General features: G+C 45.0%; 51 protein-coding genes and 1 pseudogene (1 of these 52 running past the window's edge). 25 read left to right on the top strand and 27 right to left on the bottom strand.

The annotated features are described in order from the left end of the window. Positions 1-808, bottom strand: partial view of a clostripain-related cysteine peptidase gene (locus CIK98_RS03220; RefSeq protein ID WP_094382843.1) — the 5' portion only. Its footprint begins 365 nt before the window's first position; the window shows 808 of its 1,173 coding nt (coding positions 1-808); the start codon lies at positions 806-808; its stop codon lies beyond the left edge, outside the window. Between the two features lie 78 nt (positions 809-886). Between CIK98_RS03220 and CIK98_RS03215 the strand changes: the two genes are divergently transcribed. From CIK98_RS03215 to CIK98_RS03180, 8 genes are all read left to right on the top strand, one after another. Further along, the gene (locus CIK98_RS03215) at positions 887-1,576 is read left to right on the top strand and encodes a glycoside hydrolase family 25 protein (protein WP_094382842.1); all 690 of its coding nucleotides are present in this window, start codon (positions 887-889) and stop codon (positions 1,574-1,576) included. A 53-nt stretch (positions 1,577-1,629) separates the two neighbouring features. Then, complete coding sequence (locus tag CIK98_RS03210; protein ID WP_094382841.1) at positions 1,630-2,781, top strand: zinc ribbon domain-containing protein; 1,152 nt, start codon at positions 1,630-1,632, stop codon at positions 2,779-2,781. A gap of 53 nt (positions 2,782-2,834) precedes the next feature. Next, the gene (gene mltG, locus CIK98_RS03205) at positions 2,835-3,863 is read left to right on the top strand and encodes an endolytic transglycosylase MltG (protein WP_094382840.1); all 1,029 of its coding nucleotides are present in this window, start codon (positions 2,835-2,837) and stop codon (positions 3,861-3,863) included. A gap of 141 nt (positions 3,864-4,004) precedes the next feature. Then, positions 4,005-4,877, top strand: coding sequence for a hypothetical protein (locus tag CIK98_RS03200; protein ID WP_094382839.1), 873 nt, complete (start codon positions 4,005-4,007; stop codon positions 4,875-4,877). Between the two features lie 42 nt (positions 4,878-4,919). After that, entirely contained in the window at positions 4,920-6,368 is a 1,449-nt protein-coding gene (locus CIK98_RS03195) for a TolC family protein (protein ID WP_094382838.1), read from the top strand. Between the two features lie 4 nt (positions 6,369-6,372). After that, positions 6,373-7,362: an HlyD family secretion protein gene (locus CIK98_RS03190; RefSeq protein ID WP_094382837.1), complete on the top strand. Its 990-nt coding sequence runs from the start codon at positions 6,373-6,375 to the stop codon at positions 7,360-7,362. Further along, complete coding sequence (locus CIK98_RS03185) at positions 7,359-8,546, top strand: ABC transporter permease (protein WP_253249627.1); 1,188 nt, start codon at positions 7,359-7,361, stop codon at positions 8,544-8,546. The genes CIK98_RS03190 and CIK98_RS03185 overlap by 4 nt, the downstream gene beginning before the upstream one ends. Further along, positions 8,530-9,717: an ABC transporter permease gene (locus CIK98_RS03180; RefSeq protein WP_094382836.1), complete on the top strand. Its 1,188-nt coding sequence runs from the start codon at positions 8,530-8,532 to the stop codon at positions 9,715-9,717. Before CIK98_RS03185 ends, CIK98_RS03180 begins: the two co-directional genes overlap by 17 nt. Positions 9,718-9,725: 8 nt before the next feature. On the opposite strand, the gene CIK98_RS03175 is transcribed toward CIK98_RS03180, so the two are convergent. The 6 genes from CIK98_RS03175 to CIK98_RS03150 form a co-directional block, all read right to left on the bottom strand. Further along, positions 9,726-10,160 carry a hypothetical protein gene (locus tag CIK98_RS03175; RefSeq protein WP_141210383.1) on the bottom strand — a complete coding sequence of 145 codons (435 nt, stop codon included), beginning with the start codon at positions 10,158-10,160 and terminating at the stop codon, positions 9,726-9,728. 19 nt (positions 10,161-10,179) lie between these two features. Next, positions 10,180-10,539 (bottom strand): hypothetical protein, encoded by a 360-nt coding sequence (locus tag CIK98_RS03170; RefSeq protein ID WP_094382834.1) that lies wholly within the window; start codon positions 10,537-10,539, stop codon positions 10,180-10,182. A gap of 40 nt (positions 10,540-10,579) precedes the next feature. Continuing rightward, positions 10,580-11,128, bottom strand: a complete 549-nt coding sequence (locus CIK98_RS03165) for an RNA polymerase sigma factor (protein ID WP_094382833.1) — start codon at positions 11,126-11,128, stop codon at positions 10,580-10,582. A 29-nt stretch (positions 11,129-11,157) separates the two neighbouring features. Then, positions 11,158-12,765, bottom strand: coding sequence for a L,D-transpeptidase family protein (locus CIK98_RS03160; RefSeq protein ID WP_253249626.1), 1,608 nt, complete (start codon positions 12,763-12,765; stop codon positions 11,158-11,160). After that, complete coding sequence (locus tag CIK98_RS03155) at positions 12,765-13,079, bottom strand: T9SS type A sorting domain-containing protein (protein WP_172409797.1); 315 nt, start codon at positions 13,077-13,079, stop codon at positions 12,765-12,767. Before CIK98_RS03155 ends, CIK98_RS03160 begins: the two co-directional genes overlap by 1 nt. A gap of 345 nt (positions 13,080-13,424) precedes the next feature. Then, on the bottom strand, positions 13,425-14,174 hold the full coding sequence (locus CIK98_RS03150; protein WP_094382831.1) for a polyprenol monophosphomannose synthase: 750 nt from the start codon (positions 14,172-14,174) through the stop codon (positions 13,425-13,427). 131 nt (positions 14,175-14,305) lie between these two features. Here CIK98_RS03150 and mfd point away from each other — a divergent pair, with 131 nt between their 5' ends. Beyond that, positions 14,306-17,710: a transcription-repair coupling factor gene (gene mfd, locus CIK98_RS03145; RefSeq protein WP_094382830.1), complete on the top strand. Its 3,405-nt coding sequence runs from the start codon at positions 14,306-14,308 to the stop codon at positions 17,708-17,710. Positions 17,711-17,716: 6 nt separating this feature from the next. Beyond that, the gene (locus CIK98_RS03140; protein WP_094382829.1) at positions 17,717-19,138 is read left to right on the top strand and encodes a sodium:solute symporter; all 1,422 of its coding nucleotides are present in this window, start codon (positions 17,717-17,719) and stop codon (positions 19,136-19,138) included. Here CIK98_RS03140 and CIK98_RS03135 read toward each other — a convergent pair. After that, entirely contained in the window at positions 19,103-20,746 is a 1,644-nt protein-coding gene (locus CIK98_RS03135; RefSeq protein WP_172409796.1) for a response regulator, read from the bottom strand. The genes CIK98_RS03140 and CIK98_RS03135 overlap by 36 nt on opposite strands. Before the next feature lie 468 nt (positions 20,747-21,214). Between CIK98_RS03135 and CIK98_RS03130 the strand changes: the two genes are divergently transcribed. Beyond that, positions 21,215-21,847, top strand: a complete 633-nt coding sequence (locus CIK98_RS03130; RefSeq protein WP_094382827.1) for an HAD family hydrolase — start codon at positions 21,215-21,217, stop codon at positions 21,845-21,847. A 116-nt stretch (positions 21,848-21,963) separates the two neighbouring features. On the opposite strand, the gene trxB is transcribed toward CIK98_RS03130, so the two are convergent. From trxB to CIK98_RS03115, 3 genes are all read right to left on the bottom strand, one after another. Further along, entirely contained in the window at positions 21,964-22,911 is a 948-nt protein-coding gene (gene trxB / locus CIK98_RS03125; protein WP_094382826.1) for a thioredoxin-disulfide reductase, read from the bottom strand. Positions 22,912-22,982: 71 nt separating this feature from the next. Next, positions 22,983-23,543, bottom strand: a complete 561-nt coding sequence (locus CIK98_RS03120; RefSeq protein ID WP_094382825.1) for a glutathione peroxidase — start codon at positions 23,541-23,543, stop codon at positions 22,983-22,985. Between the two features lie 179 nt (positions 23,544-23,722). Further along, positions 23,723-23,977, bottom strand: a complete 255-nt coding sequence (locus CIK98_RS03115) for a type B 50S ribosomal protein L31 (protein WP_094382106.1) — start codon at positions 23,975-23,977, stop codon at positions 23,723-23,725. A gap of 222 nt (positions 23,978-24,199) precedes the next feature. Between CIK98_RS03115 and udk the strand changes: the two genes are divergently transcribed. Together udk and CIK98_RS03105 are read left to right on the top strand one after the other, a co-directional pair. Beyond that, entirely contained in the window at positions 24,200-24,808 is a 609-nt protein-coding gene (udk, locus tag CIK98_RS03110; RefSeq protein ID WP_094382824.1) for a uridine kinase, read from the top strand. Beyond that, entirely contained in the window at positions 24,805-25,311 is a 507-nt protein-coding gene (locus CIK98_RS03105) for a histidine phosphatase family protein (RefSeq protein ID WP_094382823.1), read from the top strand. The genes udk and CIK98_RS03105 overlap by 4 nt, the downstream gene beginning before the upstream one ends. Before the next feature lie 7 nt (positions 25,312-25,318). Here the strand turns inward: CIK98_RS03105 and CIK98_RS03100 are convergent, their stop codons facing one another. Beyond that, on the bottom strand, positions 25,319-26,320 hold the full coding sequence (locus CIK98_RS03100; protein WP_172409795.1) for a hypothetical protein: 1,002 nt from the start codon (positions 26,318-26,320) through the stop codon (positions 25,319-25,321). 166 nt (positions 26,321-26,486) lie between these two features. Between CIK98_RS03100 and CIK98_RS03095 the strand changes: the two genes are divergently transcribed. Continuing rightward, on the top strand, positions 26,487-28,055 hold the full coding sequence (locus CIK98_RS03095; RefSeq protein ID WP_172409794.1) for a capsule assembly Wzi family protein: 1,569 nt from the start codon (positions 26,487-26,489) through the stop codon (positions 28,053-28,055). Further along, complete coding sequence (locus CIK98_RS03090) at positions 28,052-28,492, top strand: lipocalin-like domain-containing protein (protein WP_094382821.1); 441 nt, start codon at positions 28,052-28,054, stop codon at positions 28,490-28,492. The genes CIK98_RS03095 and CIK98_RS03090 overlap by 4 nt, the downstream gene beginning before the upstream one ends. A gap of 52 nt (positions 28,493-28,544) precedes the next feature. Here the strand turns inward: CIK98_RS03090 and CIK98_RS03085 are convergent, their stop codons facing one another. The 5 genes from CIK98_RS03085 to CIK98_RS03065 all read right to left on the bottom strand — a co-directional run bounded on the left by CIK98_RS03085 (position 28,545) and on the right by CIK98_RS03065 (position 32,715). After that, on the bottom strand, positions 28,545-29,489 hold the full coding sequence (locus CIK98_RS03085) for an SPFH domain-containing protein (RefSeq protein WP_094382820.1): 945 nt from the start codon (positions 29,487-29,489) through the stop codon (positions 28,545-28,547). A gap of 30 nt (positions 29,490-29,519) precedes the next feature. Then, complete coding sequence (locus tag CIK98_RS03080; RefSeq protein WP_094382819.1) at positions 29,520-29,960, bottom strand: NfeD family protein; 441 nt, start codon at positions 29,958-29,960, stop codon at positions 29,520-29,522. Positions 29,961-29,979: 19 nt separating this feature from the next. Next, positions 29,980-30,900 (bottom strand): DMT family transporter, encoded by a 921-nt coding sequence (locus CIK98_RS03075; RefSeq protein WP_094382818.1) that lies wholly within the window; start codon positions 30,898-30,900, stop codon positions 29,980-29,982. An 18-nt stretch (positions 30,901-30,918) separates the two neighbouring features. Continuing rightward, positions 30,919-31,650 (bottom strand): tRNA pseudouridine(38-40) synthase TruA, encoded by a 732-nt coding sequence (gene truA / locus CIK98_RS03070; protein WP_094382817.1) that lies wholly within the window; start codon positions 31,648-31,650, stop codon positions 30,919-30,921. 84 nt (positions 31,651-31,734) lie between these two features. Beyond that, complete coding sequence (locus CIK98_RS03065; RefSeq protein WP_094382816.1) at positions 31,735-32,715, bottom strand: ROK family protein; 981 nt, start codon at positions 32,713-32,715, stop codon at positions 31,735-31,737. A 127-nt stretch (positions 32,716-32,842) separates the two neighbouring features. On the opposite strand from CIK98_RS03065, the gene CIK98_RS03060 reads away from it, so the two are divergent. The 8 genes from CIK98_RS03060 (at position 32,843) to rpe (ending at position 40,825) form a co-directional block, all read left to right on the top strand. Next, on the top strand, positions 32,843-33,511 hold the full coding sequence (locus CIK98_RS03060) for a LysE family translocator (protein ID WP_094382815.1): 669 nt from the start codon (positions 32,843-32,845) through the stop codon (positions 33,509-33,511). A 20-nt stretch (positions 33,512-33,531) separates the two neighbouring features. Continuing rightward, complete coding sequence (locus CIK98_RS03055; protein WP_094382814.1) at positions 33,532-34,074, top strand: DUF4924 family protein; 543 nt, start codon at positions 33,532-33,534, stop codon at positions 34,072-34,074. A gap of 39 nt (positions 34,075-34,113) precedes the next feature. After that, positions 34,114-34,965, top strand: coding sequence for a dTDP-4-dehydrorhamnose reductase (rfbD, locus tag CIK98_RS03050; RefSeq protein ID WP_094382813.1), 852 nt, complete (start codon positions 34,114-34,116; stop codon positions 34,963-34,965). Between the two features lie 4 nt (positions 34,966-34,969). Further along, positions 34,970-36,538, top strand: a complete 1,569-nt coding sequence (locus CIK98_RS03045; RefSeq protein WP_094382812.1) for a peptide chain release factor 3 — start codon at positions 34,970-34,972, stop codon at positions 36,536-36,538. A 34-nt stretch (positions 36,539-36,572) separates the two neighbouring features. Continuing rightward, positions 36,573-37,142 (top strand): L-threonylcarbamoyladenylate synthase, encoded by a 570-nt coding sequence (locus CIK98_RS03040; protein WP_094382811.1) that lies wholly within the window; start codon positions 36,573-36,575, stop codon positions 37,140-37,142. Positions 37,143-37,144: 2 nt separating this feature from the next. After that, on the top strand, positions 37,145-38,944 hold the full coding sequence (locus CIK98_RS03035) for a chloride channel protein (protein ID WP_094382810.1): 1,800 nt from the start codon (positions 37,145-37,147) through the stop codon (positions 38,942-38,944). A gap of 24 nt (positions 38,945-38,968) precedes the next feature. Further along, complete coding sequence (gene fmt / locus CIK98_RS03030; RefSeq protein WP_094382809.1) at positions 38,969-39,949, top strand: methionyl-tRNA formyltransferase; 981 nt, start codon at positions 38,969-38,971, stop codon at positions 39,947-39,949. A 228-nt stretch (positions 39,950-40,177) separates the two neighbouring features. After that, complete coding sequence (rpe, locus tag CIK98_RS03025; RefSeq protein WP_094382808.1) at positions 40,178-40,825, top strand: ribulose-phosphate 3-epimerase; 648 nt, start codon at positions 40,178-40,180, stop codon at positions 40,823-40,825. A 34-nt stretch (positions 40,826-40,859) separates the two neighbouring features. Here the strand turns inward: rpe and CIK98_RS03020 are convergent, their stop codons facing one another. Then, on the bottom strand, positions 40,860-41,441 hold the full coding sequence (locus CIK98_RS03020; RefSeq protein ID WP_094382807.1) for an RNA polymerase sigma factor: 582 nt from the start codon (positions 41,439-41,441) through the stop codon (positions 40,860-40,862). Positions 41,442-41,635: 194 nt separating this feature from the next. Here CIK98_RS03020 and CIK98_RS03015 point away from each other — a divergent pair, with 194 nt between their 5' ends. Next, a complete protein-coding gene (locus CIK98_RS03015) occupies positions 41,636-43,564 on the top strand; it encodes a sugar phosphate nucleotidyltransferase (protein WP_094382806.1) in 1,929 nt (642 codons plus the stop codon). Positions 43,565-43,582: 18 nt separating this feature from the next. On the opposite strand, the gene CIK98_RS03010 is transcribed toward CIK98_RS03015, so the two are convergent. The 4 genes from CIK98_RS03010 to CIK98_RS02995 all read right to left on the bottom strand — a co-directional run bounded on the left by CIK98_RS03010 (position 43,583) and on the right by CIK98_RS02995 (position 50,070). Beyond that, positions 43,583-45,493 carry an ATP-dependent DNA helicase RecQ gene (locus CIK98_RS03010; protein ID WP_094382805.1) on the bottom strand — a complete coding sequence of 637 codons (1,911 nt, stop codon included), beginning with the start codon at positions 45,491-45,493 and terminating at the stop codon, positions 43,583-43,585. Between the two features lie 7 nt (positions 45,494-45,500). Next, on the bottom strand, positions 45,501-47,225 hold the full coding sequence (recJ, locus tag CIK98_RS03005; protein WP_094382804.1) for a single-stranded-DNA-specific exonuclease RecJ: 1,725 nt from the start codon (positions 47,223-47,225) through the stop codon (positions 45,501-45,503). A 198-nt stretch (positions 47,226-47,423) separates the two neighbouring features. After that, complete coding sequence (locus CIK98_RS03000) at positions 47,424-48,626, bottom strand: aminopeptidase C (RefSeq protein ID WP_094382873.1); 1,203 nt, start codon at positions 48,624-48,626, stop codon at positions 47,424-47,426. Positions 48,627-48,666: 40 nt separating this feature from the next. Further along, positions 48,667-50,070 carry an aminopeptidase P family protein gene (locus CIK98_RS02995; RefSeq protein WP_094382803.1) on the bottom strand — a complete coding sequence of 468 codons (1,404 nt, stop codon included), beginning with the start codon at positions 50,068-50,070 and terminating at the stop codon, positions 48,667-48,669. Positions 50,071-50,180: 110 nt separating this feature from the next. Between CIK98_RS02995 and CIK98_RS02990 the strand changes: the two genes are divergently transcribed. Next, positions 50,181-51,032 (top strand): patatin family protein, encoded by an 852-nt coding sequence (locus tag CIK98_RS02990; RefSeq protein ID WP_094382802.1) that lies wholly within the window; start codon positions 50,181-50,183, stop codon positions 51,030-51,032. Between the two features lie 38 nt (positions 51,033-51,070). Here the strand turns inward: CIK98_RS02990 and trmD are convergent, their stop codons facing one another. The 5 genes and pseudogenes from trmD to CIK98_RS17910 all read right to left on the bottom strand — a co-directional run. Beyond that, entirely contained in the window at positions 51,071-51,748 is a 678-nt protein-coding gene (gene trmD, locus CIK98_RS02985) for a tRNA (guanosine(37)-N1)-methyltransferase TrmD (protein WP_094382801.1), read from the bottom strand. A gap of 8 nt (positions 51,749-51,756) precedes the next feature. Next, complete coding sequence (locus CIK98_RS02980) at positions 51,757-54,018, bottom strand: cation:proton antiporter (protein WP_094382800.1); 2,262 nt, start codon at positions 54,016-54,018, stop codon at positions 51,757-51,759. A 22-nt stretch (positions 54,019-54,040) separates the two neighbouring features. Further along, entirely contained in the window at positions 54,041-56,926 is a 2,886-nt protein-coding gene (locus CIK98_RS02975; protein ID WP_094382799.1) for a putative LPS assembly protein LptD, read from the bottom strand. Positions 56,927-57,119: 193 nt separating this feature from the next. Next, on the bottom strand, positions 57,120-57,242 hold the full coding sequence (locus CIK98_RS17915; RefSeq protein ID WP_172409793.1) for a smalltalk protein: 123 nt from the start codon (positions 57,240-57,242) through the stop codon (positions 57,120-57,122). Positions 57,243-57,488: 246 nt separating this feature from the next. Continuing rightward, positions 57,489-57,671: pseudogene (locus tag CIK98_RS17910) on the bottom strand (DNA-binding protein); the annotation flags it as partial.

The following is a 57,671-nucleotide window of genomic DNA, read 5'->3' as shown; positions in this document are numbered from 1 at the left end:
TGGCTTGGCGAAGGTCTTCAAGTGCTGATGTCTTGACTACTGATGTTGGTACTTGGTAGCTGCCTTTTGTATTGTTGTAAATGGCATTTGCAAGAACCTTGTAGTCCTCTTCGCTTGAGCCAAACATGTATTTTATTACAGAGTCGTATGGCAGTCCGTAGCCTGGCACTTCAGAAGGAGCTCCTACGATATAATTTGTGTAGTTGCGCAACTCATAGGCTATCTCCACGCATTGCAGGAGGCAGACATCGCCAATGATGACGTCGAACTTTGCCGGAAGCTGGGAGAAGACGTTGGCCATCGCTGTATAGTTAATCCATTTGTTTATGCCGGAACCGGTCTCGCCAATATTGTCCGGACCGTAGCCTCTTGTATTCGCGTATGCAATCGTGTCGCGCTCCATCATCCATCCGGTAGAATGTCCCCAAAGCAACAGGGCATAGCTGTTTGACTTGTACTCGTTCATGATATAGGTAAGAATTTGCCTCATCTTTTCTGGGTCGGTCATGTAAAAATCAGTTTCGTATGGTTCTGATTTAGTGTATTCACCGTTTCTTACATGTATGAGTGTTGGATTAGTCTTCTGGTTATCGACCACCACAACAATCATATTATCTTTTCCTATTTCCTTTGAGCCTTGAAGAATAAGGCTTGTTATGTTCTCCTTGGCATCAGATGAGAGATTGTTGTCACCACAGACGTAGCATATCAGAGTGCGCTGGCAAATGGAAGAATTATCATCCTTCTTGTCGTCTTTACATGAAGTAAAGAGCAATAATCCTGCTATTAGGGTTAATAAATATTTCATTTCTCAAACTTTTTTCTGCAAAGATACACTTTTTTTGTTATTAGTTTGTATCTTTGCACCTAAATTTTGCAATTAACTATGAAAAAACTGATATTAACAGCCTTTTTGGGGCTGGCATTGGGCGCAAATGCCCAAAATATGTATGAACAATGTGAAGACACCTGCAATCATGTACATGGCATCGATCTTAGCCACTATCAAGGTGAGGTGTTTTGGGAAACAGTGGGTGAAAACACAAAGATGGCCTACGTGTATCTCAAGGCCACCGAGGGAGGAGACCGCATTGACGAAAGGTATGAAAACAATATCATACTGGCCCATAAGCATGGGCTGAAGGTCGGAAGCTATCATTTCTACAGGCCAAAGACCGAACAAGTGAAGCAACTTGAGAACTTCATGACACAATGTAGGCCAGGAGAACAAGACCTCATACCTATGATAGATATCGAGACTAAAGGAGGACTGTCGACAGAAGCTTTCTGTGACTCGCTCATGAAGTTTCTCGACCTCGTGGAAAAGGCATACAAGCAGAAACCTCTTCTCTACACTTATACCAACTTCTACAACAAGTGGCTTGTGGGGAAAATACCGCAATATCCACTGATGATAGCCCAATATAAAGACGAGGAACCTGTGCTTGCTGACGACAAGGAGTACATAATATGGCAGTACACTTGCAAGGGGAGAATAGTAGGAGTGAAAGGATATGTGGATAAAAGCAGGTTTATGGGAAAGCATGGACTGAAGGAAATACGTTACAGGCACTGATACAGAACCTGGAACAAAAAACAAAAATATGAAGATAAACAGTTTATAGAATTATGGCAATAATAAAATGTCCTGAATGCGGCCATCAGGTTAGTGACAAGGCCGCTACATGCCCAAGTTGTGGTGTGGGCATACAAGGTAAGATTACAAAGTGTCCGGAATGTGGAGAAATCGTGTTAAACGACCAGATCCTATGTCCTAACTGCCACTGCCCGTTGATTTCAACAAACAACAATGATACTGAAAAATCAGAGCCTTCGCAATCCCACAAAGTTGCAACTGTAGAACCAAACAGCGACACTAATGGCGAAGGGAATAAAAACGAAAAAAAGAAAAAATCTTATACTCCATGGGTCGTATCGTTTGTCATCGCACTTGCAGTGGTGTTTGTGGGCTTGTATTTCTATAAGACAACACAGATGAGAAATGAGCTTGAGGCTTATGAGAATGCAATGATGAGTAACGAACCGGCTGTGTTGCAAAACTATCTAGACATTTATGCAGATGCGCCAAGCGAGCATCGTGACTCTATACAAAGCCATCTGGAAATGCTAAAAAAAGTGGACTCCGACTGGACTAATGCCGTGGTGAGCAATTCTAAGGCTGCCATCTTGAGATATATGCAACTTTATCCAAACAGCCTGCACAACGTGGAGGCAAAACTGAAAATAGATTCAATAGACTGGATGGAAGCTACACAGAAAAACACCATCGAGGCATATCAGAAATATATAGACGAACATGCTGACGGGATGTATATAGACCAAGCACATGACGCTTATACGCTTCTTGACTCGAAAAAGGTAAACGCAGAAGACAAGGCTAACATAAGTGAGATATTCACTTCGTTCTTCAACGCTTTGGCAAATAATGATGAGGCTACACTTGTATCGTGTGTCGACATTATTCTCACAAGTTTTTTGCATAAGGAAAACGCTAACAAGAATGATGTCATAGAGTATATGCACAAGATTCATAATGAAGCACATGTGGAAAATGTGGAATTCAGACTAAACAACGACTGGACAATCGAAAAAATTGACCGGGGAAATGGTTTGTTCGCATTTAAAGTGAATTTCTCAATAGACAAAATTACACAACTCTCCGGCGACTCTAATAGTTCATTGGACACCTTCAAGGTGAAAGCATCTGTTTCGCCCGACAATAAAATTTCAGAACTTAATATGCAACGAATTGTACAGTAACTTTGTACTTTACGCGCGCACGTACATTAATATATATATAAACAATCCTGAAAATGAAAACATTCAGACCAAAGATTTATGTATATGCAGTGTTGGCTGTTGTGGTAGCAATAGCCATTCTGCTCTATTGTTTCTTCTTCACAGAATTCTCGAAACAGTCTAATACAGAATATATCTACATTGATGCCGACGATACAACAGACTCGGTGGTCGTAAAGTTGGAAAAGGTAGGGAATAGCCATGCAGTGAATGCCTTCTCAAATATGGCAAGACACTTTGGTTATGATGGCGACAAAATACGTACAGGCCGATATGCTGTAGAACCGGGAGAAAGCACATTCTCATTGTTCAGAAAAATGAAAAACGGTATGCAAAGCCCAGTGAAACTTACAATGCCAGAATCGCGTACCACAGACCGGTTGGCTGCCGTGTTGGCTCATAAACTGATGCTCGACAGTGCGGAAGTGGCTGAGCAACTGGCCGATCAGGAATTCTGCAACAAATACGGTTGTGACACATCCACAGTGATGGCTTTGTTCATTCCAGACACATACGAGGTGTACTGGAACATCTCGCTCGACAAACTTATGAAGAAGATGGAAAAGGCAAACAACAACTTCTGGAATGAAGAAAGAACGACCAAGGCAAACGCCATGGGACTTACAAAAGATGAAGTGGCAACACTGGCAAGCATCGTGGACGAGGAAACGGCAAACAATTCAGAGAAACCCATGATAGCTGGAATGTATTTCAACAGATTGAAAAAAGGTATGCCATTGCAAGCTGACCCGACAATAAAGTTTGCACTGAAAGACTTTGCCCTAAGAAGAATATATCATAAACTTCTAACAGTAGACAGTCCTTACAATACATACAAAAACCAAGGACTGCCGCCAGGACCAATAAAAATAGCTTCTGTGGCAGGCATAGATGCCGTACTTAACTATGTACATCACGACTATCTATACATGTGTGCAAAGGAGGACTTCTCAGGAACACACAACTTTGCCGTAACATATGCCGAACATCTACAAAATGCCGCAAAATACACAAAGGCACTAAACAATAGGGGGATAAAATGAGGGAAATATGTTCTAAATTTCCTAATTTCTCATAATTTTAATAATGTTTAGGGGATAATCGATGATAACTACATTGAATATTCGACTTTTTTCCCTAATTTTGCAATCGTATAACATAAATAATATAATATAAACCCGAATATGAACAAAAAAATAATTCTTCCTCTTGTAGCTGTCATCATATTGCTTGCAGCCGGAGTGGCTTATCTGGGATTGGATCTCTCAAAACAGAAAAAAGCAAATCAGGAGATGCAAGAACTCGCAATACTTGACAAAAAGGAAATGGAGAATGAATATGAGCAGTTTGCAAGACAGTATAGCGAAATGAAAACTCAAATCAACAACGACTCCATCGTGGCACAACTCACTCAGGAACAGTTGAGAACACAGGAACTGCTGGAGGAATTGAAAAGAGTAAAGGCTTCTGACGCAAGAGAAATTGCAAGACTGAAGAAAGAACTCGCTACCGTCAGGGCCGTCTTGAGAACTTACGTGCTTGAAATAGACTCGCTCAACAGACTGAACCAAAACCTTACCGCTGAGAACAACAGGGTGAAGGGACAATATGCAGAAGCCACAAGACAGATAGAAGGTCTTAGCAACGAAAAGGAATCGCTTTCGCAAAAAGTCGCTATAGCTGCACAACTCGACGCAACTGGAATAACAATGACCGCAAAGAAAAAAAACGGGAAGCCCGCAAAGAAAATAAAAGACTGCAAGAGCTTTCAGGTCGACTTCACTGTGGCACGAAACGTGACAGCGTCAAACGGATTGCGCACGTTCTATGTAAGAATAACAACCCCAAACGGCACTACACTCGGAGGTGGTGGCTCTTTCCAGTATGAAAACCGTACATTGGAGTGTACAATGAAGAAAGCCGTAGAATATTCTGGTGAGGCAATCACGCTATCTACTTACCGACAGGTGACAGAATACCTCGAGGCAGGAACTTATACAGTGAGCATATTTGCCGACGGAAACATGATAGGCTCACGTACCTTTGCTTTCAATTAAACAAATAAAAGCGATATTGGATTTGAACATATTATATTCAGAATGATTCGTAGAAAGTGTCTTTTTTCAACTCTTGTCGTAGCGTGTCTGACTGCTACTACTGCCATGGCACAGAGAATATTCAGCCTTGACAGTTGTAGACAAATGGCTTTGCGCAACAACAAGCAGATGGGGGTCGCAAGAGCGAAGCTGGAGCTGGCAAAAAATGTCAGAAAATCGGCTCGCACAAAATACTTGCCGCATGTAAACGCTTTCGGAGGCTACATGTATGTAAGTAAGGAGTTCTCTTTGCTTAACGACGACCAAAAAGTGGAACTCCAAAATTTAGGCTCTTCGTCAATGGGAGCTATCGGACAGATTATGCCCGACATAACACAGACACTCTCACAAGAACAGATAGGGGCTCTTACAAACATGTTGAATGCTACAGGACTAAGTCTTGTTGACGCTTTGCATACAGACACTCGTAACCTCTTTGCTGCCACCCTACAAGTCACACAGCCCTTGTTTATGGGAGGAAGTATCATAGCCATGAACAAAATGGCTGATATTGCAGAGGATATCGCTTGCAATACGGCAGATGCACAAAAGCAAATGACCCTATACAATATCGATAAGGCCTACTGGAACGTCGTTTCACTGAAACACAAAAAAGAATTGGCGGAGAGCTTCCTTAAACTGGTCAAAAAACTGGATAGCGATATAAGCAAAATGATAAGTGAGGGAGTTGCCACAAAGGCAGACGGACTCAAGGTGGGAGTAAAAGTGAACGAGGCTGAAATGTCGCTTCTGCAAGTGAACAACGGGCTCGCCTTGTCAAAAATGCTTCTTTGCCAACTCTGTGGAATGCCAGTAGACGAGTCTTTTGATGTAGAGGATGTTGAGGTGGAAACTGCTGAAGACAGATTGACCTGTAACATTCTTTCTGAGAATGACTATTCGTTGAGACCAGAACTAAGAGTGATGGAAAATACTGTTGACATGAGTAAACAGACCACCAATATGCTTAAGGCGGGTAACCTGCCGAAAATAGCATTAGCTGGTGGATATACAGTTACAAATCCAAGCGTCACCAACGGATTTGAAAACAAATTTGTGGGACTTTGGAACGTGGGCGTAGTGGTGAGTGTGCCTGTATGGAATTGGGGAGATGTGGCCTACAAGGTTAGAGCATCAAAAAATGCTACAACCATTGCCACACTTGAACTGAATGATGCAAGGGAAAAGGTGGACCTTCAGGTAAGCCAAAGCCGATACAAGATGGACGAAGCTTATAAAAGGCTTACTATGGCTAACTCTAACATACGCAAGGCGGAGGAAAACCTTCGGTGTGCTAATGTGGGTTTCAAAGAGGGTGTGATGGAATCTACAGCCGTGATAGAAGCTCAGACTGCATGGCTACAGGCTCAGTCTCAGCGGATTGATGCAGAAATTGATGTTAAACTCAGCCAGGTGGCCTTAAGGAAGGCTCTTGGAACTTTACACGAATAATATTATGTCAAAGAAAACGCAACATAACAACATATTGCTTGCTGCATTGGGCTTTACTGCCGTTGTAGTAGTAGTGGCATTGATTGGCTTCTTCACTCTTGGTGAAAAGGACAGATCGATACAGGGACAGGTAGAAGTGACTGAATATCGTGTGTCGAGCAAAGTGCCAGGCAGGATTGTAGAACTGCGTGTTAAGGAGGGTGACTATGTTAAGGTTGGCGACACGCTTGCCATAATTGACGCCCCTGAGGTGAGGGCTAAGATGACACAAGCTAAAGGGGCTGAAGATGCTGCGGCTGCTATGAATGCAATGGCTGTGAATGGGGCAAGGCAAGAACAGGTGAGGGGCGCGTTTGAGGTGCTCCAACAGGCTAAGGCTGGACTTGAGATTGCTGAGAAATCGTATGGCAGAGTGCAAAGGCTTTTTGACGAAGGGGTCATGAGCGAACAAAAAAGAGATGAGGCTTTTGCTACATTTAAGGCCATGGAGGCTCAGGTGAAAGCTGCTCAAAGTCAGTATGACTTGGCAAGAAATGGTGCCCGACGCGAGGAAAAAATGGCTACTGCGGCTCAGGTTGAACGGGCTAAGGGGGCTGTCGATGAGGTTGACTCATACATAAAGGAAACTGTACAAGTAGCCCAAGTGGAAGGAGAAGTAAGTGAGGTGTACCCTCGTGTGGGCGAACTGGTGGGTACTGGAGCGCCTATTATGAGCATCTCTGTTATGAACGATGTATGGGGTTCGTTCAATGTGCGTGAAGACTTGCTTGAAGGTCTTGCCGTAGGTAAAACATTTGTCGCTTTTGTGCCTGCTTTCAATAAAGATATTACATTGAAAGTGTTTTATATGAAAGACCAGGGCAGTTATGCTGTTTGGAAAGCAACCAAGGATAATGGGGATTTCGACTTGAAAACCTTTGAGGTAAAGGCGCGTCCTGTCACTCCTCTTGAGGGCTTGCGTCCGGGAATGTCACTTGTGATAAAGAAACCATGACCAATAAGCCTGTTGTATCTTTTGTCAAGGCTCTTTGGTATACCATGCTTAGGGAGTGTGGTATTATCCAGCGCGACGCCATGTATGCTGTTTGCCTTTTTCTCTTTCCTTTGCTGGTGACTGTGTTTTTCACTACTCTAATGGATGAGGGGCAACCGGCTGACATACCTGTGGGTGTTGTTGATCTTGACAATTCTGCTACTTCACGCAATATCATCCGTCGTCTCGACGCTTTTCAAAATAGCCATGTGGTTGGTAAGTATAGCAGTGTCAATCAGGCAAGGAAGGCAATGCAGAGAGGTGAGATTTATGGTTTCCTCCTATTGCCCGAGGCTATGTCGGCTGACCTAGTGGCCGGTCGTCAGCCTAAAGTGTCGTTTTATTACACTATGACGTCTCTTACAGCTGGTTCTCTCGTGTATAAGGATCTTAGAACTATTGCCACTCTCGGTTCGGCTGCTGTGGGTCAGACCACCCTTAGGGCCAAGGGAGCAACCGACAAGCAGGTTATGACATTTCTCCAACCAATAGTCGTTTCACTTCATCAGATTTCTAATCCCTATACCAATTATAATGTATATCTCTCCACTATGCTTGTTCCGGGGGTGATAATGTTGTTTATTTTCCTTGTCACGGCATATTCCCTTGGCACAGAAATCAAGTATGGACGTTCTAAGCAGTGGCTTGAGAAGGCGGGCGACAATATTGTGGTGGCTGTGACAGGAAAAATGATACCACAGGCTCTCGTAAGCCTCGTGGTGGTCTATGGCTATATGGTTTATGTTTATGCTATCCTGCATTTTCCATGTCCGGGAGGGTGGGGCATACTGCTCTTGAGTGGTCTGCTCATAGTGCTGGCTGCTGAAGGGTTCGGCCTATTTGTCTTTGCCCTTATGCCATCCATGCGTATGTCGATGAGCGTGTGTTCGTTATGGGCAGTTCTCAGTTTCTCAATGGTTGGCACTGCTTATCCTGTCACTTCCATGGATCCAGCCCTTCAGTCGTTGTCGTGGCTGTTTCCTTTGCGTCACTACTTCGTCATTTACCAGACCTCAATATTTAATGACTACCCGCTTTCCGACGTGTTTTGGCATGTGATAGCCTTGGTTGCATTCGCCATGCTTCCGATTATTATGCTTCCTAAACTTCATAATGCAATGAAGAACTATGAATATATTCCGTAATATAATCAGTGGTATCAGCGATATCTGCCTCGTTTGGAAAAACGAGATGAAGAATGTGGTGAAAGATGAAGGAGTATTGATTTTTTTCCTACTCGTTCCTCTTGTATATCCTTTGCTTTATTCATGGATATACAATAATGAGACTGTACATGAGGTTCCAGTGGTTGTGGTCGACCTTGCTTGTTGTGAGGAGAGCAGGACTTTTGTGCGTATGGCCGATGCCTCTTCTGATGTAGATGTGGCTTATATGGCAGGAAGCATTGACGAGGCGAAGAGAATCGTTGCCAGGGGAGATGCCAGCGGCATATATGTCATTGCTTCTGACTTTGGCAGACGTCTTAACCTTATGGAGCAAGCCACCATTTCTGTCTATTGTGATATGAGCCTTATGCTTCATTATAAGGCAGTGTTTCAGACTGCCATGAATGTATGTTCGCAAATGAATTCTGACATTCAGGTAAAACTGTCTGGTAACACGACCAATCGCCAGGACGAAATATCTACCAGACCGCTTGAGTTAGAAGAAGTGGCATTGTTTAATCCTACTTCTGGATATGGGTCGTTTATCATTCCCGGTGTTCTGATGCTTATCATCCAGCAGACGTTGGTTCTTGGCATTGGCCTTGCAGCGGGTACTGCCCGTGAGAAAAATCGTTTCTTTGTGCCGGTTTCTTCAGCAAGCATGCTTCCTGGATCAATAATTGTAGTGTTGGGAAAGACCATGTGTTATTTCATGATATATGTCGTGCATGCGGCCTATCTTACCCTTGTGGTGCCTCAACTCTTTGGTTTCACGTCGTTGACATCCGCCGCCACTCTTGTTGCCTTGATGCTGCCTTATATTCTTGTATGCATATTCTTCGGCATTACCGTGTCCTGCATGGTACGCCATCGTGAGAATGTTATTCTTCTGGTGGTGTTTATGTCTGTGCCGTTGCTATTTGTTTCTGGCGTGTCGTGGCCGGGCAGTAATATACCACGTTTTTGGGAATGTATTTCGTGGCTTTTCCCTTCCACCTTTGGCATCAGAAGTTTTGTGCGTGTGAATACCATGGGCGCCACCTTGGCGGATATTGCTTTGGAATATCGCGCCTTGCTGGTTCAGATGGCAGTGTATTTCCTGCTCGCCTGTGCAGTTTACCGTCATCATGTCAATGAGTTGCGTAGTTGACTTGAATCCTATTTCTTTGGTTTATTGCTCCATTTTCTCAGCATTTGCCTGTGGAACTTGTCTTCGGCAATAATAGCTTTAAACACTTTTGAGGCAGGCATGACTTTCAGCAATTTGTTGTGGTATTGCTGTTGAAGGTTTTTCAACTCTATGTCCATTTTGTCTTTCTGTCTAATGGCTTCAGCACATTCTTTCTCGCCCCGTCCTGGTTTATGCCAAATGTCTTTCATTGCTTCGAATGTTTTCCGCTGCTTATTCTGCATCTCCTTGAATATTACTCTGAAATCAGCAGCTTCTTTTGCAGTAAACTGGGCTTCTTGAATAATGAACTGTGCGAGTTGTGCCTGATAATGTTCTTTAGACAGTCTCTTGTCACGAGATTGTGAAGAGGCCGTAAGAAGTAAGAAGGCTATCGAAATTAATGTAAGAAATAATCGTTTCATATTTTTCTCCTTTTTTTTGTTATTCTTCGTTGAGGCATGCAATTATGTCTGCGTTGTCCATCATGGCATAGTCGGCTACGGTGTCGATATATTTGTCATGTTCAGACAGTTGCTCTGTGTGATTCTCTGCTGTAGCCTCAACTGCCTGTTGGTCGTTGTTTGTGAAATAAATGGCAACCGACATTATCACTCCTACTGCACAGGCAGCACAAGCAGCCAAAGGCTTCCAGAGTCTAACAGTCCTGCGTTGTACAGTTATGTTGTCTTCTGGCAGTTTATCCATTATTTTTGTCTTCAGATTGTCGAAATATCCTTCCGGCACTCTGAAATGGTTTTCCTGACCGAATTTGTTTCTTATGATATTCTCTTGCTCGTTCATGATGTTTTTTTTCTTTTTGACGTTGATAATTAATAAAGGTTTAATTGCGAAGCTTGAAAAATTCGCATATCTTGTTTACTGCTATATGATATGAGGCTTTCAGGGCTCCTGTTGTCGTACCCAAGATATTGCTCATATCGCTGTATTTCATTTCTTCGAAATATTTCATTGTAAATACTATGCGTTGCTTATCTGGTAGTGAGGCAATGGCTTCTTGCAGTGTGGCTTGTATTTCGTCGCCGTCAAAATACTCGTCAGCCATAAGTTTTTGTGCCAATGATTCTTCTACGGCTGGCAGTGAGGTCTCGTTTTTTTTCTTGCGAATGAAGTCTACACTTTCGTTCAAGGCTATACGGTAGAGCCAGGTGGAGAGTTTTGAGTCGTTACGGAATGTATCGATGTTCTTCCATGCCTTTAGGAATACGTTTTGGAGAATGTCGTCGGCATCTTCATGCACAAAGACGAGACGCCTTATCTGCCAGTAAAGCTGTTCGCTATAGATGTCTACCATTTGTTCGAAGGCCGCCCGCCTTGTTTTGGGGTCAAGCAGTCTCGTGGCTATCTGGGAGTCGTTGGTTGTTATCGTCATGTGTATTGGTGGTGTTCAAATGATTAATGCTATTTGTCGTCCAGGAATGGAGCGAGTTGTCTGCTTGTCACAGCATCGAATCCATAGATGTCGGGATATGTTTCCCAGTTACCTCTGGATGTCTTTGACATTGTTTGATATATTATATATAGAGGTATGTTGGGTTGTAGGCTTTTGGAATTAATGAGTTTCCTGCTTCTTGTCGTGTCGCTCACATATCTTATTCCCTTGTCGGTCTGTGGAGTCATGTCCATCGATATCCTTATTTTGTCGAGTGTCCATTCGTCGACATTGTCGTTTAGCAGGAATTGTGCCAGTTCAAATGGTTTTTCCACTCTTATGCAACCATGTGATACGCTTCTTACAGCCTGACTGAAAAATTTTCTGTTTGAAGTGTCGTGAAGATAAACTGAGAAATTGTTGTTGAATCTGAATATTATTCTTCCCAACGAGTTTCCTTTGCCTCCTTCTTGGGTAACTCTGTATTTGCCGCTTTTGAGCATTTCTGTAGTGACAGACGACGGGTCGATGCGTTTGCCTGTCTCTCTTTCTACTATAAAGTATCTGTGACTGTCGAAGTAATGGCTGTTGCCTGCATGTTTTGCCACGTCTTTTTTTATTATACTCATAGGAATGTTCCATTGCGGATTAATGTCCATTCGGCTTATCTGACTCGTGAGCAGTGGCGTTTTAGTCTTTGTCGAACCGCACCCAATTTTCATTGTCATCACCGAGTCTGGTGAGTATGCATATAGAGTGAATGCAGGGATATTCACTACTACTTTTCGCCCTAAGTCGCTTGTTGCCAGTGGTGTCCTTCTCCATCTGTGTCTCTCCATGTTGCAGAGAATTCTCCGCTTCTTTTTGCTGTCTGCAACGGTGTTGAGCATTTGTCTTAACTCTTCCAGCGTGGTGTTGTCCGGTTGTACCGAATGTAAGAACTCGGCTGTTTTGCATTCCACAACATTTCTGAGTGCGTCAGAATAGAATGCCTTGTCGGGACGTTCTATTGGTATGTCAAACAGATGTCTGTATTCTTTTATGCGTACGGTGGAGTCGTCGGCTATGGGGTCAAGGTGGTTTAGGCTACTATATGGATTGGTGAATCCGAACCGTTGGCCAGTGCAGTATCTGAGGAAGGCTTTGGTCAGATGATATTCCAGCCGTGCCGCAATGGTGTTTATGTCTTGGTCTCCAAAGTCGAGTAACCTGAGACGCTTAAGGTCTTTTTCTAACTTGCGTGTGAAAAAAGCTTTCTCGGAAAATCCAATTTGGTTGACGGTCTTCAGATAAGCCAACAGAGTATCGGCACATGAGTCTACGCCATATCTGTTCACCCACACTGGTGTGAACTCGCTTTTATACAATTTTCGTGTAATGTGGTCAGTTTGAGTAGAGTCGTTGTCATTTATGGCAAGATGACGGCATTGTTGTCGCATTTTGCTTATATCGAGTGACAGCGTTTGGTCTTTGAGTTCGTCAAATTGTGATAATTGTATGTTTTTGTTTGGATTATTTTGTTGTTCTTTGCAATTTGATATAAGTGTGGAGAGCAAAAGTATTGTAATGAAGTAGACAATACTCTTGTTTTTTCTTCCTGTAGTTTTCAGATGTCTGTATATTCCACTATTGTTCATTAGGAAATAGATACTTTCCTTACGATATTGTCAATTTTTAGAATGTAGCATCCCTTAGGCACGTTGAGCTCCACCTGTTGTGAATTGCTTTCGATTTTTGTTTTCATAACAAGGCGTCCTGTGAGTGATACGACCTCAAGGGTTTTTCCGGCAAGCCCCTCAATGGTCACTGTCGACTGGTTTACAACAATTCTTGCCTTACATTCATCAGCTGACATCGTCATTTCAGCAATGCTTGTAGAGGCAATGCTTTGTGTAGGGGCTGCCACTGCGAGTGTGGCCGCTATAATTATTGCGTGTAAAAATGTTCTCATCGTTTTCATATTTTCTGCAAAGATAGTACGTTTTATTTATACAGCCAAGTTTTTTAAAGAAAAAAATATAGAAGGAGGTTATATTATTGTCGTATTTATGTTATTTTAACGTTTTGTGGGCAATAAATCTCAAATATTTACCACATTATATAAGATGTTTAGCATGTGTAGCAAGTGTGACTTTGAAGAAAGAGACGTTGCGTTCAAATAAACGTAACGTCTCTTTGCCGTCGTTGTGACGTCTGGTTTGTCCACTTTACACGTTACATTCATTAATTGCCCTAAATTGGTGTCTTAATCTTAAATGATGTATAGTGTGGAATTCTAAGGAAGCAATGGTTCATACTACTTTATCTTTGGATAGCGACGAGTCCATCCGTCCCATCTCAGACGCATTACGCCGAAAAAGGCCTCGCCGAATATTCCACCGCTCATCTTGCTGGTGCCTTCGCGTCGGTTGACAAAGATGACGGGTACTTCCTTTATGCGAAATCCTATTTTGTAGGCCGTGAATTTCATTTCTATCTGGAATGCATAACCCTTGAAGCGAATTTTGTCAAGCTCCATGGTCTCGAGCACTTTCCGACGATAGCATTTGAATCCGGCTGTGGTGTCGTGAACTTTAAATCCAGTGACAAACCGTACGTATTTTGACGCGAAATAGCTCATAAGGACACGCCCCATAGGCCAGTTTACAACGTTCACTCCTGAAACGTAGCGCGAGCCAATGGCCAAGTCATAGCCATCGTCATGACAGGCGGAATAGAGGCGTGGAAGGTCTGATGGATCGTGGCTAAAGTCTGCGTCCATTTCAAACACATACTCATATTGGTGTTCCAATGCCCATTTGAAGCCGCGAATATAGGCTGTACCCAAGCCGAGTTTGCCGCTGCGTTCGATTAAGAACAGACGGTCGGAAAACTCGTTAGTCATGAGTCTCTTGACGATGGTTGCCGTACCATCAGGTGAACCATCGTCGATGATGAGTATGTGAAAACACTTGTCGAGATTGAATACTGCACGTATTATTTTCTCGACATTCTCCTTTTCATTGTATGTAGGAATTATGATAATGCTATCACTATAATGCTCCATCTTTAAAATTTTTGTTGCAAAAATAGCGAAGAATGGTGGAATAAAAAAATTATTTGCCATTTTTTTTGTTTTTTTCGACTAATATAAGTAATTTTGCAAAAGATTAGCGTTGCTGGTCTATTGAAAGCATAATGACAATACAGGATTTACAGATTTTATATGCCAAGTCGTCAAAAGTTTCGGCTGTGGCTAATGTCGTGGGGGATGGGAGCATAAAGAACATCTTCCTCGACGGGTTGGTCGCGTCTTCTGCGCCATTGGTGTTTGCTGCTTTGGCCCAGCGCCAGTCTGCCACCTTTTTATTTTTACTCAACGATGCCGACGAGGCTGGATATTTCTATCACGACCTGACACAATTGATGGGCGACAGTCGTGTGCTTTTTTTTCCATCATCGTTCAGGAGGGCAGTGAAGTATGGTCAGCGTGACTCTGCCAGTGAAATTCTCCGTACAGAAGTTCTTGCTGCCATTAATGCCCAAACGGCAAGGAAAAAGAACGACGAACCGCTTTATATCGTGACACATCCAGAGGCTGTGGCAGAACTTGTGGTGTCGCGCAGTCAGCTCGACGACCGCACCCTTTCGTTGAGCGTGGGACAGACAATAGACGTGAGGGATGTGGTGAAGAATCTTCTCGATTATGGATTCTCGGAAGTGGACTATGTCTACGAACCAGGACAGTTTGCCAGGCGTGGAAGCATTATTGATGTTTTCTCCTTTTCATGTGAATATCCCTTCCGAATAGATTTCTTTGGAGACGACATCGACTCGATACGTACCTTTGAGGTAGATACCCAGTTGTCTAACGAACGTCGTGAACAGATAAACATCGTGCCAGAACTGACCATGTGCAAGGAGAAGAAAATACCAGTGCTCGACTTCTTGCCAGAAAACACGGTGATAGCATTGCGAGACATGCAGTATGTGGTCGAGAGGGTTGATGCTATATATGAAGAGGGCTTTTCGAAACAGGCCATGGCCGAAAAAATGGAAACGGCCACTGAGATGGAACGTGATGAAATAATTGAACAAATGAGGCGTGAGTCCCAACTTGTGAAAGGGTCGGATTTCAGACGTATGCTTCTAAATTTCCGCACCGTGGAATTCGGACATCGCTCGGCGAGGATGACTAATAGCATCATACATTTCTCATTGTCACAGCAGCCTCTCTTTCATAAGAATTTTGAGCTGATGAAGCAGACGATGGACGAAATGCTAATGCGTGGCTATAAATTATACATTCTTGCCGACAGCCAGAAACAACAGGAGAGACTCAAGGAGATACTTGGCCCGTCGACCGAGTTTGTGCCTGTAGATAAAACCCTTCATGAGGGCTTTGTAGACAACGACCTGAAGCTATGTTTCTTCACCGACCATCAGATATTCGACCGCTTCCATAAGTACAACCTGCGCTCCGACAAGGCACGCAACGGCAAAGTGGCGCTCACGCTTAAGGAAATACGACAGTTTGAAATAGGCGACTATGTGGTGCATGTAGACCATGGCATAGGCAAGTTTGGCGGACTCGTGAGAATGCCACAAGGAGACAGCTATCAGGAAATGATAAAAATCATTTATCAAAATGGCGACTCTATCTACGTGTCCATACATTCTTTATATAAGGTGTCGAAATACAAGGCGCAGGATAACGGAGATGCTCCGCGCTTAAGCCTTCTTGGCACCGGACAATGGGAGAAACTCAAGGAGCGTACCAAGAAGAAAATTAAAGACATTGCCCGAGACTTGATAAAACTTTATTCTCGCAGACGGCATGAGAAGGGCTTCGCCTTCAGTCACGACTCTTTTCTCCAGCATGAGCTAGAGGCAAGTTTCTTATACGAGGACACACCAGACCAGCTGCGTGCCACAAATGAGGTGAAAGCTGATATGGAGAGTCAGAAACCAATGGATAGACTCGTCTGCGGTGATGTGGGTTTCGGAAAAACAGAGGTGGCAGTGCGTGCTGCCTTCAAGGCTGCTTGTGACTCAAAGCAAGTGGCGGTGCTTGTGCCGACAACAGTGCTTGCATACCAACATTTTCAGACGTTCTCAAAACGTTTGAAAGACTTTCCTGTTAGGGTCGATTACCTTACAAGGGCTAAGTCAACAAAGCAGACCAACGAGGTGTTGCGCGACTTGGCAGATGGAAAGATAGACATTATTATAGGTACTCATAAGTTGATCGGAAAGTCTGTGAAATTTAAGGATTTAGGACTGCTAATCATTGATGAGGAACAAAAGTTTGGTGTGTCGACAAAGGAAAAGTTGAGACAAATGAAAACCAATGTCGACACAATGACAATGTCGGCCACCCCTATACCGCGTACACTACAGTTCTCGCTCGTAGGAGCACGAGACATGAGCGTGATACAGACCCCGCCACCTAACAGATACCCCATACAGACAGAGATTCACTCTTTTAGTGCTGAAATCATAGCCGATGCAGTGAATTTTGAGATGAGTCGTAACGGACAGGTATATTTCGTGAATAACCGAATCAGCGACTTGCAACGCATCGGGGATATGATAACCAAATACGTTCCCGACGCACGTATTGTCATCGGACACGGACAGATGAAGCCCGAAGAATTGGAAAAAATCATTTTAGGTTTTGCCAACTACGACTACGACGTGCTACTTTCTACAACTATTGTTGAAAACGGCATAGACATTCCTAATGCAAACACAATAATAGTGAATGGAGCTCATAATTTCGGCCTCAGTGACTTGCATCAGATGCGCGGACGTGTGGGACGTGGCAACCGCAAGGCCTTCTGCTATCTGCTCGCTCCACCACTGTCGGCACTAAAGCCAGAAGCGCGCAGAAGGCTGGAAGCCTTGGAGAATTTCAGCGAACTCGGAAGTGGCATTAATATTGCGATGCAGGACCTCGACATAAGGGGGGCGGGAAACCTACTTGGTGCAGAACAAAGCGGTTTTATTGCCGACTTGGGATATGAGACTTATCAAAAAATTCTTAATCAGGCAGTAACGGAATTAAAAAATGACGAGTTTGCCGACCTTTATTCCGAAGAGGTGAAGGACAACGAACTGGCGGGAGAATTCTTCGTTGACGACTGTGCCTTGGAAAGCGACATAGAAATGTATTTCCCAGACAATTATGTACCTAAAGACAGTGAGCGAATGCTTCTATACCGAGAACTAGATAGTCTGAAAGACGATGACGAGATGGCTCGATACAGAGGCCGTCTCGTAGATAGGTTCGGAGAAATACCGTCAGTGGCCGAAGAACTCATACTGGTGGTGCCTCTTAGACGCTACGGAAAAAGTCTCGGCTGTGAAAAAATCATACTCAAGAAGCAGCGTATGACTCTCTTCTTCGTAAGCAATCCAAACAGTTCATATTACCAAAGTCAGACCTTCGGCTTGTTGTTGGACTTTATTGCCGCCTATCCCAGACGTTGCAATCTTAGGGAAGTAAACGGAAAACGTTCTATGGTGATAGATAACGTAAAGACTGTGGTAGAGGCTGTAGACTTGCTGAAAGCAATCATTAATCAGAATGTAAAGGATTGACCTATCATGATGATATTACTTACGATACTAATATATTTTGCTGCTCTCTTCCTGTTTAGCAGACTGACAAACAAAAATGCAGACAACGACACTTTCTTTCGAGGAAACAGAAAGTCGCCATGGTATATGGTAGCTTTCGGCATGGTGGGTGCTTCAATCTCTGGTGTCACGTTTGTGTCGGTGCCGGGAATGGTGATGCGTTCAGACATGACTTACTTGCAGGCTTGTCTTGGATTCATTTTAGGATATGCTGCCGTGGCTTTTGTACTTCTTCCTGTTTATTATCGTCATAATCTCACCACCATATATTCTTATCTTGACAAGAGGCTTGGTACTGAGGCTTATAAGACTGGCTCGTGGTTTTTCATACTTTCAAAAATGACAGGAGCGGCGGTGAGGGTTTATGTGGTGTGTATCATATTGCAGCAATATGTGTTTGATACCTTAGGCATACCTTTTTACGTCACTGTCGTGGCCATGGTTTTCCTGATATGGCTCTACACACGCCGTGGAGGAATCAAAACCTTGGTTTGGACCGACACCTTTCAGACCACCTGTCTTTTCACCGCTCTCGTGCTTATTGTCCTCACTGCGTCGGAGTCATTAGGTTCTGGGGTTACAGAAGTATTCAGAAAGGTTAACGAGAGTGATATGAGCCGGATATTCGTATTCGACGATCCACGTTCCACCCAATATTTTTGGAAACAATTCTTGAGCGGAATATTCATAGTAGTGGTAATGACGGGCTTAGATCAGGACATGATGCAGAAAAACCTGACTTGCAAGACCCTGTGTGAGGCTCAAAAAGATATGTGTACCTATGGATTTGCCTTTTTCCCAGCCAATTTCCTATTTCTTTCTCTTGGCGTGATGCTTGTGATGCTTGCCGAGGGTAATGGCATTGCCTTACCACATACTGGCGACGAACTGCTTCCCATGTTTGCTGCTTCTGGATATATGGGTCAGATGGTGCTTGTGATGTTTACCATAGGTATTGTGGCCGCATCGTTCAGCAGTGCCGACTCTGCTTTGACCTCTCTTACTACTTGTTGTTGTGTAGACATTTTCAACCGTCCTTCCGATGAGTCGTTCCGCAAGAAAGTGCATTTCTCGCTTGCGTTTATTTTTGCCGCGTTTATAATATGCTTCAAACTGGTCAATTCCACTAGCGTCATAGATGCCATATATATAATGTGTTCATATACATACGGACCGTTGTTGGGACTTTTTGCGTTTGCCTTATTCACCCGTCGCATACCCTTGGGGCGATGGGTGCCGGTGGTGGCGCTATCCTCTCCAGTGCTTTGCTTTGTGGTAGATAGTGTTTCGCAGTCTCTTTGGAACTATCGCTTTGGTTATGAGCTTCTGATGCTTAACGGAACCTTGACCTTTTCAGGACTTTGGCTCCTTAGCATTGGAAGAAAATAGTTTCTCGATGTATTCAGAAGGTTGCATGCCCATTTCTTTTTTAAATGATGTGGCAAAGTATTTTGGGTCCTTGTATCCCACAAGGTAAGCCAGTTCGCTAATACGTATGGAAGGGTTCTTCTTTGCTAGCTTACAGGCTTCCTTCATTCTTATGTCGCGTATGAAACTGCTAACGCTCATCCCTGTGGTGGCTCTCAGTTTGTTGTAGAGCGACGAGGAGCTCATACCCATGTCGGCAGCGAAGCTGTTACGGTCGTATTCGCTGTCGCTGATGTTTCTTTTTACGCATTCTATGGCTTTTGCCACAAGTTCTTGCTCTGGTGAGGTAATCTGTTCTTCTTCAATTTCCTCCATCGATTTTGACGAGAATTCTGATTGTATCCTTCGTCTGTTGGTCACGATGTTTTCTATCCTTAGCTGAAGGTCACCTATCTTAAATGGTTTACAGACGTAGTCGTCTGCACCTACGAGCAGCGACTTTTTCCTGTCTTCCTCCTGTGTCCGTGCCGTAAGCAGTATGATGGGCAGGTGGCTGTATTCAGAGTCGCTCTTCACCTTGTTGGTAAGTTCCCAACCGTCCATCTCAGGCATCATCACGTCGGAAACGATAATGTCTATTTCCGTTGTTTGTATGACGTTTATAGCTTCTATTCCGTTGGAAGCCGTGAAAATCTTGTATTTCGCCGATAGTAGCAGTTTCATAAGCATCAGCAACTCTGTATTGTCTTCCACAAGCAGAAGGCGATATTTATCGTCGTCGGTTTCTTGGTTCGTGGGTTCGGCATTGAAGGTATCAGTGGTGGAGTAGGGGAAGTCGAAAATGGCGTTTTGTACATTGTCGATGTTTACCATGTTTGATTCGTCAATTTGTTCAGGAGTGAAAGCTTCCTTTCCTATAGGCAGTTTTACGATGAACTTAGTGCCGATGTTTTCCTTGGACTCGAATGTTATTGTTCCTCCATTAAGTCTCACAAGGTCGCGTGTTAGTGACAGGCCGATACCGTTGCCTATGACTTTAAACCGTCGGTATTCTCCGTCGTAAAATGTCTCGAAAATATTGTTCTGTCTATTCTTGGGTATTCCGCATCCATTGTCTTCCACCACTATTATCACTTCATCGTAATAATTGTTGGTTGATACATCAAGAAGAATTCGGGCATTCGTTTTGTCTGAAAACTTTACTGCATTGGAAAGAAGGTTAAATATTATCTTATCAATTTTGTCGGTATCTATCCATCCTATCATGCTCTTTGGGTTGCACCTAACGTCAAACTGTATTCCCTTCTTCATCACCAGTGGTATGATACATCTTGCAGTTTCGCGTATGTATGACATCACATCGCCTTTGGCCACAAGAAGCTTTAGTCTTCCGTCTGATGCCTTACTGGCTTCTAGTATTTGTTGGAGTAACCTTACAGAGCGTTGTATGTTCAGGTCCATAAGATCGAATTCCTTTTTATATCCAGGTTCTCTCTCTCTCAGGTTTTCCACCGAGGCGGATATGATGGTAAGTGGAGTCAGCAGTTCGTGGGTAATACTGGTGAAGATCATGTTTAGTTGATCCTTGTTCTTGAGTCGTTGGTTTCTTATATACAGGTGCCTTGTCATAATCAGAAATATGATTACAACAATTAAAATTAATGTGTTTATGATTATATTCATGATTTATCTCCAATTGTTAGCGTTTCTGTTTTTGCGTTGCGAAGATACATAAAAAAGTCGAAAAATAGATATTGAAACCAAGAAATATTGCAAATATATCAATTTTTTGTTTGTTTTTAGTGAAATATGGTTTGATTTTTATTAGAATATCGATTTTTAAACCTTATTTGGCTTATACTGAACTTGTATTTCTTAAAACCATATTACCTTTGCATCGTAAGATAAAAAATGAAGCAAAAGATATAATTTATGTATTATCAATATTTTGTAAATGGTTAAGGTTTATGGTTGATTAATTTAGTTTAGTATCGAAAAGCTTCGCTGAGAAGCGAGGCTTTTTCGAAAAAACTAAAATGTCAGTCATGAATAGCCAATACAGAATTAATCAAACGTTGAACCCAACAATTTAAAGATATGAATACTATTATAATTGATTTTGATGGAACTATAGCCGATACCAAACATCTGATTGTATCTACTATGCAGCAGACGATGTCGATACTTGGCTTGCCAGTCAAGAGTGAGAAAGAATGCTCCTCTGTAATTGGACTTCCATTACGACAAACTTTCACAACTCTCATTCCTATGGATGAGCAGAAAGCAAATGCTTGTGACAATACATACCGACAATTGTTTATTGAAAACAATAAGCCAGGCGTAGTAAAACTTTTTCCTCAGGTAAAAGAAACTCTTGAAGAGTTGTATGCCATGGGTATTGTCATTGCTGTGGCAAGCAGTCGTGGTTCAGACACCTTGTATGCTTTTCTTGAGGAGATGAATATCTTGCGCTACATTTCCTATGTTGTAACTTCTCAGGATGTGGCAAATGCTAAACCCGCCCCAGACATGGTCTACAACATTCTAAAACGCGTTGACGACGATAAGTCTGACGTGCTTGTTGTTGGCGACACAATTTTTGATATTGATATGGGAAAAAACGCAGGTGTGAAAACTTGTGGCGTGACATACGGAAATGGAAATATTGAGGAATTGAGCAAGGCTGATTATGTCATATCTGATTTTCATAGTCTGCTGGATATTGTTTGATAGTTGACGATAATCGTATAACGTTAAGGAGTTAAGACGATAATGCAGTAAGCCTGTTTTTGTATTGGCTTATGCATCTGTCTTAACTCCTTAACCTTTTTTATCTACTAAACTTCCTATTTGTTCATCAAGTATCTTTCAGCTTCAATAGCAGCTTGGCAGCCGCTGGCTGCTGCAGTGATGGCCTGACGATATACGGGGTCGGCAACATCTCCAGCTACGAATACTCCAGGCACCTTTGTGCGTGGTGTTCCGTCAATCTTCTTGATGTAGCCCACTTCGTCGGTATCGAGCCACTGTTTGAATACATCGCTATTGGGCTTGTGTCCAATGGCGAGGAAGAAACCATCGATGGCAATGTCAACCAGTTCCTCGTCAGTTTCGCCCTTTCTCTTCACAAGATGTGCGCCTTCCACTCCATTTTCACCAAACAGTCCAATGGTGTTGTGCTCGAAAAGAATCTCGATGTTTTCTGCTGCCATGACACGCTCCTGCATCACCTTAGAAGCTCTCAGGAAAGGCTTTCTGACAATAAGGTAGACTTTTTTGGCGAGTCCTGAAAGATATAGGGCATCCTCACAGGCTGTATCACCACCGCCTACCACGGCAACGGTCTTTTTGCGATAGAAAAAACCATCGCAAGTGGCACATGCAGACACACCCTGTCCGTTGTATTTGCGTTCATCGTCAAGTCCAAGATATTTTGCCGATGCGCCTGTGGCAATTATCACCGTGTCGGCTGTAAGTTCGTGTCCACTGTCAGTGGTGAGCTTATATGGTGATTCTGAGAAATCAACTTTCACTATTTCTCCATCTCGAATGTCGGCTCCGAAGTGTTCGGCCTGTTCTCTGATATCCATCATCATCTGATTTCCGTCAACACCTTCGGGATAGCCTGGGAAGTTTTCTACAGTTGTCGTCTGTGTTAATTGTCCGCCAGGTTGTAATCCGCTGTATTCCACAGGGTTGAGATTGGCTCTTGATGCATAGATGGCTGCTGTGTAACCAGCAGGGCCGCTACCTACAATGAGGCAACGAACATGTTCCACTTTGTTTTGTTCCATTGTATGATTATTATTAGTTTTACTTAATTGCCGCCTTCTTGTATATGTAAGGCGGTGAGTTAAAAATCAACTTAAATATTCTGTGAAAGTAGTTCTTGAATATTCTTCTCAATGGTGTCTAATGATTCTGTTGGTTCAAATCTTGCCACCACCATACCACGCTTGTCGGTAAGGAATTTGGTGAAGTTCCACTTGATGTCAGCCTTGCTCTGATAGTCAGGATCGTCTTTCCTCAGCATGTCGTCGAGAATGTGTGCCAATGGGTGTTCCATATTCCATCCAGCGAAGCCTTTCTGTTCTTTTAGGAACTTGTATAGTGGGTCGGCATCATCGCCGTTTACTTTGATTTTCTTAAATCTTGGAAACTCGGTTCCGTATGTCATCTTACAGAATTGGTGTATAGACTCGTCTGTGCCAGGTGCCTGTTGTCCAAACTGGTTGCATGGGAAATCGAGAATTTCGAATCCTTGGCTATGATATTTTTCATAGAGTTTCTCCAAGTCTTCATATTGCGGTGTGAATCCGCATTTTGTGGCTGTGTTTACAATCAGCAAAACCTCGTTGGCGTATTCTTTAAGTGCCACGGCCTTGCCTTTTCTGTCTTTTACTGAAAAATCGAAAATTGTGCTCATTTTTTGTATGTATTCTGTTATTACGGTACAAAGATAAGAAATAAATCCTATATGACCAAGGTTTTCAGAATTTTTTATATTTTTTTTGTGTTGTCGCAAAGTAAAGAGTGCATCCAGGTATATGCAACTACCTGAATGCACTCTTTCAATGTCTTGCCAATAGAAATATTGTTGTATTGTTATTTCTTGGCTGCCTTACCATAGCGGCTCATGAACTTGTCTACGCGACCTGCGGTGTCGACGAGCTTGCTCTTACCAGTATAGAACGGGTGTGAAGTGCTCGAGATTTCAATCTTTACCACTGGGTAAGTTTCGCCTTCAAATTCTACTGTGTCATTTGTCTTACAAGTAGAACGTGTAAGGAACATATCGCCGTTGGACATATCCTTGAATACGACGGGGCGATAGTTCTCTGGATGAATTCCTTTTTTCATTTTTTGTTTAAATATTATTGATATAATTAATTATAATTTCTCTTTTCGGTCGGCAAAGGTAGTGCTTTTTTTTCTAATTAGCAAATGTTTCGGACTTTTTTTTTTCTTTAATGTAAAAAAACAGGGGGAATGGTTGTATATTTCATTCGTTTTTCGTATTTTTGTGCTGTTTTATGAAATTAATTTGGTTTATTCATATAATATAATTCATACTGAACGAATATGAAAATTATTGGTGTAGCTGGTGGAACAGGGTCGGGTAAGACCACTGTGGTAAAGAAGATAGTTGAGTCGTTGCCACCACATTATGTTGCTGTGATGCCGCTCGACTCCTACTATAACGACACGACAGGCATGACTGATGAGGCCCGCCGTGCCATAAATTTTGACCACCCTGATGCTTTTGACTGGATGTTGCTTATTCAACACATTAAAAAACTTAAAGCTGGTGAACCGGTTGAACAGCCCACCTATTCTTATATTCTAAGTAATAGATTAAAGGAAACGGTGCATGTTGAGCCAAAACCTGTGATACTTATTGAAGGTATTATGACTCTTGTAAATAAGGAACTGCGTGATATGATGGATATCAAGATATTTGTTGACACTGATTCTGATGAACGACTCATAAGAAACATACAACGTGATGTGGTGGAGCGTGGAAGGACTGTAGATATGGTAATCGACCGATATCTAAAAGTATTGAAGCCAATGCATGAGCAGTTTATTGAGCCTTCAAAGAAATATGCCGACATTATTATTCCGTTGGGTGGAGAAAACAAAACTGGCATTAATATTATCAAGAGTTATATAGAAAAAACAATAAAATGACTACTTTGATGCTTGTGAGACATGGTGAAACTGTGGATAACGCAAACCGTATAATGCAGGGTCAAACCCAAGGACAGCTTAACGAAACGGGAATCAGACAGGCTGAAGAAGTGGCTATTTCGTTGGCTGGAGAACATGTGGATGCCGTGGTGTCGAGCGACTTGAAACGCTCCTACGACACAGCTTGTATCATTGCAAATAAGCATGGACTTGACGTTTCTACAACAAAACTGTTGCGAGAGCGCGACTGGGGCAGTTTTACTGGCCGATATATTCCCGATTTGAAAGAAGAGAAGTGGCCGGACGACATTGAGTCGCTCGACCACCTACTATATAGAGCAAAGATTTTTTTGGACTTCGTGCGTTCTGAATATCCAGGTCATAGTGTGGTTGCCGTTGGGCATGGCATTATTAATAAAGCTATTCAGGCTGTTTATTACAAAGTAACTATGAGTGAGGTGCGCCCTATGGCAAACTGTGAAATCAGGATTTTGGAACTTTAGATGTCTCCTAAATAGTTTTCATTTGTGACTGACGTGATCCACCGCTTTGTCGGAAAGAATTGCCGCTGTTTCGGTTTCCACCATTGCTGCTTCCGCCTCTGTTGATTGAGCTTCCGCCTCTGTTGATTGAGCTTCCGCCTCTGTTGTAAGAACTTCCACTTTCGTCACGCTTTTTTACTGTAATTCTAGTAGAACTGTTTCTTTCTAACCCTTTGTTGTGGTCAAATCTGTAACTATTGTTTCTATTGTTTCCGTTTGTATATCTGTCGTTTCTATTGTTTCCGTTTGTATATCTGTCGTTTCTATTGTTTCCGTTTGTATATCTGTCGTTTCTATTATTTCCGTTTGTATATCTGTCGTTTCTATTATTTCCGTTTGTATATCTGTCGTTTCTATTATTTCCGTTTGTATATCTGTCGTTTCTATTATTTCTATTGTTATATTGGTTGTTGCGGTCATTGTCCAGTCTGCCATAATGGCGATTACCTATTTCCCCTCTGTTCCATCTGTCTCTCATTCCGGCGTTGTGTACTGGAGTGCAGAAATGGTCTCTACGTCTATGGTAGTAGCTATGGCCGCCGTTAGCTCTCCAGCTATGTCCACCCCTATACGATACATACACAGTTGGTCTGTGGAAATAGTAATATGAACGATTAGGGTAGCGGGCATAAATGCCGAAATGCCAGCATCCAGCTCTCCAGTAGAGAGGACGATAGAAGTAGTTGGCAGCACAGAAAGCATTCCATTGCCAGTCAAGCAGCACGTAGCTGATGTCGAGATTGCGTCTTGTCCAGTATGTGCCATACACATCGTCAACACTGGTGACCCCCATGAGATAGTCGAGGTTGATTTCGTATGCTGCATCATATTGTGCATCAGAAAGGTTCAGTTCGTAAGCCATTTTGTCGGTGAGGAACAATGCCTCTCTGCGAGCCTGTTCATAACTCATTGCGTTGGCAGAAACCGTTAAGGCTATCATTGCCACTAAAGTAGTCAATATCTTTTTCATAATCGTATATTATATAAATGGTTTAACATCTTGTTTGTTATTTCTGCTGCAAAATTAATTCTTTTTGGATTGATATAAAAGGGATTTTCCCTATCTAATGAGAGGAAAAACCCTAATATGTTTGGTAGTTTCGTTTGAAATGTGTAATTTTGCACCCATGAAATGTATGTCAACCCAATTATTTTGGCATTTGTTAGCTATTGGAGAACTCTGTTTTGCTCCTTCTGTTGCCAAAGCAGCTATAGACTCTGATGATACTGAAGGAATAGACTATTCCTTGTCTACTCAGATGTCTGCATCTGTTGGACGCCATACACCATTATGGCTTAACGCAAATAAGTATGGGTTAAGTTCTTTATCAAAAGCCAATGGATATATGCGTGCCACAGTAGAACTTCCTTCTTCTGCTGACCGTAACAGAAAGTGGGATGTCGGTTTTGGTATAGACATTGCACAAGCCTTTCATTATACCTCGTCAACTGTAGTACAGCAGGCTTTTGTCGAAGTGCGTTATCTTAAGGGACGATTGACATTGGGAAGCAAAGAAGAACCCATGGAACTGAAAAATCAGAGACTTAGCAGTGGTTCCCAGACTCTTGGTATCAATTCACGTCCGGTGCCTTCCTTGCGGCTTGCTCTCGAAGACTATTGGAATGTGCCTGGCACGAAAGGGTGGGTGAGCATAAAAGGACATATCGCTTATGGAATGACTACCGACGATGGATGGCAGAAAGACGTGACACAGATGAAGTCACGATACACCGAAGACACATTCCTTCATACAAAGGCTGGATATGTTAAGATTGGAAATGAAGAACAATATTTTCCATTTTCCGTAGAAGCCGGATTGGAGATGGGTGCACAGGTGGCAGGAAATGCATATTGGCCCATGTCTGATGGAACAATGAGAAAGATTGAGAATGACAAATCGTTAACGGCATTTCTGCAGGCGTTTGTTCCTGGAGGTGGCGAGACAACAGAAACAACCTATCGTAATGCTACTGGAAATATTGTAGGAAGCTGGGTGATGCGACTCAATGCCGACTATGACACATGGAACCTTGGTGTGTATGCCGACCATTATTTTGAAGATCATTCTTCAATGCTATTCCTCGACTATGATGGCTACGGCACTGGGGCGGAGTGGAACGAAAGAGTGAAAAGCCGATACACACTCTACGACCTGCGTGACATTATGCTCGGAACAGAGCTTAAACTGAAGGATGCAAGGTATGTTAATAATATTGTGGTAGAATATCTATACACAAAATATCAGAGTGGACCTTTATATCACGATCATACTCAGATGATGCCCGACCATGTGAGCGGTCTTGACAACTATTACAACCATCACCTTTATACAGGTTGGCAGCATTGGGGCCAGGTGATAGGCAATCCGTTGTATCTTTCGCCGATATATAACAACGACGGTTTGATAGAAGTGGAATGTAATCGCTTTGTCGCATATCATCTTGGCATTTCCGGTGCACCGACAGACAGATTCAATTATCGTTTCCTTGCCTCATGGCAGAAAGGCTACGGTACATTCCGCAAACCATATCCAAACCCGAAGGAAAATTTCAGTGCCATGTTTGAAGCCAATATCTTTTTGGGAAATCATTGGCATCTTTGCGCAGCAGCTGCCATAGACAGAGGGGCGTTACGTGGTAACAATTCAGGCCTTCAGCTCACATTGGTCAACAAAGGATTATTAAATAAGAAACAAAAACGATGAAACACCTTTTATATATATATGTTGCAGTTGGCATGTTGTTTTCATGCGATCTGGTGCCTTCGTCAAACGGAGACTTTGATGGATTTTGGCAGATGACATCGGTAGACACCTTGTCTAACGGAAATGGTGAAGACACGCGTGAGTCACTGGTCTTTTGGTCAGTTCAAAAGCGTCTGCTTGAAATGAAACATCTTGCTACAACAGGCAATCGTGCACCACACATCTTTTTCAGGTTTGAGCGTGGCTCTGATCGTTTGGTCATTTACGACCCGATAATAGACAATAGAGATTCATCAGACCTTATTGTTCGAGACACGTCGTGTTTTAATATCTATGGTATTGATCGCGTGCCAGATACTCTGACAATTGTAACCTTGACCAACGATCGAATGGTGCTTTATACTAACAGGCTAAAGATGACATTCAGAAAATATTAACGAGAAGTGCAAATATATAAAAGAGGTGCGGTAAATCACCGCACCTTTTCATTTATTCACTTTTAAACAAGTCTTTTATTCCTCCTATGCTACCCATAAGGTTGGTGGCTTCATAAGGCAGATAAACGGTCTTGGTCTTGTCGCCTTCTGCTATTTGTTGCAGCATCTGAATATATTTTTGGGCAAGAAGGTAGTTGGCGGGATTAGTCGACTCCCCCACAGCTTCAGTAATCTTTTTTATCGCGATAGCTTCAGCCTCTGCCTTGCGTATTCTTGCCTGCGCCTCACCTTCAGCTTTTAGAATTGCCTGTTGCTTGAGAGCTTCTGCGCGGTTGATGGTAGCCATTTTCTCTCCTTCCGACTGTAGGATGTCGCTGGCTTTCTTTCCTTCACTCGTGAGAATGGTTGCTCGCTTGTTACGCTCTGCCTGCATCTGTTTCTCCATTGCCGTTAGTACGCTTTCAGGAGGAGTAATATCTTGAAGCTCAACACGGTTAACCTTTATTCCCCACTTGTTTGTTGCATCGTCGAGCACTGAACGCAGTTTTGTGTTTATGGTGTCGCGGCTTGTGAGTGTCTCGTCGAGTTCCAGTTCGCCTATAATGTTACGGAGTGTTGTTTGTGTCAGTTTTTCTATGGCGTTGGGCAGGTTGTTGATTTCATAAACAGCTTTAAACGGGTCTACAATCTGGAAGTACAACAATGCGTTGATTTCTGTTTGCACATTGTCTTTCGTAATCACGTTTTGTTTTGGGAAGTCATACACTTGTTCGCGTAGGTCTATGGAGTTGGAGTAGACGTAACGTCCAGCCCTCATCACCACAATCTCCTTAGCCCTGTCAACAATAGGTATGATGATGTTTATACCAGGACGCAGGGTTGCATAGTATCTTCCCAATCGTTCAATAATTTTTGTTTCTGACTGTGGAATGATGACAAGAGCCATCTTCGCGAAAATTAATACAAGTACCACAATGGCAATCAATACATAGGTCATGATCGTAAATAATTTGATGTTAAACACTAACTATAAGGCTTGGCAAGTGAGAATGATGCTTTCTCTGCCAATGATTTTAACTTTTTCTCCTTTCTTGATATCGCTATTGGCTGTCGCTTTCCAGTCGTCGCCATCAATAGCCACTCGTCCATATCCGTTAGCTGGGATGTCCTGGCTCACAAAAGCTTCGCGTCCTATGATGGCATCGGCGTTGCTTGGCACAGGTTCGCGATTGAAGTGCAAATAGCGCAAGGCGAAAGGTCTTACCAAAAAGATGCTTACCCCCGAGACAATTGCAAATGCCGCCAACTGAACATATATGCCTCCGAAGAAGGAGGAAGCCAGTGCTGCCAGTCCTCCAATGGCGAAGCAAAGAATGAAGAACCCGCTCGTAAACATTTCGAGTACAATACACATTACTGTGACTATAGCCCATAATTGCCATAGATTTTCATTTAAATAATCAATCATATTTTAACTCTTTAATTATTTAACTCCTTGACCCTATATAGAGACAAACCATACCCAGGAGTACAAGCGCGAGGTCGACCACCTTGGACTTTAGGTTTTTTTCGTGGAATGCTAAGGCTGCGAAAAGGAAACTCACCACCACGCTACCACGCCTAATCATCGATACTATACTAATCATGGCACCAGGTAACGACAGCGAGTAGAAGTAAACGAAGTCGGCGGCTGAGAGGAAGATGCTAATGAACACAATGCACCAGTGCCATCTAAACGGAGTTGTATTCTTTCTGTTTGGCCACCACAACAATAAAAGCATGGCACCCATCATGAAGCATTGGTAGATGTTATACCAGCTCTGTACTATCATTTTGTCGAGTCCCACTCCTCCATCTGCCGGTGAGGCCATGAGATATTTGTCGTATAGTCCGCTTACGGCTCCTAATAGAGCGGCACCCACTATCATCCATATCCAGTGGTCGCGCTTGAAGTCTATTCCCTCTTTTTTTCCGCTTCGGCTAAGCATGAAAAACGATATCACAGCCAATGCCACACCGAGCCATTGCCATATGTTGAGCCTTTCTCCAAATATCAGCAGTGCTCCCACGAGTACCATTACGGGGCGAGTGGCATTTATAGGTCCCACAATGGTTAGCGGCAAGTGTTTCATTCCGAAATAGCCTAATATCCAGCTACTCAATACGATAAAGCTTTTCAGCACTATATATTTATGAGTTTCCCAGCCACCGCTTGCTACATGAAATAGGCTTCCGTCAAGAGCGTCTGTTGTGTAGCTTACAATGATGAACGGCAGGAAGATGAGCGACGAGAACAACGTGTTCAGAAACAATATTGGTATCACGGCGTTGCCTTCCAGAGCCTTTTTCTTAAACGAATCATAAAAGCCGAGCAAAGCGGCAGAAAGAAATGCTAATATTAACCACATAACTCTTAACTTCAAAAACTAATACTCTACATTCTCGAGAAACAAGGCGTTGCCTGGCATTGATTCTCCTGCGGCAGTTCGTTTCCTGCCTTCTATCACACCTCTGAAATCTTCAATCGAGAGTCTACTCCGTCCTACATCGATTAGTGTTCCTACTACGGCTCTTACCATGTTTCTCAGAAATCTGTCGGCACTTATTTCAAAATACCACTCGCATGGCGAAGTCTGATGCCATTTGGCTTCTGTCACCTTGCATATCGTGGTCTTCACGTCAGAATGGCTTTTACAGAAAGCTCCGAAGTCAGAATACTCTTTAAGTATGCAGGCCGCCTTATTCATCTTGTTGAAGTCAAGAGAATATGGCAGTTGGTAGGAGTAATGTCTTAGAAAGGGGTTTTTGTGTGTGTGGACAAAATATCGGTAAGTGCGTCGTTTTGCGCTGAAACGGGCATGCATATCGTCAGTCACATTTTCTATTTTATATATGGCTATTGACCGTGGCACCATTCTGTTAAGTCGATAAGCCAACTGTTGGCAGTCCACGTCGCTATCACTGTCAAAGTGAGCCACCATCTTTCGTGCATGTACTCCCGCGTCGGTTCTTCCTGCGCCCACCACTTCCATAGGTTGTCTCATGAGTGTAGAGAGCGCTTTTTGCAGTTCTTCCTGTACAGAGTTGCCATTTGGCTGTATTTGCCATCCGTGGAAGTCAGTTCCGTCGTATGCGAGTGTTATGAAATATCTCATCAATAATATTTGTATAAATCCCTCGCATCGTGACAACAAGATAATAGTTTTCACGCTGCGAGGGATTTCTGATTCTTACAAGTTGGTTTATTGTATGTCCCAACCGATAGCACTTGCTCCTAGCACAGCAGCCGAAGCTCCGTCGAGTCCGCTAATGAGGAATTGGGCTTTTCCCTTGAATATTTCTTGTACGTGAGCGTCATAAGCCTCTTTTATAGGGTTCATGATGAGGTCACCAGCCTTTACGAGTCCTCCGAAGAAGATGAAAGCTTCGGGACTGCTGAATGCGGCGAAGTCGCAGCAAGCCTCACCGAGCATTTTTCCTGTGAACTGGAATATCTCGTTAGCTATTTTGTCTCCCTTTCCAGCAGCGATGCTCACGTCGAGCGAAGTGATGTTATCTGGATTGATTTCTCTTAAGAGCGAAGGCTCGTCAGTTTTTGATAGTATTTCTCGTGCGGTGCGTGCCACGCCAGTAGCCGAACAGTATGCTTCGAGACATCCAGTGCGTCCGCATCCACATAATCTTCCATCTTTGCCTCTAACCATTGTCACGTGTCCGAGCTCTCCTGCCATTCCGTCGCTACCGTAAACGAGCTGTCCGTTGATTACGATACCAGAACCTACACCCGTACCGAGAGTAATCACGATAAAGTTTTTCATACCTCTTGCCACTCCGTATGCCATTTCACCGATAGCAGCTGCATTGGCGTCGTTGGTCATGGCAACAGGAATGCCGAGTCTGTCGCTGAACATCTTTGCAAGTGGCACGACACCTTTTCCCCAAACAAGGTTAGGAGCATGCTCTATGCATCCATTGTAGTAGTTAGCGTTAGGAGCACCAATGCCCATTGCTTTGATCTTTTCGATTCCTCCCACTTGGTCGATGATTATCTGAAGTGCGTCGATAGACGCGTTGACATAATCATCCACGTTGTCGTAAATTTGTGTCTTGATGGCAGTGGTGGCTTTGATGTCTCCACGACTATCCACAATTCCGAATACTGAGTTAGTACCTCCCAGATCCAAGCCGATTACGTACGGCTTCATAACAGGTTGCGCGTTCATTATTTGATAAATTTTTGATATAGTTCTATGTTTTCGACGGCAAAGTTAGAAAAAATATGCGATTATTCAAAGATTTTGGGCAAAAAACTTGTGTGTTTAGCAAAAAATTTGCAATTTTGCAGTCGTTATGCCGTTTCAAATACATATAGACATATTGAATTTCATCTCTAAGGGGATGTTAATCGGAATAATCGCATCGGCTCCAATGGGGCCGGTGGGAGTGCTTTGTGTCCAGCGGACGCTGAACAAAGGCAGATGGTATGGGTTTATCACAGGTATCGGTGCTGCTGTAAGCGACATGATATATGCTGCCATTACAGGTTATGGCATGAGCTATGTGATGGATGTGTTGAGCAACCAGCAAACGAAGATGTATCTACAGATTGTGGGTAGCATTATGCTGTTGTTGTTCGGATTGTACACCTATCGTTCGGATCCAACGAAGAAAATTCACAACTCGGGCAATGGAAAAGGTACGTTATGGCACAATGGGGTCACCGCTTTTCTAGTCACATTCTCTAATCCGCTCATCATATTCCTCTTCCTCGCCTGCTATGCCCAGTTTGCGTTTGTCATGCCCAATCATCCTTTTGAGATGTTTGTAGGCTTCCTAAGCATAGTGTTCGGAGCATTGCTTTGGTGGTATGGGCTTACATGGCTCATCGACAAGATACGAGGAAAATTTGATGCCAACGGTATTAAAATCATCAACCAGTTTATCGGGTCGGTGGTGGTCTTGTGCTCCATCATTATGTTTTTGGGAACAGTGACAAACCTTTACAGATTTTTCAAGTAAAAAATTATTTTTTAGTTAGAATGTTTATTGCACAGGAATTAAGAAAAACAAATATTGCCGAGTATATCTTGTACATGTGGCAGGTGGAGGACACAATTAGGGCTTTTGGATGCTCGCTCTCGAGAATACGCCGTGAGTATATCGAAAAGTTTGACTATACAGACGAACAAAAGGAAGATGAGGCCGACTGGTTTGGCAATCTCATTAGGATGATGAACGAGGAGGGATGCAGAGAAAAAGGACATCTTCAGGTGAACAAGGCAACACTCTTGATGCTTGAAGACCTTCACGCCCAACTCTTAGGTAGCACAAAGTTCCCGTTCTATTCCTCAGAATATTATAAGGTGCTTCCTTATATTGTGGAACTGAGAAACAGGGGTGCTGTAAAGGAGGAAAACGAGATAGAAACTTGTTTCAACTCCCTTTATGGGGTGATGATGCTACGTTTGCAGAAAAAAGATATCAGTCCCGACACAGCACATGCTGTTAAGGAAATTTCAACTTTGATAGGAATGCTCAACGACTACTATTTCAAGGACAAAAGCGAAGGACTGGAGTTTTAAATCAAGATTTTCGAAACTTAAATAAATATAACAAACAATATGAACATACTGATTACAGGCTGCAATGGACAATTAGGCAACGAAATGCAGTTGCTGGAAAAAAACTATCCACAACATCAGTTTTATAATACCGATGTGGCAGAACTCGACATCACCGACCAGGCTGCCATCGAGAGCTTTGTGGCCGACAACGAAATTGACGGCATCGTAAACTGTGCTGCATATACGGCAGTAGACAAGGCTGAAAGCTCAAAAGAATTGTGCACATCGCTCAATACAGTGGCTCCCGCTTATCTTGCTGCCGCTGTTGAAAAACGAGGAGGATGGATCATACAAGTGTCTACCGACTATGTTTTTAACGGAAAGGCACACACTCCTTATAGAGAAGACGACACTCCTTCACCTGATAGCGTGTACGGAAGCACAAAACTTGCCGGAGAACTGGGAGTGCAGAAATTCTGCAGTCGTGCAATGATTATTCGTACAGCATGGCTCTATAGTACATTCGGCAACAACTTTGTCAAGACTATGCTCAGACTTGGAAAGGAGAAGCAACAGCTGGGAGTGATATTCGACCAGATAGGAACACCGACATATGCTGGCGATCTCGCCATGGCCATTATGACTGCCATAGAGAAAGGCATCGTGCCAGGAGTATATCATTTCTCCAACGAAGGCGTCATCAGTTGGTATGACTTCACTAAGGCCATCCATCGTATCGCAGGCATCACCACATGCCATGTGCGCCCTCTGCACACAAGCGAATATCCCACACCAGCCAATCGCCCGGCATATAGTGTGCTCGACAAGACAAAGATAAAGCAGACATATGATATTGAAATTCCATATTGGGAAGAGTCGTTGGCTAAGTGTATTGAAAAACTGAAATAACACTATGAGTAAGGAAATAGAAAGAAGAAGGACATTTGCTATTATATCTCACCCGGATGCCGGAAAAACCACTCTTACAGAGAAGTTTCTTCTCTTCGGTGGACAAATACAGGTGGCTGGTGCAGTAAAAAGTAACAAGATAAGAAAGACCGCCACTTCTGACTGGATGGACATAGAAAAGCAACGTGGTATCTCTGTGTCTACCAGTGTCATGGAATTCGACTACAAAGACTATAAGGTGAACATTCTCGACACTCCAGGTCACCAGGATTTTGCTGAAGACACCTTCCGTACCCTCACTGCTGTCGACTCAGCCATTATTGTCGTAGATGGAGCAAAGGGTGTGGAGACTCAGACACGCAAACTCATGACTGTATGCCGAATGCGTAACACACCAGTCATCATCTTCATCAATAAGATGGACCGTGAAGGACGCGACCCGTTTGACCTGCTTGATGAATTGGAACAGGAACTGGAAATCAAAGTCCGACCGCTTAGTTGGCCTATCAATCAGGGTGTAAAGTTCAAGGGTGTTTACAATATATATGAAGGTAAACTCGATCTTTTCACACCCGACAAGCAACGTGTGACCGAAAAAGTGGAGGTAGACATCAATAGCGATCAGCTGGATAGTCATGTAGGAGAGGCTGATGCCACAAAGCTGCGCGACGACCTTGAACTTGTTGATGGCGTTTATCCTGAGTTTGACATCGAGTCGTACAGGAAAGCCGAGGTAGCTCCAGTGTTTTTCGGTTCTGCACTTAACAATTTCGGAGTCGAGGAACTTCTCAACTGTTTCGTGGAGATAGCCCCCAGTCCTCGCCCCACAAAGGCCGAGGAGCGCATGGTAGACCCCGAGGAGAAGAAGTTCACAGGTTTCATATTCAAAATCACAGCCAATATCGACCCCAATCACCGCTCATGCATCGCCTTCTGCAAAGTGTGCAGCGGCAAGTTCGAGCGTAACAAGCCATATCTCCATGTGCGTCAGGGAAAGACTGTGAGATTTTCTTCGCCAACGCAGTTTATGGCACAGCGTAAGAGCACTATCGACGAGGCATGGCCAGGCGACATCGTTGGTCTTCCCGACAATGGGATATTCAAGATCGGCGACACCCTTACTGATGGCGAACAGCTTCATTTCCGCGGTCTGCCCAGCTTTTCTCCAGAGTTATTTAAATATATTGAGAATGACGACCCGATGAAGGCAAAACAACTTCAGAAAGGTATCGACCAGCTCATGGACGAAGGTGTGGCACAGTTGTTTGTCAATCAGTTTAATGGAAGAAAGATTGTTGGCACAGTGGGTCAGTTGCAGTTTGAGGTCATACAGTATCGTCTTGAAAACGAGTATAATGCGAAGTGCCGTTGGGAGCCAGTTCATCTGTATAAAGCTTGCTGGATAGAGAGTGACGACGAGGCTGAACTGGAGAATTTCAAGAAGCGCAAGTATCAGTATATGGCAAAGGATAAGGATGGTCGTGATGTGTTTCTTGCCGACAGTGGTTATGTCTTGAGCATGGCTCAGGAAGACTTCAAGCATATCAAGTTCCATTTTACGAGCGAGTTTTGATTATAAGAATAGAGAGAAGAATTATTTACCGACAATGAAAACAGAAGATGACATAAAAAACGCCGTAGAAGTGTTGAGACGTGGTGGGGTGATACTTTATCCGACAGACACTGTCTGGGGCATAGGATGCGATGCTACAAATGCAGATGCCGTGGCCAGGGTGTATAAGATAAAGCGCCGTGAAGACTCAAAGGCTCTTATCTGCCTTGTAGACAGCGACGCCCGACTCCAGCGCTATGTGCGCAATGTACCATCGGTGGCATGGGAACTGTTTGACTGTGTCGACAAACCCACCACCGTCATTCTCGACGAGGCAGTAAATCTTGCGCCTAATCTCGTAGCCGCTGACGGGAGCATAGGAATACGCATCACCCAGGAGGCATTCTCAAAGTCTTTGTGCTATCGGTTTCAGAAGGCTATCGTATCAACGTCGGCCAACATCTCCGGCGAACCAACGGCCCAAAACTATTGCGACATTTCACAGGAAATAATCGACGCAGTGGACTATGTCTGCTGGACCCGCCGACAGGAACACAAACCACACCGCCCATCAAGCATCATCAAACTTGGCAAAGGCGGTGAAGTGGAGATAATAAGAAAATAAACATGATTGAAACAAATACAAAGGAAGGACTTTTCAGACGGTTCTGCCGCTGGCGTGAGGAACATGTCAGCGAAAGGGCTTTTGTTCTTGCACTTGCCTTCCTAGTAGGTTTCTTCTCCGCCATTGCTGCATTTGTGCTTCACTGGGTCATCAACCAGATTGCGGCCCTTCTGACCAGCTCATTCGACAAGACTGGTGCCAACTGGCTCTACCTCGTCTATCCCGTTGTGGGTATCTTCTTCACATCGCTCTTTGTGAGATATATTGTGAAAGACAACATCAGCCATGGCATTACCCGCATTCTTTATGCCATAAGTAGCAAGAGAAGCAGATTGAGAGGACATAACTGCTGGTCGTCGGTGGTAGCGTCAGGCATCACCATCGGTTTTGGAGGCTCTGTAGGAGCTGAGGCTCCTATTGTGCTCACAGGTTCTGCCATAGGATCCAATTTAGGCAAGCTCTTCCACATGGACAACAAGACGCTTATGCTTCTTGTGGGCTGTGGTGCCGCAGGTGCCATATCAGGCATCTTCAAAGCTCCCATAGCAGGCTTGGTGTTCACACTTGAAGTGCTGATGATCGACCTCACCATGGCATCTCTTCTTCCTATCCTTGTCTCTTGTGTCACCGCCACCTGCTTCACCTACATCTTCCGTGGCTCCACCTCGCTGTTCTCTTTTTATCTTGACATAGAGTGGCCAGTGGAACGTGTGCCTGCCAACATACTTCTTGGAGTGTTCTGCGGTTTGGTGAGCCTGTATTTCATTCGTACGATGACATTCTGCGAAAACATCTTCGCCAAGTTCAAAGACAAGCCTTACATGAAACTGCTTCTTGGTGGTAGTGTCCTTAGCCTTCTCATCTTCCTTTTCCCTTCGCTTTTCGGCGAGGGCTACAGGTCGATAAACCTTCTTCTCAACGGAAAGACACAGGCCGACTGGGATGGCGTAATGAGCAATTCGCTTTTTGCTGGCGAGACCAATATGCTTGTGGTCTATGTAGCCTTGGTAATTCTGTTTAAGGTTTTTGCCACCTCGGCCACCAATGGTGGTGGAGGTTGTGGTGGTACGTTTGCGCCCAGTCTGTTCATAGGATGCTTCAGCGGTTTCCTTTTTGCCCGCTTGTGGAACATATATAATATAGGTGTATATGTGCCAGAGAAAAACTTTGCCCTTTTGGGCATGGCAGGCGTGATGTCGGGAGTGATGCATGCTCCGCTCACAGGTATCTTCCTCATAGCCGAGACTACAGGAGGTTACAACCTTTTAGTGCCTCTTATGATAGTGAGTGTATGTTCTTATCTCACCATCTACATATTCGAACCACATAGCATCTATGGTATGCGACTGGCAAGGCAGGGAAAGCTAATCACCCACCATACCGACCATGCTATTCTTACACTTATGAGCCTCGACAGTGTGATAGACCGCAACTATTTGGCTGTAGATCCAGATATGGAGCTTGGCACCATAGTACATAAGATAAGCCGTAGCCGCACCAGTTTCTTGCCTGTTGTTGACCCGGCAGGCAGTCTGATAGGTGAGATCGACATTACCAAAATTCGTCACGTGGTGTTCCGCATAGAGCTATACCATCATTTCAAGGCCCGACAACTTATGACCCAGCCGTCAGCAGTGCTTAACGACGATGCCCCTATGACCGACGTGATGAAGGTGTTTGACCTTACACATGCCGACTGGCTTCCAGTTCTCGACCACGACCGGCATCTGAAAGGCTACATCTCACGCCAGCGTATGTATGGCATGTATAGAAAGATGGTGGCTGATATGAGTCAAGACTGACAAGTAGACAAGCAAAATACAATTATGAAAAAAGAAGATTTACGCATAGTGTTTATGGGAACACCCGAGTTTGCTGTCGAGACACTCGACGCACTCGTAAGTAACGACTATAATGTGGTGGCTGTGGTCACGCAACCCGACAAACCCGTTGGCCGTCATGGCAGTGTGCTACAAGCCTCGGCAGTGAAGCAGTATGCCATAGAACATAACTTGCCTGTGCTTCAACCCGTGAAGATGAAGGATGAGAATTTTCTCCATCAGCTCCGTTCCTTCAATGCCGACCTGCAAGTGGTGGTGGCATTCAGAATGCTTCCAGAAGTGGTGTGGGATATGCCCGAATACGGCACCTTTAATGTGCATGCAGCCCTGCTGCCACAGTATCGTGGAGCAGCACCCATCAACTGGGCCATCATCAACGGAGAGACACGCACTGGCGTCACCACATTCTTCCTCGACCATGATATAGATACAGGTCGCGTTATTATGCAACTGCCGTTCGACATCCATGACGACTATAACGTGGAGAATGTCTACGACGGACTTATGCGTCTCGGTGCCGATATTTGTCTTCGGACGATAGAAAAAATCATAGCCTCCGACGGACATCCAGATGCCATGTCGCAGCAAGAGATGATTACTTCTGGTGAGCAACTCAAGTCTGCGCCGAAGATATTCAAGGAGACATGTCGCGTTGACTGGACAAAACCCGCCAAACAAGTGTATGACTTCATTCGCGGACTGAGTCCTGTTCCTGGCGCATGGGCAATGCTCACATTGCCAGGAGGCAAAGACACTGTGCTGAAGATATATTCAGCAGCACGTGAGGAAAAGTCCTTTAACGCCGAACCGGGAACGATGTTTGTCGACGGACGAAAGCTCATTGTGGCATGTGGCGGATCTACAGCGTTGAGGCTATTGGAGGTGCAGTTAGCAGGAAAGAAGCGCATGGCTGTATCCGATTTTCTCAATGGAATGAAAGGTCTTGAGGGCAGTATGGTTAAGTAGTGTATTTTTTTATAGGCAGATATAATAAAAGGGTAGGATGTTGCGTTTCTATTAATATAAACATCAAATTATTTTGCCTATGAAGAAAGCATCTACTCAATTAGAACAAGTACAACCAAGCGAGAAAGTAATTGAAATGATTTTGCTTCTCGCCCATTCATATCGCCCTTTCAGTCATGGAGGCGGCGGTACATTACCGATTTATTATAGTTAACTAAATCCCAAGATATGACAATAGTATCTCCTTCATTGTTGTCGGCCGATTTCCTACATCTAGACCGCGACATTGACATGATTAACCAAAGTGAGGCAGAATGGCTTCACCTTGACGTGATGGATGGTGTCTTCGTGCCCAACATCTCTTTTGGTTTTCCAGTGCTTGAGGCAGTCGCGTCGCGATGCCGCAAAGCGCTTGACGTACATTACATGGTAGTACACCCCGAACAGTACATAAGTCGCACAGCAAAACTTGGCGCCATGATGATGAATGTCCACTACGAGGCGTGTACCCACCTTCACCGCACCATACAGGCAATCCACGATGCAGGCATGAAGGCTGGCGTTACTCTCAATCCCTCTACACCAGTGTCTACTCTTGAAGACATAATAGAAGATGTGGACATGGTTCTGCTTATGAGTGTCAATCCAGGCTTCGGTGGGCAGAAGTTTATCGAGAACACCATATCGAAGGTGAGTCGGCTGAAGACCATGATAGCCGAAAGTGGCTCGAAGGCTTTGATCGAAGTGGATGGAGGTGTACAGGCCGAAACAGCCCCGCGCCTTGTCAAAGCAGGTGTCGACGTGCTGGTAAGCGGCAGTTATGTGTTTAAGTCATCAGACCCTATGGCAATAATAAAAGGCTTGCGCGAACTATAGTGTTCGGCAAGCCTTTTGCTATTTCTTTTTTTAGTTAGAGACTATTGTATTTTTTTGCCATGCGTCTCATGTTCAGTATGGCATATCTCATTCTTCCCAACGAAGTGTTGATGCTCACATTGGTCAGTGAGGCAATCTCCTTAAACGACTTGTCTTCAAAATATTTCATGTATACCACTTCCCTTTGCAACTCAGGAAGGTGATTCATGAGTTTCACGGCGCTATCTTTCACCTGTGTGTTCACAATAGTAGTTTCCGCGCTCACGTCTGTAAGTTGTGGAAGGTACATCTTTGTGATGTCGTTGTTGTTGTTAAGGTCAGCTGCCAGAATTCTGTCTTTCCTAAAGTGGTCGATGAGTATGTTGCGAGTTATAGTAGACACCCAGTAGCTGAAAAATCCCTTGCTGGTATACTTTCCTTCCCTGAGTCCCACAATAATTCTCACAAAGACATCTTGAAAGATATCCTCTGCAGTCGATTTCTCTTTTGTCATCGAAAAGATGTATTTGAACACTTTTTCCTTGTAGCGTTCCAAGAGTTTGTCGAAGGCATAGTCGTTGCCCGACATGTATTCCATGGCCAACTCTTCGTCGGTCATTGCGTTTAATTGTTTCATTTACTTAATTTTTTTTATTAAGTAGACTTTCTCAATAGGCGATATGTGTTAATTATATGGTTTGACTATGATATTTGCTGCAAAATTATACCATTTTACTTAAATAAGCAAATTTTCTTTTGATTTTTTGCGATTTATCACAAAAAAAATGGTAATTTTGCATTTAAAATCTAACATTAACATAACTTCTATATATGAAACAACTCTTCGTACCAGGTCGTCTGTGTCTTTTTGGAGAACATTCAGACTGGGCTGGACATTATCGTACAATGAATGCCGACATAGTACAAGGTGCTGCTATTGTCACTGGAATAGAACAAGGCATTCTGGCTGATGTTGAAAAATCACCCGTATTTAAACTTACAAGCGAAGCACCGGAGATAGCCTCTTTTTGGCAAGACTTTTCGTGTCGCATGCAGGACCAAGACCTGAAACATGTGGCTAAGTCGGGGTCATTTTTTTGCTATTGTGCCGGTGTAGCGTCATATATTCTCGAATGGTATAAGGTTGGTGGCATACATATTCATATCAAGTCGATGTCATTGCCTATCAAGAGTGGACTGTCAAGTAGCGCAGCTATATGCGTGCTTGTTGCAAGGGCGTTTAACCAGTTATACAAACTAAACCTCAACACCTTGGGTGAGATGAACATAGCCTATTTGGGCGAATTACGCACCCAGTCTCGTTGTGGACGACTCGACCAGGCTTGCGCCTTCGGTTCAAAACCAAGTCTCATGCACTTCGACGGCGACGAGATAGACGTGAAGGCTCTGAACATCAAGAAACACCTCTACTGGGTGTTTGCCGACCTTTGTGCCAGCAAGGACACTATACGCATTCTTAGCGACCTTAACCGAGCTTATCCCTTTGCCGTAGACGAGGCTGGACGCAGAGAACAGGCTGCCCTTGGTGAGAAAAACCTTGATATCGTGAATCGTGCCGTGAGTTACATGGCCAATGGCGAAATAGAATCCTTAGGTCGTCTCATGACAGAGGCAGAGAGTCTTTTTAATTCCGACGTGGCTCCAATGTCAGAAGCCCTAAAAGCTCCCAAACTTCAACGCACTCTCAACGATCCCAATATTCTTCCCCTCGTATATGGCGGCAAGGGTGTAGGTTCTCATGGAGATGGTTCGGTGCAGTTTCTTGCCCGTAATGAGGAGTGCCAACTCAAGTTAGTCGACTATCTTAACTCCAGTGGCATGCAGGCATATAAACTCACCATGTGTCCTGTACATACCGTACGGAAAGCCATTATCCCAGTGGCTGGTTATGGCACACGACTCTATCCTGCCACACGATGCATGAAGAAAGACTTCTTCCCCATACCCTGTCCTGATGGCATGGTGCGTCCTGTCATCCTCATCCTTCTTGAGGAGCTTGTTGCGAGCGGTATAGAGGAAATATGCTTGGTGCTTGGTTCTGAGGAGGAAAGACAATTGTATCGTGACTATTTCGAGACTCCACTGTCTAAAGAGCATCTCTCTAAACTTAGTCCAGCGGCCTTGGATTATGAAAATCATATCCAAAACATAGGAAAGCGCCTGCAGTATGTCATACAGACTGAGAAACTGGGCTTTGGTCATGCTGTATATCAGACTCGTGATTTTGCCGGCAACGAGCCAGTACTGCTAATGCTTGGCGACACGCTCTATCGCAGTGCCACCAACAAGCCGTGCGCTCTTCAGCTTATTGAGAATTTCGAACTCTATAGCAAACTCACTGTCAGCGTCCATCCCATCCCACTGGCCGAGGTGAGTCGTTATGGCATACTTAGTGGTGTGTGGGAAGACAAGAAACGCACTGTCATGAACGTGTCGCAGATGGCTGAGAAACCCACGGTGGGTTATGCCGAGGAGTTTCTTGGTATTAATGGTCCTGATGGTCAGAAGGAGTATTATTCTGTTTTCGGACAATACATCCTTACCCCCGAGGTGTACGAACAACTTGCCGCCGACATTATTGAACACTATGAAAACAGCGATAGCACTCGCGAGATTGAACTCACCACCGCCCTTGAGGCTGTGCGTCGCAATTATGGCATGGTGGGTGTGAGAATAGAAGGCGAAATGTTTGACATGGGCAATCCTGCAGCATTGAAAAATGTGTATAGGAAGTATTGATAGTGAGAGGTAGCAGGATTACAGGAACACTTCCCCGTCTTTAAACCCGAACATTCTTTCGTGGGTCATGAAAGTAATGGTGTCGGCGAGAGCTGTAGTGTCGTCGCTGAGATTCATGAGTTCATACACCTGGTGACGTTTGCCGTCGGCAAGAAAATCGAGTATTTTCCTGATCAATGCCTCGCGTACAGCATTCTTGTCGTCGGCAGCAGTCTCGTTGTTCCGGTTTGTACAGAAGTCACACATCCCGCAGTTGTGCTTTGTCTTCTCGCCAAAATAGTTGAGAAGAAGTCTGCTGCGACACAAGTTGTTGTTTTCGGCATAGTTGATGATAGACATAGCACGCTCCATAGCCCTGTCGTGCATGTCTTCATATACAGCCTTTGGTATTACAAGTCTTTGTGAGTCTTCCCGTCGCTGTTTGTATCGTATGTGAGGAATCTTCTTGCGTGGTATATAGTGCAGGATATTTTTCTCATTCAGACTTTTCAGTATGACATAAATCCTCTCGCTGTCCAGTCCTAAACGCTGGGCAAGGCTGCTTTCGTCGATGAAAGTATAGTCAACAAAGAGTCCTCCATAAAATCTCAGCAGAGTCTCAATCACCATGTCCTCCTCGTGTGAGTTGTTTCTCAGCCGGTAGAGTTCGTCACGTTGTAACAGAAATCTCACTCTCGACTTGTTGTCGTCGCTGTCTGAAAAGTCGAGATATCCCGACTGCACCAGTATTTTTATTGCCGCCAATGCCTTTGTGGGAAAATGTTTGAATGTGCGACAGAATCTTTCGGTGTTAAACTCGAAGTTGCAGTTGAAGCCATCGCCGAGTGCCACTTGGAAGAAGTAAGCCAAGTCGTCGTATACCTTTCTTATATAATCCTTTTCAGGAAAGCTGTCGGCAATGGTCTGTAGTATTCTTTTGTGGTCGTTATAGTCGTATAGAAGCACAGCCTTAGCCATCTCTCCATCTCTTCCAGCCCTTCCCGCTTCTTGGAAGTAAGCCTCTATGCTTGAAGGACATTCGTAGTGTACAACCATTCTCACGTCAGGTTTGTCGATACCCATGCCGAAAGCGTTAGTTGCCACCATAGTCTTCATTTCGCCCTTTTTCCATCTCTCTTGTCTGTCGTTTTTTACTGTGCTATCGAGATGTGCGTGGTAGAAAGTGGCGCTTTGTCCATTTTCGTTCAGATATTCCGCCAAATTTTTTGCATCGTCTCTGGTCTGTACATATACTATGCAACTCCCTTTAGCGTTTTCTATGAGTTGTGTAGTCTTCTCAAGTCTGTTTATAGGTTTTTCTACAATATATGCCAGATTAGTCCTTAGGAAACTCATTCTGAACACGTTGTCGCATTTGAAGTCGAGTTGTCTTTGTATGTCTTCCACTACGGCAGGAGTGGCTGTGGCAGTGAGAGCGAGTATGGCGGTGTCGGGGAATATTTTTTTGAAGTCTTTGATTTTCAGGTAAGAAGGTCTGAAGTCGTAGCCCCATTGTGTGATGCAGTGTGCTTCGTCTACGGTGATGAAACTGATGTGTGCGTGGTTAATTTTTTTTAGGAAGAAAGTGGAGGATAGTCGTTCAGGCGACACGTAGAGCAGTTTGTATGCTCCGAAGATACAGTTTTCGAGTGTTGAAATAATCTGGTCGTTAGTCATTCCGGAGTAAATAGCCGCCGCCTTTATTCCCCTTTTCCTTAGGTTTTCCACTTGGTCTTTCATGAGTGCGATGAGAGGTGTGATAACGATGCAGACCCCATCCATGGCTATGGCAGGAACTTGGAAAGTGACCGACTTTCCTCCGCCTGTAGGCATCAGCCCGAGAGTGTCTTTCCCTTGGCTGATGCTGTTTATTATCTCACTTTGTATGCCTCGAAAATTGTCGTATCCCCAATATTTTCGGAGGATATCCCGAAATGTTTCTTCCGTCATTGTTTGGTTATTCCTTCGTCGATGGTTTGATATCCTCAATTTGCAACTGCACCTCGCCATGCTTATATGCGTTTTCCTCTATTGTATACACAATGTCGAAACTGCGTTTGCTTTTTATAAACATGGCAGAGCCCGACTGTCCGAAAGCGATGCCGTTCATCACGTTGCTCGACTTGCTGTCTACGAGTTCGAGCTTTATGTGTTCCTGTTGTTTTCCCACCACTTTGCTTGTACCGTAGTCATACACCTCATGTGTGCAGAACAGCGGTTTTGGGTTGTATGGTCCGTGGGGAGCAAACTTCTTGATGTCGTTGAGCATTTTTTTTGTAATATCTTTGAAGTCTATCTCCTCCTCAATATCCAGAATAGCCTGTGTCTGTTCGGGCTTTATGTTATCGTTTACATAATTTTGAAATCTCCTTCTGAATTCCGGTATGTTTTCCTTTTTCATCGAGAGTCCCGCGGCGTATGTGTGACCTCCAAAGTTTTCGAGCAGGTCTCGGCAGCTTTTTATTGCGTCGTAGATGTCGAATCCCGCCACGCTTCTTGCCGATCCGGTAGCCATTCCTTCAACAATGGTGAGCACGACAGTAGGTCTGAAATACAGTTCGGTGAGTCTTGATGCCACTATTCCAATCACGCCCTTTTTCCAGTTTTCTCCATAAAGCACAATTGACGAGAGATGCTGTTGGTTTTCCAATTTCTCAACTATTTGGTTAGCCTCTTCCGTCATTTGTTTGTCGATGTCCTTTCTTTGCTCGTTATATCCGTTTATCTGGCTTGCCTGTAGCAGTGCGGTTTTGAAGTCTCTCTCCACGAGCAGGTCAACAGCCTCTTTTCCGTTTTGCATACGTCCCGAAGCGTTTATTCTTGGACCAATTTTAAACACTATGTCGCTCATGGTAAGTTCTCTTCCCGCCAGTCCGCATATTTTGATGATGGCTTTCAGTCCCACCGACGGGTTTTGGTTAATCTGTTTCAGACCGTGGAAGGCGAGTGTTCTGTTTTCACCAGTCACTGGCACTATGTCAGAAGCTATGCTTACAGCGCAGAAGTCGAGCACCGACATGAGTTTAGAGAACGGAATGCCATTGTTTTTAGTAAACGCCTGCATGAATTTGAATCCCACGCCGCATCCCGACAGGTGGTGGAACGGGTAAGTAGAGTCCTTTCTTTTAGGGTTGAGAATAGCCACAGCCGGCGGCATTTCGTCGTCGGGTTCGTGATGGTCGCAAATAATGAAGTCTATGCCCAGTGTTTTGGCATAGGCAATCTCTTCGTTGGCTTTTATGCCGCAGTCGAGAACGATGATGAGTTTCACACCTCTTTCCTTAGCTTCATCTATGCTTTTCCTGCTTACTCCGTATCCTTCGTCGTATCTGTCAGGTATATAGTATTCGATGTTTGAATAAAACTGCTGCAGAACTTTATATACCAAAGCCACGGCGGTACATCCGTCTACGTCGTAGTCACCATACACCATTATTCTCTCCTTACGTCCCATGGCATCGTTGAGTCTGTCTACTGCGATGTCCATATCGTTCATAAGGAATGGGTCGATGAGTTCGCTTAGCATAGGTCTGAAGAATCGTTTTGCCGCCGACTCGGTTTTTATGCCTCTTCTTATGAGAAGATCGGCGAGTACTGGGCTCATTCCGATTTTTTCAGCCAGTTCTTTAGCTGCTTGTGTTCTTTCGGCAGAGGGTGTTTCGTAGTTCCATTTAAAATGCATTTATATTGTTTTTTTTCTTTCTGTGTAGTATATGATTTCACGCAAGTGTGCAATCAGCGTGTAAAATTACGAAAAAAAATCAATATATCCGTACAGAACCCCGTTTTTTTTTGATTTTTTAAAAAATGTATATAAAAAGAAGAATGAAGATAGTTGTTTAAAAACATTCTTCATTCTTCACTTTTCATTTATGCGGAATTAAATTCCGAGCTTTTTCCTTATGTCCTTAGGAATGGCATTTTTGTTTACCATGAAGTCCATGGTATTGTCTGCAATGTAGCTCTTGGTCATATACCAGATGCCTTTGTAGTCGCCTGTTTCGCCCCATGAGTTCTTCACCATATAGTATTCCTTGCCATTTTGGTCTTTTGCCACGCCGAAGATGAGCATGCCGTGGTCGTCGGTCAGTTCCCAGTTGTCGTAGCGCTGCTGGCGACGCTCCTGTGTAGGAGTGATTTCGGGTACTGTACATCCCAAGGAGTCGATTATTGCGGTTTTCTTTTTAGGTTCGAGTCTCATCCATTTTGCCATGTCGCTTCCTTGTAGGCTTTCCATCTCTTTTGTGTTGTAAGCATAGGCAAGACCTTTGCGTGTGAATCCTTCCTCGCTCACGTCGCCTCCCCATGCTATGGTGTATCCCTCTGCTATGGCGTTATCTATGACTCTCATCATCTCGTCCAAGGGCAGGTTCCACGACAGTGGGTTGCGCCAGTTGTCCTGCACTTCTACAGCAAAGCGGGTGTAGAACGGGTGGTGTGTGTAAGAAGTGATGGTCACATAGTCGTCGAGATTTATTCCCAGGCTCTGCATGAAAGTCTGTGGAGTGTATTGCTTTCCTTCGTATGTGAATGTCTCAGGACACTTGCCGAGGTATGCGTCGAGTATTCCCTGCAGTCCCACTTTCCATTGTGAAGAGAGCTTCTTGAAATTGCCTTTCGACACGGCAGCCACGTATGGCTCCATAAGAGCGAAAAACTCATTGAAGTTGTTCAGTGAGTCGCCGTAGAGTGAACCAGGGAAAGGCATGGCGTCCTCTGGGCAGATGCCATAGTGCTGCATGCAGAAGAGTGGGTCGTAGCAAGAGCCTCCCTGTGCAAACTGGCAGTCGCCGTGAAGTCTCACCACCTGTATGGCACGGTCCATGTAAGTCTTGTTAGCCACAAACGACTCGCAAAGGTCGTAAGTCTTTCCTGTCTTTTTCAGGATTTCGGCTTCGAAGTACGACAGGGTGGAGTAGTCCCAGCATGTGCCGCTACGGTTTTGGTCTTTGATACTCGTGATTTTGTTTTCCTTGATAGTGGTGAATACGGGTTTGTTCTTGTTCTCACCATCTTTTTTCTCTTGTGCGCCAGCGCTCAGTGATATGAGAGCCGCCAGCGACATAAGCATAAGTTTTTTCATTTTTCTGTTAATTGTTATTTTGTTTATATTTTTATTCTTCTCAACATCTGTTTTCCTCAATATACCTTTCCACATCTGCAGGATGATAAGGTATGCGCTTGTTGCCAAGGAATCGGCATCCTTCGGAGGTGATGAGTATGTCGTCTTCAAGTCTTATTCCGCCGAAGTCCTTGTATGTCTCGATTTTGTCGAAGTTAAGGTATTCGGCACAGTGGCCGCTGGCACGCCAGCTGTCGATGAGGTCTGGAATGAAGTAGATGCCAGGCTCGTCGGTCATCACGAAGTTCTCCTCCAGTCGTCGTCCCATTCTCAGGCAGTTTGTACCAAACTGTTCGAGGTTTGGTCTTGTTTCCTCGTCAAATCCTACGTATATCTGTCCCAGTCCTTCCATGTCGTGTACGTCCATTCCCATCATGTGTCCCAGTCCGTGAGGCATAAACATGGCGTGTGCACCAGCTTTCACTGCCTCTTCCGTGTCGCCCTTCATCAGTCCCAGTTCTTTCAGTTTTTCGGTCATCAGCCGGCACACGTTCATGTGTACGTCCATCCATTTCACACCAGGCTTAGCCACCTCCAGAGTATAGTCGTGGCAAGCCTCCACTATGGAGTATATTTCAAGCTGTCGCTGTGTGAACTTGTTGGCCACGGGGAATGTTCGTGTGTTGTCGGAGCAGTAGTCATCGAGTTCGCATCCGCAGTCACACAGTGCGAGTCGTCCTTCCTCCAGTATGTCATAACTTGGTATTCCGTGCATTATCTCTCCATGCTGGCTGAAGATTGTTGGGAAGCTGTTTTTTGTGGCGTTCGAGAGAGCCACGCTGTCAATGATGCCTCCGACGTATTTTTCAGTCAGTCCGGCTCGTGTCACCTTCATAGCCGTTGTGTGCATTAGATATCCCACGTCGCATGCCCTTTCTATAGCCTCTATTTCCTGTTGCTCTTTTGTAGCTCGTTGTTTCACCACAGCCATTATGAGCTCGAGCGACGCAGCCTCTTTTTGTTTTGAGGGGTGAATGTCCAGCAGGTCCATTATCTGTATCATGATGTCGTGGCGGTATGGCGGCAGGAAGTGTATTTTTCGTCCCTTTGCCTTTGCTTCGTCGCATATGTCCTTCAGAGCCTTCATTGGTGCTGAGTTGTCTACCCCCACTTCAGCAGCCATTTCGGCCACTCTGTTCACCTTTCCCAACCAAACGATGTCTTCAATGTCGATGTCGTCACCTATTAGTATTTCGCGGTTGTTGTCGATGTCTATCACTCCCGCCAGTCCGTCTCTGTGCTGTCCGAAGTAGTAGAGAAACGACGAGTCCTGTCTGAATGGGTAGTACGTGTTATTAGGATAGTTCATTGGCGACTCGTTGTTGCCGAACAGAACTATAATCCCGCTTTTCACCAATTCCTTCAGTTTGGCTCTACGCTTGATGTAAGTCTCTTTTGTGAACATGTTGTATTAAATTTAGATGAATTATTGACTTTTATTTCGCAAAGGTAGTGTTTTTTTCTGAAAATGTAGTATCTTTGCACCGATTTTTTAATATTTATAGGCTAATAATTATGCTAATTAACAGAAATACAGGTCTTGTGCTTGAAGGAGGAGGTATGCGAGGTGTTTTTACGAGTGGAGTGCTCGACGCGTTTATGAAGCATCAGTTGTATTTCCGCTATATAGTGGCGGTGTCGGCAGGGGCCTGCAATGGCTTGTCGTATGCCAGCCGTCAGCCCCGCCGTGCCCGTTTGTCAAACATCGACATGCTTGTGAAGTACAACTACCTTAGTATTCGTCACCTCATCACCCAGGGTTGCATCTTCGACCCTGAACTTCTATACGACCGTTTTCCCAACGAGCTCATACCTTACGACTACGACACCTACTTCGCCGGCCATTCCCGTTTTGAGATGGTGGTCACCAATTGTGCCACAGGCCGTGCCGAGTATCTTGTAGAGGATTCAGGCAACAGGCAGCGTCTTCTCGACATAGCGCGTGCCAGCAGTAGCCTGCCTTATGTGAGCAAGGTGGTGGAGGTGGATGGTCAGCCGTATCTCGACGGAGGCATAGTTGACAGCCTTCCGGTGATGCGTGCCATTGAGACGGGTCATAAGTTCAATGTGGTGGTGATGACTCGCAACCGTGGATTTCGCAACACTGGTCGCGACCGCAAGATACCTGGTTTCATATATAAGAAGTATCCGCGCCTTCGTGTAGCCTTGAGCCATCGCATCAAGGTCTACAACCAGCAGCTCGACATGGTTGAACAGATGGAAGACCGTGGCGAGATACTCGTCATTCGTCCGCAGCGCCCCATGGATGTCGACCGCATAGAAAAAGACCCTGTCAAGCTGGAGGCCTTGTATGAGGAAGGCTTCCGCCTTGGTGAAGAGTTTTGCTTACGGTATCTTGAACAGTAAGTCAGAAAATCTTTTTTCAGAAGTGATATTGCCTTCTCTCAGTCCTTAAGCAGGTCTGGGCGGAGGGCTTTTGTGCGGGCCATGGCCTGGTCAAACTCCCATTGCTTAATTTTCGCCTCGTTGCCGCTGAGCAGAATGTCGGGCACCTTCCAGCCTTTGTAGTCGGCGGGGCGGGTGTAGATAGGGGCGGAGAGCATGTCGTCTTGGAAACAGTCGGAGAGTGCGCTCTGCTCGTCGCCTATGACACCAGGCACAACCCTTACTATGGCGTCCGCCATGACAGCCGCCGCCAGTTCTCCTCCCGTGAGCACATAGTCGCCAATGCTTATCTCGCGTGTGATGAGATGTTCGCGTATGCGGTGGTCGATGCCTTTGTAGTGGCCGCATAGTATGATGATGTTGCCAAGGAGCGAGAGGTCGTTGGCAATGTGCTGGTTGAATTGCTCGCCGTCGGGAGAGGTATATATCACCTCGTCGTAGTCACGTTCTGCCTTCAAGGCGCTGATGCATCGGTCGATGGGTTCACACTGCATCACCATGCCGGCGAATCCCCCGTAGGGATAGTCGTCCACTCGGCGCCACTTGTCGAGAGTGTAGTCGCGCAGGTTGTGCAGGTGAATTTCCGCAAGTCCCTTTTTCTGTGCCCTTGCGAGTATGGACTCGTGTACAAAACCCTCTATCATTTCGGGCAATACTGATATAATGTCTATTCTCATATTTCTGTTTATTCTTTCATGTCTTCCAGTTCTTTCAGGTTCTCTTCCTCTCCCACTATCCACACGATGTCGCCCTTGCGGAATTTTCTTGCCGGGGCGATGGGTGAGAGTCGTTCCTTGCCTTCTTCCAGGCCAATGACCATACACTTGTGGCGGTCGCGAATGCCGCTGTCGCGCAGTGACACGCCGAGCAGAGGCGACGTGCCGTTGATGACCATCTGCCGCAGTTTCATCTCCCTGTTGCGTATGTCGAGTTCGAGGTCGTTCACTTCGCTTTTCATCGCCTCCGCAAGCTTCGAGAGCTGACTGTCATCGCCTATTACCTGAAGTCGGTCGTAGGGGAAGAGCTGCTCGTCGGCAGTGGGTATGTTGATGCGTCGGTTGGCACGGAAGATGCTGCACACATGTACACCGAAGCGCTGTCGGAAGGCGAGGTCCTGAAGGCTGCGGCCTATCCAGTTGGAGTCGGCAGGCACGTCGACGAAGCTGATGTGAATGTTGCGGTCGAGCAGGTGACCGGCATAGAGCGGTCGTTTGCGTCCGCGCATCTGGGCGTCGATGTCGCGCGAGCGTAGGTTTTGCATAAACATTCGTTCGAGCATTATCGAGCGGCGTTTCAGTCCGCGGGATAGCACGAAGAGGGTGATGACACTTATGGCTATGGCCACGGCGAGAGCTGTACCGAAGCGGCTCAGATAGTTCACCACATAGAATACGAACGAACTGGCTATGACCACTCTCACCAGTATGGTGAACATCAGCGGCAGATGGTTCAGCCTGCTTTCCGCCCATAGCGCCTTAAACTCCTCGCTATGGTTTTTCTTCACCACCATCGCACGCAGGAAAGGCGACATGGCCAGTATCGTGAGCAGGGCACATAGCGTGTTGGCTGCCCATGGCCATTGTGGCAGCAGGTGGATGGCGAATGGAAGGAAGAAGGATAGCATGAGCGCTATGACGGTGATGGAGAGTATGGAGTAGATCACTATATTGACAGTCATCTGCAGCAGCAGGCTCTTCCAGTTGTTGCGTGTTCCCGCTCCCGAAGGCTGCGCTATGGTGATGTTGTTTAGAAAGAGGATGGCCTTCCGGGGCAGATGGCGGTCGAGGAAGCTGTAGCAAGGCTCGGCGGCACGTATCATGTAGGGTGTGAGGAAGGTGGTGATGACCGACACTGTTACTACCACAGGATATAGGAAATTGTCGATTACCCCCAGTGAGAGTCCCAAAGAAGCGATGATGAAAGCAAACTCACCTATCTGTGCCATCGAGAAACCGCATTTCATGGCAGTGCGGAGGGTCTGTCCGCTAAGCAGGTAACCTACCGAGCCGAAGAGGCACTGTCCTGCCACTATGGTTACCACGAGTATGGCTATTGGCATGGCGTAGCTCACGAGTATGGCAGGGTCGACAAGCATGCCGACGGAAACGAAGAACACTGCGCCGAAGAGGTTTTTCACCGGTTCCACCACTTTAATTATATTTTCCGCCTCAATGGTTTCTGCCAGTATGCTTCCCATTACAAACGCTCCGAAGGCGCTGCTGAAGCCCACGTGGGTGGAAACCACTGCCATGAGGCAGCATAGTCCAAGTGCCACTACGAGCAGTGTCTCCTCGGTGATGAGTTTTCTCACGCTGCGCAGAAACATGGGCAAGACCGAGATGCCCACCACAAACCATAGTATGAGGAAGAAGGCTATGCGCATGACGCTTCCGAGCATCTCGCCCCCGTCGGGACTGCTGCCCTGTGCCACCGACGACAGCATCACCATCATGACGATGGCGAGAATGTCTTCGAGTATGAGCACACTCATGACGAGTCCCGCAAACTGCTGTTGCCGCAGTCCCATATCGTCGAATGCCTTATATATAATAGTGGTGGACGACATGGCGAGCATTCCAGCGAGGAAGAGGCAGTTCATCTGGCTCCAGCCGAACGCCTTTCCCACCGTGATGCCGAGCAGCATCATGCAGAAGATGATGGTCATGGCGGCTATCACCGGTGCCGCTCCCATCTTGAGTATTTTCTTGAAAGAGAAGTCGAGGCCGAGGGAGAAGAGCAGGAATATGACCCCGATGTCAGCCCATGTCTGCACGTTGGCCTTGTCCATTACCGACATGGTGTATGGCATGTGTGGGCTTACGACAAATCCTGCCACGATATACCCGAGCACGAGCGGCTGTTTCAGTCGCTTGAAGAGTATCGTGACCACTCCCGCCACTACCAGTATGAGGGCGAGGTCGTTGACTAACGTAGGTATCTCGGACATATCTATATTGCTTATGTGTTACTTAATACCACTGTATAGCATTGCTATAGCTGCTTCGCTTGTCATACTTCAGTGCGTCGGTAAGCGTGGCGGCGTTGCATCTGAACGAGAAGTTATAGCTTGTATATGGTGCGAGCACCACCGAGCACGACATGTTGAAGCAGTGGAGGTCGCGTCCGAGCGAGGCGGTGGTCATTGAGATCTTGTGGTTCTCGAAGTCGTAGCCGGAAGAAAAGCTGATGTTCCATCCGTCGCTCAGACGTACGTTGCCGCTCACGTTGAGTGTCTGTGTGAAGGAGTAGGGGTAGCGCATCTTGTCGTAGTTGAAGTCACCGCCTGTGTTTTCCCTCATGCTTATACCATAGCCGAAGCTCAGCGACCATGGCATAGAGAACTTCATGTATCCGTCGTCGTCGGTCTCAGCCTTTCCCGCGTTTTCCTTCCTTGCTCCCCTCTGTCCTTTCTGCATGGTGTCGTCTTCGTTGGTCTCGCGGTTGAATTCGTCGTCCTCGTCATCATCGTCGAGGCCGTTCTTATTGTTTTTGTCGTTTTTCTTTTCCACTTTCTCTCCCTTTAGCCATTTGATGAAGTTCATCACCTTTGTGTTGTCGAGCGTGTAAGAGAGGTTTTGCGATATGCCTTGGAACCGTCCGAACTTTCCCTGGCTGTATAGCGTGGTATGTTCGCTGAGTCGAGGCTTTCCCTCTTCGTCGAGTTCGTAGGCGTATGTGGCGAAGGTGGCGTTGAGGTTCAGTGTGTAGCTCTTGGTGAGCTTCAGTCTCAGTCGGGTGCTGAGGTCGCTCCATGGTCGTATGTCGGTTGCCATGTTGTACGACATTGACGCTCCGAGTTCGTCAATGAGGCTTATCTTCTTGAATCCCGTGGAGTCGTCGTCCGACTTTATCTTCATCTCTAAGTTGTTTGAGATGTCCATCGATATGCTCCCCGTCTTGCCTTTCCCCGGCACTCCGAAGAGGCCGCCCGTATATGGTGAATATTCCACGAGCGACACGTTTCCGTCCTTGTCCGTCTTCTGGTAAGTCTCGTAGTAGCCGTAGCGCGACGCACTGAAGTCAGGGGCGTAGTTGAAGCTCACCTGTGGGGTGAAGACGTGTCTGATGGCCTGTATCTTGTCGCCGAAGATTTTTTTCGACGGGATGAAGAATCCGTAGAGTTTTGTTGAAGCCGACACGCTCATGTTCCAGTCGTAAATGTTGTAGAATCCGTCGGTGGTGTCAGATCGTTCCACCTGTCTTGTCTCGTCCCACGACTTTGTAACCTTGGTGGTGTACATTCGGTCGCTGAAGTTTATCGACGGGTTGATGTTCAGGTATCCAAAGAGCGTGAAGTTTCCGCTGATGGGTATAGAGTGCTTCATGCCGTTTCGCCAGTCTCTTGTAAGGCTGGAGTGCAGCAGTTTGTCTTCTTTCGTGGTTATGGAGTTTGAGAGTTGTCCGGTGTACGACATTGATATTTTCTCATACCATCGTTCCTTTCCCGCAGCCTTTTTTCTTTTGAACGGATAGAATCGGCTTACCGAAATGTTGAGGTCTGGCAGGGTCATGGAGATGGTGGAGTCTCTCATGTTCTGGTTCAGGTTCATGGTAGAGCTTAATGTCATTCCGATGCTTGAGAAGGTGTTGGTCATCGACACCGACGATGTACGTGTTGTCTGGGCATAGCTTTGCGGGTTGTACATCGAGGTGAGGTTGTTTTTCTCGTAGCTGCTTGTGGCGAAGTTCACGCTTGCCTGAATGGTGCGGAAAGGGTTGGCCTTTTGGTCTTGCCGGTGGCTCCATTGTATCTTAAACGAAGTCTGTTTCATGTAGTCCGGCATGTTCTTCTCGCCGTTGATGGTGTTTTGGTATGACGCGAAGAACGAGCCGCTGTATTTATACCTCTTTGTATAGTTAGAGGCGGCAGACAGTCCCCATGAGCCTTTAGTGTATATTTCGCCGAGGAGTTTCAGGTCCATCTTGTCGCTGATGGCGAAATAGTATCCTCCGTCGCGCAGGTAGAATCCCCGTTCAGTCTCGTCGCCGTATGTGGGCATGATAAGTCCGCTGGAGTAGCTCTTGGTAAAGGGGAAGAAGCCGTAGGGAATGGCAAGCGGCAGTGGCACGTCGGCCACCACGAGGTATGCCGGACCGAACACAGCGTCTTTTCCCGGTCTTACCTTTGCTCTCGACATGGCTATGTAGAAGTCGGGGTGTGGGTTGTCGCAGGTGGTGTATTTTCCGTGCATGAGAAACATCTCCCCTTTGTCGTTTCGCTTAGATATCTCGCTGGTGAGGAATCCGTCCTCCTGCTGTGTATATACACCGGTGATGAGACCTTTCTTTGTCTTGAAGTTAAAGGCCATGGTGTCGCTCTCATACTTGTCGCTGCCCATCTCAAACACAGGTGTGCCGAAGATGGCTCCGGTGGAGTCTCGGGAGCCTGTGGCATGCACGAGGCTACTGTCGAGGTTCATGTATATCTGGTCGCTCTTCAGGTCCATGTCCTGATACTTCACGTTAGAGTTGCCGTAGAGGAATGCAAGTCCCGAGGCTGCCTCGTAAGTCAGGGAGTCTTCGGCTGTATATTCCACAGGCGAGTCGATACCGTTTTTCCTCTTTCTGTTGATACTGTCGAAGGCCAGGGAGTCGTCTATGGCCTTGTTATGATGGTAAATGGCGAGTTGTAGGGAGTCCATCTTAGTAGTGTCAGGACCCTCTGCCGTAGCTGTAGTGTCGATTTTTTCTGGTGTGGTTTTTGCTATGGTGTCGAGGGGAGCATTATCTTCCTTCAAGCTTGTCGAGTCATTGTTATCTGTTTTTTGCAAGCCTGAGAAAAAAGCCTTTGGTGTCTCTGCCCAGATGAACGCCAGTGCGAAAACCATCAGAAATATGAATGTATTTTTTCTCACGGCTGCAAAATTACTGCAAAAATGTTGAAAACTATATGCCTTTCCCGTATTTAACACATTTTTTAACGAAAAGTTGAGCGATATATGACCTAAAGTCCAAAAACAAATGAACCTGGTGGAAATCATATTGGATTAATTAGATAACCGCCAGGTTCAATTCATTTATTTATTAAATATCACACCTAGCTCTCACTTAGAAGTACACATTGGCACCCATGCAGCTCGTCACTCCGAGCGTAGTGGCTATTGCCGACAGTGCGGCTACAATCAGCTGAAGTATCAGCTTCCAAGTATTCGTTTTATTAGTTGTACTCATAATCGTAATTTTTTAAAGTTCACTTTATTTTACCAAAGAGTTTAAGAGTTTAAGAGTATTTGTATAATGATAGAGGTTGAATGCCAAGGCATTTAGAGCTTATAGAGAGCTGCGCAAAACCTCTTTTCCTCTGTCGCTTGCGACCTACTCCATCAACAAAAACGACTCTTTCCCTCTTTATCTCTTTGTTTTAAAAAATACCCTTCGTAGGGAATTACCACTTCTTTAAGGTTTACCTTTTAAAGTTTACTGTCCCAGGTCGTCGCCACCGCCGCCGCTTCCGCCGGCACCGGCATCCTCACCTCCACTCGGATTCTCAGGGTCCTCTATCACGCCAGAGTCACTGGAGTTCACGCGCTTCACCACCTTTCCGTTGCGGTCGTAGCAGGTGATGCTCACTGCGGTGGTCATCAGTTCCTTCTTCACGTC

Source organism: Prevotella sp. P2-180 (genome assembly GCF_002251435.1).
In the GTDB taxonomy this organism is placed as follows: Bacteria; Bacteroidota; Bacteroidia; order Bacteroidales; family Bacteroidaceae; genus Prevotella.
Note: the sequence above shows the minus strand (reverse complement) of the source record. Positions and strands in the feature narration are given on the sequence as shown.

What these genes read in the sequence shown, in the direction of transcription:
- CIK98_RS03215 (WP_094382842.1), top strand. Translation starts at nt 887, where the DNA reads ATGAAAAAACTGATATTAACAGCCTTTTTGGGGCTGGCATTGGGCGCA.
- CIK98_RS03210 (WP_094382841.1), top strand. Translation starts at nt 1,630, where the DNA reads ATGGCAATAATAAAATGTCCTGAATGCGGCCATCAGGTTAGTGACAAG.
- mltG (WP_094382840.1), top strand. Translation starts at nt 2,835, where the DNA reads ATGAAAACATTCAGACCAAAGATTTATGTATATGCAGTGTTGGCTGTT.
- CIK98_RS03200 (WP_094382839.1), top strand. Translation starts at nt 4,005, where the DNA reads ATGAACAAAAAAATAATTCTTCCTCTTGTAGCTGTCATCATATTGCTT.
- CIK98_RS03195 (WP_094382838.1), top strand. Translation starts at nt 4,920, where the DNA reads ATGATTCGTAGAAAGTGTCTTTTTTCAACTCTTGTCGTAGCGTGTCTG.
- CIK98_RS03190 (WP_094382837.1), top strand. Translation starts at nt 6,373, where the DNA reads ATGTCAAAGAAAACGCAACATAACAACATATTGCTTGCTGCATTGGGC.
- CIK98_RS03185 (WP_253249627.1), top strand. Translation starts at nt 7,359, where the DNA reads ATGACCAATAAGCCTGTTGTATCTTTTGTCAAGGCTCTTTGGTATACC.
- CIK98_RS03180 (WP_094382836.1), top strand. Translation starts at nt 8,530, where the DNA reads ATGAATATATTCCGTAATATAATCAGTGGTATCAGCGATATCTGCCTC.
- CIK98_RS03175 (WP_141210383.1), bottom strand. Translation starts at nt 10,160, where the DNA reads ATGAAACGATTATTTCTTACATTAATTTCGATAGCCTTCTTACTTCTT.
- CIK98_RS03170 (WP_094382834.1), bottom strand. Translation starts at nt 10,539, where the DNA reads ATGAACGAGCAAGAGAATATCATAAGAAACAAATTCGGTCAGGAAAAC.
- CIK98_RS03165 (WP_094382833.1), bottom strand. Translation starts at nt 11,128, where the DNA reads ATGACGATAACAACCAACGACTCCCAGATAGCCACGAGACTGCTTGAC.
- CIK98_RS03160 (WP_253249626.1), bottom strand. Translation starts at nt 12,765, where the DNA reads ATGAACAATAGTGGAATATACAGACATCTGAAAACTACAGGAAGAAAA.
- CIK98_RS03155 (WP_172409797.1), bottom strand. Translation starts at nt 13,079, where the DNA reads ATGAGAACATTTTTACACGCAATAATTATAGCGGCCACACTCGCAGTG.
- CIK98_RS03150 (WP_094382831.1), bottom strand. Translation starts at nt 14,174, where the DNA reads ATGGAGCATTATAGTGATAGCATTATCATAATTCCTACATACAATGAA.
- mfd (WP_094382830.1), top strand. Translation starts at nt 14,306, where the DNA reads ATGACAATACAGGATTTACAGATTTTATATGCCAAGTCGTCAAAAGTT.
- CIK98_RS03140 (WP_094382829.1), top strand. Translation starts at nt 17,717, where the DNA reads ATGATGATATTACTTACGATACTAATATATTTTGCTGCTCTCTTCCTG.
- CIK98_RS03135 (WP_172409796.1), bottom strand. Translation starts at nt 20,746, where the DNA reads ATGACAAGGCACCTGTATATAAGAAACCAACGACTCAAGAACAAGGAT.
- CIK98_RS03130 (WP_094382827.1), top strand. Translation starts at nt 21,215, where the DNA reads ATGAATACTATTATAATTGATTTTGATGGAACTATAGCCGATACCAAA.
- trxB (WP_094382826.1), bottom strand. Translation starts at nt 22,911, where the DNA reads ATGGAACAAAACAAAGTGGAACATGTTCGTTGCCTCATTGTAGGTAGC.
- CIK98_RS03120 (WP_094382825.1), bottom strand. Translation starts at nt 23,543, where the DNA reads ATGAGCACAATTTTCGATTTTTCAGTAAAAGACAGAAAAGGCAAGGCC.
- CIK98_RS03115 (WP_094382106.1), bottom strand. Translation starts at nt 23,977, where the DNA reads ATGAAAAAAGGAATTCATCCAGAGAACTATCGCCCCGTCGTATTCAAG.
- udk (WP_094382824.1), top strand. Translation starts at nt 24,200, where the DNA reads ATGAAAATTATTGGTGTAGCTGGTGGAACAGGGTCGGGTAAGACCACT.
- CIK98_RS03105 (WP_094382823.1), top strand. Translation starts at nt 24,805, where the DNA reads ATGACTACTTTGATGCTTGTGAGACATGGTGAAACTGTGGATAACGCA.
- CIK98_RS03100 (WP_172409795.1), bottom strand. Translation starts at nt 26,320, where the DNA reads ATGAAAAAGATATTGACTACTTTAGTGGCAATGATAGCCTTAACGGTT.
- CIK98_RS03095 (WP_172409794.1), top strand. Translation starts at nt 26,487, where the DNA reads ATGTCAACCCAATTATTTTGGCATTTGTTAGCTATTGGAGAACTCTGT.
- CIK98_RS03090 (WP_094382821.1), top strand. Translation starts at nt 28,052, where the DNA reads ATGAAACACCTTTTATATATATATGTTGCAGTTGGCATGTTGTTTTCA.
- CIK98_RS03085 (WP_094382820.1), bottom strand. Translation starts at nt 29,489, where the DNA reads ATGACCTATGTATTGATTGCCATTGTGGTACTTGTATTAATTTTCGCG.
- CIK98_RS03080 (WP_094382819.1), bottom strand. Translation starts at nt 29,960, where the DNA reads ATGATTGATTATTTAAATGAAAATCTATGGCAATTATGGGCTATAGTC.
- CIK98_RS03075 (WP_094382818.1), bottom strand. Translation starts at nt 30,900, where the DNA reads ATGTGGTTAATATTAGCATTTCTTTCTGCCGCTTTGCTCGGCTTTTAT.
- CIK98_RS03065 (WP_094382816.1), bottom strand. Translation starts at nt 32,715, where the DNA reads ATGAACGCGCAACCTGTTATGAAGCCGTACGTAATCGGCTTGGATCTG.
- CIK98_RS03060 (WP_094382815.1), top strand. Translation starts at nt 32,843, where the DNA reads ATGCCGTTTCAAATACATATAGACATATTGAATTTCATCTCTAAGGGG.
- CIK98_RS03055 (WP_094382814.1), top strand. Translation starts at nt 33,532, where the DNA reads ATGTTTATTGCACAGGAATTAAGAAAAACAAATATTGCCGAGTATATC.
- rfbD (WP_094382813.1), top strand. Translation starts at nt 34,114, where the DNA reads ATGAACATACTGATTACAGGCTGCAATGGACAATTAGGCAACGAAATG.
- CIK98_RS03045 (WP_094382812.1), top strand. Translation starts at nt 34,970, where the DNA reads ATGAGTAAGGAAATAGAAAGAAGAAGGACATTTGCTATTATATCTCAC.
- CIK98_RS03040 (WP_094382811.1), top strand. Translation starts at nt 36,573, where the DNA reads ATGAAAACAGAAGATGACATAAAAAACGCCGTAGAAGTGTTGAGACGT.
- CIK98_RS03035 (WP_094382810.1), top strand. Translation starts at nt 37,145, where the DNA reads ATGATTGAAACAAATACAAAGGAAGGACTTTTCAGACGGTTCTGCCGC.
- fmt (WP_094382809.1), top strand. Translation starts at nt 38,969, where the DNA reads ATGAAAAAAGAAGATTTACGCATAGTGTTTATGGGAACACCCGAGTTT.
- rpe (WP_094382808.1), top strand. Translation starts at nt 40,178, where the DNA reads ATGACAATAGTATCTCCTTCATTGTTGTCGGCCGATTTCCTACATCTA.
- CIK98_RS03020 (WP_094382807.1), bottom strand. Translation starts at nt 41,441, where the DNA reads ATGAAACAATTAAACGCAATGACCGACGAAGAGTTGGCCATGGAATAC.
- CIK98_RS03015 (WP_094382806.1), top strand. Translation starts at nt 41,636, where the DNA reads ATGAAACAACTCTTCGTACCAGGTCGTCTGTGTCTTTTTGGAGAACAT.
- CIK98_RS03010 (WP_094382805.1), bottom strand. Translation starts at nt 45,493, where the DNA reads ATGACGGAAGAAACATTTCGGGATATCCTCCGAAAATATTGGGGATAC.
- recJ (WP_094382804.1), bottom strand. Translation starts at nt 47,225, where the DNA reads ATGCATTTTAAATGGAACTACGAAACACCCTCTGCCGAAAGAACACAA.
- CIK98_RS03000 (WP_094382873.1), bottom strand. Translation starts at nt 48,626, where the DNA reads ATGAAAAAACTTATGCTTATGTCGCTGGCGGCTCTCATATCACTGAGC.
- CIK98_RS02995 (WP_094382803.1), bottom strand. Translation starts at nt 50,070, where the DNA reads ATGTTCACAAAAGAGACTTACATCAAGCGTAGAGCCAAACTGAAGGAA.
- CIK98_RS02990 (WP_094382802.1), top strand. Translation starts at nt 50,181, where the DNA reads ATGCTAATTAACAGAAATACAGGTCTTGTGCTTGAAGGAGGAGGTATG.
- trmD (WP_094382801.1), bottom strand. Translation starts at nt 51,748, where the DNA reads ATGAGAATAGACATTATATCAGTATTGCCCGAAATGATAGAGGGTTTT.
- CIK98_RS02980 (WP_094382800.1), bottom strand. Translation starts at nt 54,018, where the DNA reads ATGTCCGAGATACCTACGTTAGTCAACGACCTCGCCCTCATACTGGTA.
- CIK98_RS17915 (WP_172409793.1), bottom strand. Translation starts at nt 57,242, where the DNA reads ATGAGTACAACTAATAAAACGAATACTTGGAAGCTGATACTTCAGCTG.